We start from the raw sequence: 57671 nt of genomic DNA on the forward strand, positions 1-57671 counted from the left end.
TCGGCACCGCCGACTTCGCCAAGCACATGCCCGAGTACTGCGGCATCATCTCGGTGAATCCCACCACCAAGGCCAAGGCCCTGCGGGTGGAGCATGAGGAAGGCAAGTTCGACATGGCGGTGCTCGACGCCGCCCTGGAACGCGCACGCTTCATCACCGTCGACAAGGTGATCGAGGAGCTGGGCAAGGACGTGCAGGTGGAAGAGGTGGACCAGCCGCTGCCCGGGCAGATCGTGGTGGACATCCGCCATCCCGACGCCCAGGAAGACCAGCCGCTGGAACTGCCCGGCATCGAGGTGCAGGCCATGCCGTTCTTCGCGCTGAACAGCCGTTTCAAGGAACTGGACGAGAATCGTCAGTACCTTCTCTATTGCGACCGCGGGGTGATGAGCCGGCTGCACGCCCATCACCTGCTCACCGAAGGGCACGCCAATGTGCGCGTTTATCGTCCGGCCTAAGCAGCCGGGCCTGCTGGGTGGCAGTATCCGCCACCGCCCTCCCGACCTCTTCTAGCCCGCCGGCCACATACCGGTCGGCCGCGTTTCGCGCCTTTGCAATCTCCGGCTGTCAGCCTGCTGGCTGAAGCTCCTTCATTTCTATACCGAGAACACCACTGTGATCGAGAATCTACGCAACATCGCCATCATCGCGCACGTCGACCATGGCAAGACCACCCTCGTCGACAAGCTGCTGCGCCTGTCCGGCACCCTGGACCGCAAAGAAGCGGAAAACGAGCGGGTGATGGACAGCAACGACCAGGAAAAGGAACGTGGCATCACCATCCTGGCCAAGAACACCGCGCTGAAGTGGGGCGACTACAACATCAACATCGTCGACACCCCCGGCCACGCCGACTTCGGTGGCGAGGTGGAGCGCGTGATGTCCATGGTCGACTCCGTGCTGCTGGTGGTCGACGCCCAGGACGGCCCCATGCCGCAGACCCGCTTCGTGACCCAGAAGGCCTTCAAGGCCGGTCTGCGTCCGATCGTGGTGGTCAACAAGATCGACCGTCCCGGCGCGCGTCCGGACTGGGTCATCGACCAGATCTTCGACCTGTTCGACAACCTCGGTGCCACCGATGAGCAGCTGGACTTCCCCATCGTCTACGCCAGCGCCCTGAACGGCATCGCCGGTCTGGACCACGAGAAGATGGACGACAACATGGATGCCCTGTTCCAGGCCATCGTCGACCACGTCCCGGCTCCCCAGGTCGATCTGGACGGCCCGTTCCAGATGCAGATCTCCCAGCTGGACTACAACAGCTTCCTCGGCGTGATCGGTATCGGCCGCATCGCCCGTGGCCGCATCAAGGCCAACACCCCGGTCGTCGCCATCAGTGACGACGGCAGCAAACGCAACGGTCGTATCCTCAAGATCATGGGCCACTCCGGCCTGCAGCGCGTGGAAGTGGCCGAAGCCGAAGCCGGCGACATCGTCTGCGTCTCGGGCATGGACGAGCTGTTCATCTCCGACACCCTGTGCGATCCGCAGAACGTCGAAGCGCGCCCGCCGCTGACCGTCGACCAGCCCACCGTGAGCATGACCTTCCAGGTCAACGACTCGCCGTTCGCCGGTCGTGAAGGCAAGTTCGTCACCAGCCGCAACATCAAGGACCGTCTGGAGAAGGAACTGCTGCACAACGTGGCCCTGCGCGTCGAGCCGGGCGAGTCCGCCGAGAAGTTCAAGGTTTCCGGGCGTGGCGAGCTGCACCTGTCGGTACTGATCGAGAACATGCGCCGCGAAGGCTTCGAGATGGCCGTGGGCCGTCCGGAAGTGGTGATCATCGAGAAGGATGGCGAGAAGCAGGAGCCCTACGAGAACGTCACCATCGACATCGAAGAGCAGCACCAGGGCTCGGTGATGGAGCAGATGGGTCTGCGTAAGGGCGATCTGACCAACATGATCCCCGACGGCAAGGGCCGTATCCGCCTGGAATACACCATCCCGGCGCGTGGCCTGATCGGCTTCCGTAACAACTTCCTGACCCTGACCTCGGGCAGCGGTATCCTGACCTCGACCTTCAGCCACTACGGCCCGATCAAGGCCGGCGAAGTGAGCAACCGTCAGAACGGCGTGCTGGTGTCCATGGCCACCGGTACTGCGCTGACCTACTCGCTGGAAACCCTGCAGAGCCGCGGCAAGCTGTTCCTGGCCCCGGGCGACGAGATCTACGAAGGCCAGCTGTGCGGCATCAACAGCCGTGACAACGACCTGGTGCTCAACCCCACCAAGGGCAAGAAGCTGGACAACATGCGCGCCTCGGGCAAGGACGAAGTCATCGCCCTGGTGCCGCCGATCAAGTTCACCCTCGAGCAGGCGCTGGAATTCATCGCCGACGATGAGCTGGTGGAAGTGACGCCCAAGTCCATCCGTCTGCGCAAGAAGTACCTGAACGAGAACGACCGCAAGCGCTTCGAGCGTTCCAAGGTCTGATCCCGCCCGGGTAGTACAGGAAAGCGCCTTCGGGCGCTTTTTTGTTGGCTGTTTTCCAGCGAGCGCGGCGCACGGAGCTGGCGGCTCTGCTAGCGTTTGTCTCACGGTCGCGCCACCCGGAACGGCCCTTTCTGCAGGATGCTGCCATGCTCAAGAACACCCTCGCCGCCGCCGCCCTGACCTTGACCGGTCTCTTCGGTCTCGCCACGGCCCAGGCCGCCGGTTGCGGCACGCCGCGCAACGCCTTCGATACCGTCTACTGCGCCAGCAACCTGTTCGCCCAGAGCGACAAGTCGCTGAACCAGACCTATGGCGAACTGCGCAAGCAGCTGCCGGCCGATCAGCAGGCCGTGCTCAAGCAGCGCCAGCTGGCCTGGATCAAGCAGCGTGACAGCCAGTGCGCCCGCGAGGAAGCCGATGGCTACTTCGTCAATCTGGACTGCGCCGTCAGCCTGACCGAAAGCCGCCTGGAGGTGCTCAAGGAACGCCTGCGCGAATGCGCCAGCACCGGTTGCGAGGCGGGCAAGCTGGGGCAGTGAGGTCGCTGGCGGGATAGGCATCGCGCCATTCCCTCACCCCAACCCTCTCCCCCGGGGAGAGGGGGCTATCCGAGCGGGCGCTCGGCTTCATCGCTTCGGAGAAAACCGTAGCGTGGAAAACGGCGCAGCCTTTTCCACTGGGGGCTCGCTGCCAGGGGGCCCTCACCCTAACCCTCTCCCCGAGGGAGAGGGGACTATCCGAGCGGGCGCTCGGCGTCATTGTCCCGATGAGGGCCGCCACGGACTGATCGGCGGACTCGACAGTCATGGCAGGCCGCTCCGGTCGAATTGCCGACAGCCATCGGGCCTGCCGTTCAAGCCGAACAAATGTCTTCCAGGTTTTTGTTTACACCCGGATACAACGTCATGAAAACCGTCTAGCGTGAGGCGACACGCCCTGACGCGTGCTCCGATAACAACAACCAAGGATGCAGGCATGACATCTTTCCTCAGGCAACGCCTGCCGCTGGCCATCGCCCTGGCGACGGCGCTCGCGGCAACCGCCCAGGCGGCTCCCAATCCCTACAGCGGCTTCACCGTGTTCGGCGACAGCCTGCTCGATGCCGGGCAATTTCCCGACACCGGGGTCAACGGCGCCAGCCTCAGATTCACCAATCGTGTCGGCCCCGGCTACAGCCCGGCGAGCGGCGCGGTGACCGGACCGGTGTCCTCGATCCTGCTCGGCCAGCAACTGGGCTTCGACGTCCGGACCCTGGACGCCTCGACCTCGCTGATCAATCAGCGGATCGGCCTGAGCGATGGCGACAACTGGGCCACGGGCGGCTACACCACGGCGCAGATCCGCGACTCCATCACCGCCCGCAATGGCTCGGTGGTGGCGGTAGGTGGGCTGACCCTGCGCAGCCGCGACGGCTACCTGCCGGGACTTGCCAGCCAGGGCCTGAGTCTGGATCCCAATACCCTGTTCTACATCAGCGGCGGGGGTAACGACTTCCTCCAAGGACTGGTCACCTCGCCGGCCACCGCGGCAGCCGCGGCCAATCGCCTGGGCGACGGTGTCGCTGCCCTGCAGCAGGCCGGCGCGCGCTATATGGTGGTCTGGCTGCTGCCGGACATCGGCCAGACCCCGGCCCTGGCCGGTTCGCCGCAACAGGCGGCCAGCTCGGCCCTGAGTCGGGTCTACAACCAGGCCCTGGTGGCGCGCCTGGCCGGCATCGACGCCGAGATCATCGGCCTCAACGTGCCTCAGCTGCTCGCCGAGGTGGTGGCCGAGCCGGGGCGCTATGGCCTGGCCAGCGGGCAGAATCTCACCGGCACCTGCTTCAGTGGCGACAACTGCACCCGCAACGCTACCTACGGCCTGGGCGCGGCGGCGGCCGATCCCAGCCAGCTGCTGTTCAATGATCGCGTCCACCCGACCATCACCGGTCAACGACTGATCGCCGACTACGCCTATTCGCTGCTGGCGGCGCCCTGGGAGGTCACCCTGCTGCCGGAGATGGCCCAGTCCACCCTCAGAGCCCATCAGGACGGCCTGCACCAGCGCTGGCTGGGCGACTGGCATGCTTGGCAGCCGGTGGGGCGCTGGCAGGGCTATGTGGATACCAGCGCGCGACGCCTGGACGTCGACGACCAGCGCAGCACCGCCGGCGGCGATGGCAACGGCTACAGCCTGGACCTGGGCGGCAGCTATCGACTCAGCGAGGAGTGGCGCCTCGGCGTCGCCGCCGGGGTCGCGCGGCAGCACCTGGAACCCGGCGCGGCCGATTCCAGTTATCGCCTCAACAGCTACCTGCTCAGCGCCTTCGCCCAGTACCAGGGCGAGCGCCTCTGGGGCGATCTCACCGCCACCGGTGGCCGCCTGGACTATGACGATCTGAGCCGGCGCTTCGCCCTCGGCTCGACCACGCGCAGCGAGCAGGGCGATACCGATGGTGATGTGCGTGCCCTCTCGGCGCGCCTGGGCTATGACCTGGCGGCGGCTGGCAGCCCCTGGCACCTGAGTCCCTATCTCAGCGCCGACTATGCCCGCGTCCAGGTGGACGGTTATCGGGAGCGCGGCAACGACGCCACGGCGCTGGAGTTCGACGACCAGTCGAGCACCTCGCGACGGCTGGGGCTGGGCCTGCAGGGCCGCTGGCAACTGGCACCGGCTACGGCGCTGTTCGCCGACCTGGGTCGCGAGCGGGAATTCGCCGACGGTACCCGCGATGTGACCATGCGCCTGAACAGCGTGCCGGGTCTGGACTACACCCTGGACGGCTACCAGCCCGACTGCGACCGCACCCGCCTGAGTCTGGGCGTGGTCCAGCGGCTTACCCCGGAGCTGACCCTGCGCGGCGGCTACAGCTATGCCGGCGCGGGCGATACCCAGCAGCAGGGCGTGGGGCTGGGCCTGTCGCTGGATTTCTAAGCGTCGCTCGACCTGGATAACGGGCGCTGACCTTGTCAGCGCCCGTTATCCCTAGACCCGGCTGGGATCACCCAGCCGTTGGCGCTGCCAGTCGCGCAACTCGTCCAGACGCCGCGGCGGGCAGACCAGAAAGCCCTGCAGCAGATCGCAACCGGCCTGCTGCAGGCACAGCTGCTTGAGCTCGGTATCCACGCCCTCGGCGATGACCTGGGCGTCGCGGGCATGGCAGAAGGCGATGAGCGCATCCAGGCTGGCCTGGTTACCGGGCTGGCTGAGGCGCTCGACGATGAGCCGGTCGAACTTGATGGTGTCGGCGGGATAGTCGGTGACCTGCTGGATTGAGGTGTAGCCGACGCCGAAGTCGTCGATGGCCACGCGAAAGCCCTCGGCGCGCAATTCGTGCAGCAGCCCCAGGGTGCGCTCGTTCAGCTCGGCGGCGAAGGTCTCGGTGAATTCCAGTTCCAGATGGCCCGGATCGACGCCGTGGTGGCGCACCCGCTCGCGCAGATAGGGCACGATGTCGGCCTGATCCAGTTGCGCGGATGACAGGTTGACGGACAGCACCAGGTCGCTGCCCAGCACCTCCTGCAGCGCCGGGTACTCGCGGCAGGCCTGGTCCACGACCCAGCGATCGATCCAGCGAAAATGCCCCTGGCGTTCGGCGATGGGGATGAATTCCGCCGGCGATACCGGACCCAGGCGCGGTGAATTCCAGCGCAGCAGGGTTTCGGCGGAGCGTACCTGGCCGCTGCTGTCGACCGCCGGCATGTAGACGAGGTGGAATTCCTCGTCCGGATTCATTCGCCGCAGGTGCTCGTCCAGGAGATCCTGGCGGCGCTGGCGCGCAGCCAGTTCCGGGGTGAAGTGCACCAGGTGATTGCCGCCTTCGTTCTTGGCTCGTTCCATGGCCAGATCGGCCTGGGCCAGCAGGTCGGCCAGGTCCAGCGGCGCCTCGGGGGTCGCCAGGCCGATGCTCAGGGTCACGGCATAGCGGCGTTCGCCGACCAGGGTGCCGTTGGCGTAGTTCTGCTGCAGTTGCTGGCCCAGGGCGAGGGCCTCGGTCGCTGCTGCCGGACCGCGCAGCAGGACGGCGAATTCATCGCCCGCCAGGCGCGTGAACACCAGTTCGTTGCCTGCTTGATAGGCCTCCAGCAACTGCTGGGTCTGGCGCGCCACGGCCTGCAGCAGTTCATCGCCCACCTCGTGGCCGAAGCGGTCGTTGACCGACTTGAAATGGTCGAGGCCGAAATAGAGCAGGGCGATGCGGCGGCCATCAGGCTTGCCCGCCAGCCAGGATTCGCCCATGAGCTGGAAGTAGCGGCGGTTGCCGATCTGGGTGAGGACGTCGGTGCGCAGGGCCGTGCGCAGTTGCGCCAGAATGGCCAGGTTGTTGTCGTGCAGGCGTTTCATGTTGGCGCCCAAATGACCGATCTCGCCGGGCTCGTCGCCGGTTTCGAGGGCCTGGCGCTGACCCTCCAGCACCTCGGTGAGCTGGCTGTCCAGGCGGGCGATGGGCCGGGTGATGTAGCGCCGGATCAGCACGATCAACACCAGGATGCAGGCCAGGGTCACCAGCAGGCCACCACTGAAATAGGCGATCGCCAGACGGCGCAGTTCCCCATGCAGATGTTCTGGGTTCGGGGTCAGGCGCACATAGAGATCGGGTGACAGGCGCACGACAGCGGTGAAATCGCTGGTGCGTACGGGCAGCGTCCGGCTGAATTCCAGGGGCGCGCCATAGCTCTGTTCCAGGGTACGGCGCATGGCCTCCATTCGGTCCGGACTGACCGCCAGCTGCAGCGTCATCGCCAGGCCGCGTTGACCTGGCAGGGGCGGTCCGGCCGTGCTCGGCAACAACGAGGTGGTCGCCACCAGCAGCGAGTGGCCCTGTTCGTCTAGCAGATAATCGCGCCGCTCCAGCGGCCCGTTCGCTTCCCGCGCCAGGCGCTCGAGTAGCTGGCGCTGGACGCTGCTCAGCTGGGCGAAGGGATCGCCACTACGCTCGTAATAGTAGGCCAGGCTGAGATCGGGGCGGGCGATGGCCAGGGAGATGCGCGTGGGAGCGTCGTCGCCAGCCAGCTGGCGCACCGCCAGTTGCAACTGGGTGCCCAGGGCCTCGTTGCGATAGGGCACCTCGGTCTGCCGCAGGAAGTTGCCCAGGGCCGCGCTGTTGGACAGGGCATAGAGCAGATTGCGGCTGAAGTGATCGTACTCGCGATAGGTGGTCTCCAACGCCGCCAGATCGTGGTTGACCCGCGAGCGCTCGAGGCCGATCACCGCCTCGCGCTGCACCGTGTAGCCCAGTCCGACCAGGGTCAGGCTGCAGAGCAGGGCGACTGGCAGGATCAGCAGCAGGGCGCGCCTATTGAGATTCATGGTGACCTACCAAAGCGCTGCCGATGCGCTGCCGGGTCTGGAAGGCGTCGGGCGGACCTTCACGGAAGACCTGGCTGCGGGCGATGACGTCGTCGGGGGGGAACAGGCTGGGATCCTCGCGCAGGTCGGCCGGCAGCAGGCGCACGGCACCGGCATTGGGGGTCGCCAGGTGCAGCTCCTCGGTGGCCAGCACGGCATTGCGCGGCTCGTTGAGAAAGTCGATGAAGCGCCAGGCGGCGGCCTGGTGCGGGGAGCTGCTGAGCACCGCCACGCAGTCCATCCACAGCAGGCTGCCTTCGCGGGGCGTGGTGAAATGCCAGGGCTGCCCGGGCGTCGCGGCATTGAGCAGGTGCTGGTCGCCGCTGTAGCCCAAGGCCAGATCGATGCGGTCGCTGTAGGCCGGATTGTGCAGGGCGCTGACCACGTACTGATAGGTCAGCACCGCCGGTGCCTGGGCCTTGAGCAGGGCGAAGCTGCGTCTGAGCAACTCGGGATCGTCGCTGTTGATGGCGGCGCCCAGGATGATCAGCGGCGCGACCAGCAGGTCGTCATGGTCTTCGAGCATGGCGATGCGGCCGTGCAGCGCCGGCGCCGGCTGCAGCAGCGGCAGCCAGGACGTGGGTGCCTGGGCCAGGCGGTCGCTGCGATAGAGCAGACCCAGGGTGCCCCAGACATAGGGCACCGCGTAGTCGCCACAACTGTGGCGCCAGCGCGGATCGAGTTCGTTCAGATGGGGCAGGCGCCGGGGATCGATGCGCGTCAGCAGGCCGTCCTGGCCGAGGCGCGTGGCGCTGACCTCGTTGATCACCACCAGGTCGAGATCGGCATCGCCGCGCGCCAGGGTGGCGTCGCGCACGTCGCTGCTGTCGAAGTGGATTTCCTGCACGGGGGGATGGGCCTTGGCCCAGCGCTGCAGCAGGGTGTCGCTGAAATAGCCTTCCCAGGTATAGAGCCGCAAGGGCTCGGCAGCCGCCACGGGTGACGCGGGCAGACCGGTAAGCACCAGGCTGCAGAGGAAAAGGCAGTAGCGCATGCGGACGACTCGGCGGCAAGGGCTGACTTCTATAGGAGGGGCCGAAGAGCCCGCACGTTCACCCCAGGAAATTCAGGGCTTCTGCCAGTCTAGGAGGCTTGCCTGTATTCGCCAGTCGCGGCGTCGTCTATTGCATGCGCTTGGCGATGTTCCTCAGTTCTGCAAGGGCGCCACCCCGGCGCGCTGATGGGCGCGGGTCCAGGGCTTCTGCTCGTCGGCGAACTTGACCGCCAGCCGTTCCAGCACCCGTTGCGTCGGCGCGTTGGTGCCATGCAGCAACAGCAGAGGCAACAGCAGCAGGCTGGCGCCCAGGGCGGCCTGGCGTGGCCTCAGGTTGACCTCCTGGCCACGCAGCAGCCAGAGCAGCGTGCCGCTGGCGGCATAGCCGATGGGCAGGCCGGTCACCACTTCCGAGATCGAGTGATAGCCCAGCACCACCCGCGAGACGGCGATGAGCAGGGCGCACAGTGCGCCCAGGGCGGCCGCGGTCAGCCGTAGCGACGGTCGCGCCCGACTGGCCAGCAGCCAGCCCAGCACTGGCAGCACGCTGCCCACCAGCATGGAGTGGCCGCTGAATCCGGTGAAATCCAGACGCGGAATGCCCAGGCCCCAGCCGAAGAAGGCGATCTTGGACAGGGCAACGCTGAGGCTGGCAGCACCAAACAGCAGCAACCAGAGCAGCGCCGCCCGCGCGGACAGGCCGGCCAGCAGCCAGAGCGCGATCAGTACGGCGCAGGGAAGCATCACCGAGGAATCGCCGAAGTTGGTGATGAACAGCCACATGGATAAGCAGACTCCTGGAGAAGACGAGGCATTCTGACCACCGGACGCCCAGAGGTTGCATCGCGCGTGCCAGCCTGTGGACTGGCGCAAGAAAGCGCTGGGATCCCGGTTGCAGACCCAGAAAAAAGCCCCGGCACCGGCGGTGGCGGGGCTCTTTGCCGGGAGGCGTCTTACAGACCGGCAGCGGCGCGCAGGGCGGCGGCGCGGTCGGTGCGTTCCCAGGTGAAGGTGGTGAAGGTGTCGTCGCCCACGGTGACTTCCTGCGGGTGGCGGCCGAAGTGACCATAGGCCGCGGTGGCCTGGTACATCGGGTGCAGCAGGTCGAGCATGGTGGTGATGGCGTAGGGGCGCAGGTCGAAATGCTCGCGCACCAGCTGCACGATCTTCTCGTCGCTGATCTTGGCGGTGCCGAAGGTGTTGATCGAGATGGAGGTGGGCTGGGCCACGCCGATGGCGTAGGACACCTGGATCTCGCAACGCTCGGCCAGGCCGGCGGCGACGATGTTCTTGGCCACGTAGCGACCGGCGTAGGCGGCGCTGCGGTCGACCTTGGACGGGTCCTTGCCGGAGAAGGCGCCACCGCCGTGACGGGCCATGCCGCCGTAGCTGTCGACGATGATCTTGCGGCCGGTCAGACCGCAGTCACCCACCGGGCCGCCAATGATGAACTGGCCGGTCGGGTTGATGTGGAACTGGGTGTCCTTGTGCAGCAGCTCGGCGGGGATGACGTGCTTGACGATCAGCTCCATCACGGCTTCGCGCAGGTCGGCGTACTTGACCTCGGGATTGTGCTGGGTGGACAGCACGATGGCGTCGATGCCGACCACCTTGCCGCCTTCGTAGCGGCAGGTCACCTGGGACTTGGCGTCCGGACGCAGCCAGGGCAGCAGGCCCGACTTGCGCGCCTCGGCCTGACGCTCCACCAGGCGGTGGGAGAAGGTGATGGGTGCAGGCATCAGCACATCGGTCTCGTTGCAGGCGTAGCCGAACATCAGGCCCTGGTCACCGGCGCCCTGGTCTTCCGGCTTGCTGCGATCGACGCCCTGGGCGATGTCCACCGACTGCTTGCCGATGATGTTGACGATGCCGCAGGTGGCGCCGTCGAAGCCGACGTCCGAGCTGTCGTAGCCGATGTCGACGATGACGTCGCGCACCAGTTGCTCCAGGTCGACCCAGGCGGAGGTAGTGACCTCACCGGCGACGATGGCCACACCGGTCTTGACCAGGGTCTCGCAGGCCACGCGGGCGTGCTTGTCCTGGGTGATGATGGCGTCGAGCACGGCATCGGAGATCTGGTCGGCGATCTTGTCCGGATGGCCTTCGGACACGGACTCGGAGGTGAACAGGGAATATTCGCTCATCGAATGGTTCCTAAATTACCAAGGGGTAGGGGCCCGCAGGCCGGTCGAGACAGCAGTTTCCTTGCTGGACATGACGCCCTTGAGCGTCGGGTCCGCCCGCCACTGGCCAGGTGGCCTCATGACGGGGTGTTTCCCTGATCCGGGCGCGCGAACTGGCGCACCTGGATCTGAAAGCCGTTGCGCAGGCCGAGGTAGAGGCTTTCGCCCGCCTGCAGGCCGGCCGCCTGGGCCCAGCGGGCCAGTTCGTCCTGGTCGAAGCCGAGCCAGAGATCGCCACAGGCGGCGCGCGCCCAGGTCTGGTCGTGGGGGCAGAGGTCGGTGATCACCAGGCTGCCACCCGGCGCCACGCGGCGGGCCAGCTGCTGCAGGGCCTCCGCCGGTGCGGCCAGATGATGCAGGACCATGTTGAGGATCACGCAGTCGGCCGCTGGCAGCGGCTCGGCGAGGGCGTCGGCCAGCTGCAGTTCGACCTGGGCGAGGCCGTCGCGCTGGCAGCGCTGGCGCGCCAGTTCGAGCATGGCCGGGCTGTTGTCCACCGCCACCACGCGGGCGAAGCGGCGCGCCAGATCCGGCAGGAAGGCGCCGTCGCCGGGGCCCACTTCCAGGGCGCAACCGCGCGGATCCAGGGCCAGGGCGTCCAGCAGGCTGAGCAGGCCGTCGCGATACTGCGGCAGACCGGCGATGAGATCCTGCTGAGCCTGGAATTTTTCCGCCACCCGGGCGAAGAAGTCGCGACTCACCGCAGCGCGCTGGGCATGCACCTCGCCGATCCGCGTCTGTACCGCGCTGGGCAGGGCCAGGGCGTCCACTTCTTCGAGCAGGGCGGCGTGCAGGGCGCCACCCAGGCTGCCGGGACGCGGCAGGGCACGGCGATAGAAGATGGCATTGCCCTCGCGGCGGGTGGCCACCAGCTGCGCCTGGGCCAGCACCTTGAGGTGATGGCTGATGCCGGACTGGCCGGTGGCGAAGATCTGCGCCAGCTCCAGCACGCCGAAGGAGGCGCTGTGCAGGGCGCGCAGGACGTTCAGGCGCAGGGGATCGCCGCCAGCCTTGCACAGGGCGGCGAGGGTATCTCCTGGTTCTTGGCCGAGCGCCGGCACGCGTAGCGGGGTCATGGGGCGCTAGTCTAGAGACCCGTCCCAGACCTCGCAAGAAAAGCATCAAAAAGTTTTGATGCTTTTCTGGGGGCGGCTGGCCGCGCATACCTTCGTCGAGGTAGGTAAGATGCCGGAGCCGTTTGGCCGGCAGTCGTCGCGGCCTTGCGGTAACGACCGCGAAACTCGCGCGTCCAACCTGCAGCCCCCTTCCAGGAGCGTCACCGGGTAGCCCCATGTCCGTCCAGCCACCGTCCCCTTCCGCGCCCGCCACCGGCACGCGCCTGGTGATCTGCGAGCACTGCGATTCGGTGCATCGCCTCGAGCCCCTCGCGGCGGGCGAGCGGGCGCATTGCCTGCGCTGTGGCGCCTTGCTCTATCGCGCCAGCCGCCTGGACATCCAGGGTCTGCTGGCCCTGGCGATCGCTGCGGCGGTGCTGTTCGTGATCGCCAATGTCGGGCCCATCCTGCAGCTCAGCTTTCGCGGCCTGCACAGCGAGGCGACCCTGCTGGAGTCGGTGATCGCCATGAGTCGCGGCTTCGCCGGGCCCATGGCGCTGGTGGTGGCCATGACCCTGTTCGTGGTGCCGCTGCTGCAGATCGCGCTGCTGCTCTGGGTCCTCGGCTTCGCCCAGGCCGGTCGCCGCGCGCCCGGCTTCGCCACGGCCATGGTCACCCTGCATTACCTGCGGCCCTGGAGCATGATCGAGGTCTTCGTGCTCGGCGCCCTGGTGGCGGTGATCAAGCTCGCCGGGCTGCTGCACGTGGTGGTGGGCCTGGGGCTGTTCGGCATGGTCGGGCTGATGGTGGTCCTGCTGATCATCGCCAAGCGCGACCTGCATCCGCTGTGGGACGCTGTCGGGGAGCGCGAGCCGTGACCGCGCCCCAGCTGCCACCCCGCGCCGACGAACTCGGCCTCTGCCTGTGCCACGTCTGCGGCAAGGTCTGCACCGCGCCGCGCCACCACAAGGCCGGCTGCCCGCGCTGCGGCTCGGCGCTGCACCGCCGCAAGCCCAATGTCTATGCCAAGACCTGGGCCTACCTGATCGCCGCGCTGATTCTCTATATCCCGGCCAATACCCTGCCGGTGATGTTCACCGGTACCCTGGGGCGCGGCGTGGAGAGCACCATTCTCGAAGGGGTGATCGAATTCTGGGAAGGCGGCTCCTGGGGCGTCGCCCTGGTGATCTTCATCGCCAGCGTGGCGGTGCCCTCCATCAAGTTTCTGGTGCTCGGCACCCTGCTGGTGAGTTGCCAGAGACACAGCGACTGGGCGATGGCTCAGCGCGCCCGGCTCTATCGCTTCGTCGAACTGATCGGCTACTGGTCGATGCTCGATGTGATCGTGGTGGCCCTGGTCTCGGCGCTGGTGCACTTCGGTGCCCTGAGTTCGGCGGCGCCGCGCCTGGGTATCGTGTTCTTTGGTTTCGTGGTGGTGCTGACGATGCTCGCCGCGATGAGTTTCGATCCCCGCTTGATCTGGGATGCAGAGGTGAACGATGACGGACAGGCATGAACCCGACGCCCTGGCGCCTACCCCCGAGGTACGCCGCAGTCGCTGGAGCGTATCGCTGATCTGGCTGGTGCCCATCGTGGCGGCTCTGATCGGGCTGTCCATGGTGATCCACAGCTGGGCCTCGCGCGGACCGACCATCACGGTGACCTTTCTCACCGCCGAAGGCCTGGAAGCCGGCAAGACCCAGGTCAAGTACAAGAACGTGGTGATCGGCACCGTCAGCGACATCCAGCTGGCGCCGGATCGCAATCGGGTGATCACCACCATCGAACTGGAAAAGTCCGCCGAGGGCTTCGCCACCAAGGACGCGCGCTTCTGGGTGGTGCGGCCGCGCTTCGGCGTCAACGGCGTCTCCGGGGTCGACACCCTGGTGTCGGGCGCCTTCATCGGCGCCGACATCGGCGATTCCACCGAGTCCCATCGCGACTTCCGCGGCCTGGAACAGCCGCCAGCGCTGATCCACGGCGCCTCGGGCAAGAGATTCATCGTCACCGCCGACGACATCGGTTCCCTGGACGTGGGTTCACCGGTCTACTACCGGCGCATCCAGGTCGGCCGGGTGGTGTCCTTCCACCTCAACCAAGATGGCAAGGGCGTCAGCGCCCAGATCTTCGTCGATTCGCCCTACGACCGCTTCGTCACCGCCAACAGCCGCTTCTGGAACGCCAGCGGCGTCGATGTCTCGCTCAGCGCCTCCGGACTCAAGCTCAATACCCAGTCGCTGGCCACGGTGGTGGCGGGCGGCATCGCCTTCGTCACTCCGGAATGGCCCAAGGATCCCGAGGCGGCCCAGGAAGACCAGAGTTTCACCCTGTTCGACGACCAGACCAGCGCCCTGGCCCCGCCGGATGGCGAGCCCATCTATGTGCGGATGAGATTCCAGCAGTCGTTGCGTGGCCTCGCCACCGGCGCGCCGGTGGAATTCCTCGGCATGAACGTCGGCCGGGTAGTTTCCCTGACCCCCGACTACGAAGATGCCCAGGATCGCTTCTCGCTGATCGTTGGCGCGGTCATCTATCCCCAGCGGCTGGGTGATGTCGGCAAACGCATCGAGACCAAGGACCGCGACGGCAGGCTGTTCGCTGGCTGGGTGGCCCGTGGCCTACGCGCCCAGGCCCGTACCGGCAACCTCTTGACCGGACAGCTCTACATTTCCGTCGACTTCGTGCCCAACGCGCCCAAGGTGGCCTTCGATCCCCAGGCCAAGCCGCTGTCGATCCCCACCGTCACCGGCAGTTTCGATCGCTTGCAGGAGCAGATGGCCGGCATCGTCAACAAGATCGACAAGATCCCCTTCGATTCCATCGGCAAGAATCTCGACACCAGCCTGGCGCAGCTCAGCGGCACCCTCAAGCAGCTCAACGCGGGCGTCCTGCCGCAGCTGACCACCACCCTGATGGGCGTGCAGCAACTCACCGGCAGCGCCAGCCAGAGCCTGGGCGCGGATTCCCCGGTGCAGCAGAATCTGACCCAGACCCTCGAAGAGATGCAGCGCATGGCGCGCTCCCTGCGCGTGTTCGGCGACTACCTCGGCCGCCATCCGGAATCCCTGATCCGCGGTCTGGTGACCGATCCGCCGCCCAAGTTCGAACCGGGCTCCCGCGATCCCGCCAAAGGAAAATTGCAATGAAGCGCCTGACCTGCCTGGCTCTGCCCCTGCTGCTGGCCGCCTGTTCGTCCAAGGCGCCGCTCAACTACCACACCCTGACCAGTGCCGCGGAGCCCGCTGCCAACAGTCGTCCGGCCAGCTTTCGCTTCGCCCTACAGGGCGTTTCGGTGCCGCCGCAGGTGGATCAGCCGCAGCTGGTGATCCGCCAAGGCGAGGGCATCGCCCTGCTGGAAAACGAGCGCTGGATCGCCCCCCTGGCCGACGAGGTCCGCAGTGCGCTGTCCGCCGACCTGTCCCGGGACCTGGGTACCCTGGACCTGGGCGATGCCCCCCGTGGCAGCGGCGCACCGGTGCTGCGCATCAAGGTGGACCTGCAGCGCTTCGATTCGCAGCCCGGGCGTGGCGTCCAGCAGGACGCGCTCTGGACCCTGCGCCTGGCCGAGCCCGGGGGCGAGCGGGTGCTCACCTGTGGCAGCCGGATCAGCCAGCCCGCTGGCGGCTCCTATGCCGAGGTCGTCGCGGCGCATCGCCAGGCGCTGAGCGTCCTGGCCAAGCGCATCGAGCCGGTCGCCCGGGCCTTCGTGGCCGACGGCGATACGATCTGCCCGGCAGGCTGAGGCGACCGCGCCGATTGCTGGAAGTGCCCTGGCTGAGCGAAAATGGCCGCCCTTTCGCTCTGCCTCTGCCAGGAGACACCGCAATGCCCAGCCGTCGTGATCGAGCCAACGCCATCCGTGCCCTCAGCATGGATGCCGTGCAAAAGGCCAACAGTGGCCACCCCGGCGCCCCCATGGGTATGGCCGATATCGCCGAAGTGCTCTGGCACGATCAGCTCAAGCACAACCCTGGCAATCCCCGGTGGGCCGACCGTGACCGCTTCGTGCTGTCCAACGGCCACGGCTCCATGCTCATCTATTCGCTGCTGCACCTGTCCGGCTACGACCTGTCCATCGACGACCTGAAGAATTTCCGTCAACTGCACAGCAAGACCCCGGGCCACCCCGAGTACGGCTACGCCCCGGGCATCGAGACCACCACCGGTCCGCTGGGCCAGGGCATCGCCAACGCCGTGGGCTTCGCCCTGGCGGAAAAGGTCATGGCCGCCCAGTTCAACCGTGATGGCCACCAGATCGTCGACCACCATACCTACGCCTTCCTCGGCGATGGCTGCATGATGGAAGGCGTCTCCCACGAGGCCTGCTCTCTGGCCGGCACCCTGGGCCTGTCCAAGCTGATCGCCTTCTACGACGACAACGGCATCTCCATCGATGGCGAGGTCGAAGGCTGGTTCACCGATGACACCCCCAAGCGCTTCGAGAGCTACGGCTGGCAGGTGATCCGCAACGTCGACGGCCATGACGCCGACGAGATCCAGACCGCCCTGGACACCGCGCGCAAGAGCGACAAGCCCACCCTGATCTGCTGCAAGACCGTGATCGGCTACGGCGCCCCGCACAAGCAGGGCAAGGAAGAGTGCCACGGCGCGCCCCTGGGCAACGACGAGATCCAGGCCGCGCGCGAATTGCTCGGCTGGTCCCATGCGCCCTTCGATATTCCCGCCGACCTCTATGCCGACTGGAGTGCCAAGGAGCGCGGCGCCGCCGCCGAAGCCGAGTGGAACGAGCGCTTCGCCGCCTACGCCCAGGCCCATCCGCAGCTGGCCGCCGAGTTCAAGCGCCGCATGGCCGGTGACCTGCCCGCCGACTTCGCCGAGCGCGCCGCCGCCTTCATCCAGGACGTCGCCAGCAAGGGCGAGACCATCGCCAGCCGCAAGGCCAGCCAGAACGCCCTGCAGTTCTTTGGTCCGCTGCTGCCCGAGCTGCTCGGCGGTTCCGCCGACCTGGCCGGCTCCAACCTGACCCTGTGGAAGGGCGCCAAGGGCGTTACCGCCGAAGACGCCAGCGGCAACTATGTCCACTACGGCGTGCGTGAATTCGGCATGAGCGCCATCATGAACGGCGTCGCCCTGCACGGCGGCCTGGTGCCCTACGGCGCCACCTTCCTGATGTTCATGGAATACGCCCGCAACGCGGTGCGCATGTCGGCGCTGATGAAGCAGCGGGTGCTCTATGTCTTCACCCACGACTCCATTGGCCTCGGCGAAGACGGCCCCACCCACCAGCCGGTGGAGCAGCTGGCCTCGCTGCGCTACACCCCCAACCTGGACACCTGGCGTCCGGCCGACGCGGTGGAATCCGCCATCGCCTGGACCGCGGCCCTGGAGCGTCGCGACGGTCCCAGCGCGCTGATCTTCTCGCGCCAGAACCTGACCCACAGCGTGCGTGACGCCGCCACCCTGGGCAACGCCGCCCGTGGCGGCTACGTGCTCAAGGACTGCGTGGGCGAACCCGAGCTGATCCTCATCGCCACCGGCTCCGAAGTCGGCCTGGCGGTGCAGGCCCATGATCGCCTGACCGCCGAAGGTCGCCAGGTGCGCGTGGTCTCCATGCCCAGCACCAGCGTCTTCGACCGCCAGAGCCCCGAGTACCGCCAGCAGGTCCTGCCGGTGGAAGTCGGCGCGCGCATCGCCATCGAGGCCGGCATCGCCGACTTCTGGTACAAGTACGTCGGTCTCGACGGTCGTATCATCGGCATGCACACCTACGGCGAATCTGCTCCGGCGGCGGCGCTCTTCGAGCACTTCGGCTTCACCCTGGACAACGTCCTGGCGGTCGCCGGCGAGTTGCTGGAAGACTGAGTCCTGCCGCGACAAAAGAAAAAGCCACGCTGAAGCGTGGCTTTTTTATGCCCGGGATTCAGCGCCTGCTCAGGGATTCACCCGGATGCTCGGCCCTGCCAGGGTGACCCTGGCGGCCTCCAGCTGCACGAAGCTGCCGCCGGCCTTGAGGGTCAGGCGGGCGCCGGCTTCCAGGACGATCTTCTGGCCACTGTGCAGCCGAATCTCGCTGCCGGCCTCGACCAGCAGGCTGGCGTCCAGCCGCAGGTGCTGACTCTCGCCGATGTCCAGGTGGTCGTCGGCGCGCACCTCGCTGCGGCGCTCGCCCCGGGTGATGCGGTGTTCCTCGGCGTGGAATTCGCTGTAGCTGTTGCCGCGGATGCGCTCATGGCGCGCGTGGCCGATCTCGCTGCGGTGATCGTGGCCGATGCGTTCGTCCCAGTCGCGCTGGGCGTGGACATGGATCTCTTCCTGACCCCCTTGATCCTCGCTGCGCAGTTCGTTGTAGCCATTGCCGCCGGGGCTGCTGAGACTCTTGAAGGTGCTGCGGGTCTTGTCCCGGGGCAGCTCCAGCGGTGGGCGATGCTCGGCGTGGTACAGGCAGCCGATCACCAGGGGTTGGTCGGGATCCCCCTCGAGAAAGCCGACCAACACCTCCATGCCGATCCGCGGCACCGCCAGGGCGCCATGGCCGTCACCCGCCCAGCCGCTGGCGACCCGCAGCCAGCAGCTGCTGCGCTCATCGGCCTGGCCCTGGCGATCCCAGTGGAATTGCACCTTGATCCGGCCCAGGGCATCGCAATGGATGTCCTCGCCGGCCGGTCCGGTGACCACGGCGCTCTGGGCACCCAGCAGCCTGGGCCTGGGATGGCGCAGGGGCAGGCGGAAGGGCTGCGTCCAGGGCCGGGCGACAAAGCTGTTGCGATAGCCCTGGCGCCAGCCGTCGGCCGGGATGGCGTCGGCAGCGTCTTCCTCCAGGACCTGCGGCTGGCGACCCTGGTGCTGGATCTCGGTCAGCAGCCAGAGCTGATTCCAGTCGGCGCGCGGGTGCTGTTCCAGCGGCAGGAAATACCCGCTCACCAGGCTGGGCTGGTCGCTCGCCCCCTCGGCCTGAACGGCGTCCCCTCGCAGGCGCTCCAGGCGCCGGCTGCTCAGGCGCTGGCCGGTAGCGCGATCGGTGAAGCGGCCGGGAAAGCCATAGTCTTCCAGCGCGGGCTGGGCCGCGGCGTCCGCACTGCTGTGCAGGCGCAGCCGAGGTTGCAATGGGTCGTGATCGCCCAGGGTCGCGGCGCTGCTGCGGATCTGCAGGCCGACCGCCAGGCGACTGATCACGGGTTCCTCCGCCACCAGGCCGCTGCCGGGCCGATAGCGGGTGGCACCCAGCCGCGCAAAGCCGGTGGCGTCATCGCCAAACACCAGCACATGGCCGTCGCGGCGATGCTGGTGGTGAAAGTGCAGGCCCTCTTCCTCGCAGAGGCGGGTCAGAAAGGCCAGATCGCTTTCGCCGTACTGCACGCAGTAGTCGCGCGGCGGATAGCGCGTCGGCCCCAGGGCGAAGCGATAGTCGCCGTCGAGGATGCCGTGCTCCTCGAGCAGCTGCGCCAGGATCTCGGGCACGGCGAGTCCCTGGAAGATGCGGGAATTGACGCGGTGGGCCAGGCTGGCCAGGCGCGGTACCAGTTCGGCGCGATAGCGGGTCAGGCGCCGACCGGTATCGCCCTGGGCCACGGCAGCGAGCTGGCCGTGGATGCCTTGGTCACCCGGACCCAGGGCGAGAAAGGCGGGCCGCTGCAACAGCGCTTCCAGCGGCCAGTCCGGGCGCTCGCTGACCAGCTCGAGCTGGAAGCGATAGGGCTGGCCGATGGCCTCGTGGCCGTCGAAGGCGAGTACCTGGAAATCCTGGGCGACGCCGTCCAGCGTCAGGGTGAAGAGTGGGGTATTGGCTGAGCTGAACATCGCATCGCGTCCTTGCGAATCGAAAGTTCCAGTGTGCGCTACAGGGTTGCACCGGCTCAAGGGCTGAAAGCCGCATTCTAGAGCATTTTAGCAGGCAGATTCTGGCGCAGTGCCAGGCAGGGAGGCGGCGAAGAGATCCCGCGGCGGCGGCAGCGCGCCTTCCAGCTCCAGCAGGAATTGCTTGGTCGGCAGGCCGCCGCCAAAGCCGGTGAGGGCGCCGGACGCCCCTATCACCCGGTGGCAGGGCAGCACGATGGGCAAGGGATTGCGGCCATTGGCGGCGCCCACCGCGCGCATCGCCTGGGGTCGGCCGAGATGGCTGGCGAGTTGACCATAGCTCCAGGTCTGGCCGTGGGGGATCTCCGCCAGGGCCTGCCAGACCGCCAGCTGGAAGGGGGTGCCGCGCGGTGCCAGCGGCAGCTCGAACGTCTGGCGTTGGCCGGCGAAGTACTCACCGAGCTGTACGCGGGCCAGGTCGAGGATGGGGTGATCGGCGGCGCTCCAGCTGGCGTCACGCTTGGCCAGGTAGCGATTCTCGGGAAATTCCACCACGCGCAGGCCACTGTCGTCGGCGGCCAGGGTGAGCGTACCTATGGGGCTGTCCAGCAGGCAGTAGGCGATCATCGGGGCGACTCCTTGGCGAGACGGGTGGGAACGGGTTCGGCGGGGGCGTCGGCGGGCGCCTTCCAGGTGGCTTCGCGCCAGACCTGCATCACCCCGTAGGCACGCCAGGGTCGCCAGGCTTCGGCGCGGGCATACAGGGCCTTGGCGGTCAGGCGCTCGCCGGGCGGCGCCAGGCGCTTCTGCAGCACCAGGTCTTCCACCGGACAGGCATCGGGATGGGCGAGGGCGCGCAGGGCGATGTACTGGGCGGTCCAGGGCCCTATGCCCTTGAGCGCGATCCAGCGCCGGGCGAAATCGTCCAGGGTGCGGCCGGTGTCGAAGTCCACCTCGCCGGCGCGCAGCGCTCTGGCTACCGTACCCAGGGTACCGGCGCGGGCGCGGATCAGGCCGAGGCCGGTGAGGTCTTCCAGGGCCGCATCGGCCAGGGCGTCCACCGTGGGAAAGAAGTGGTGCAGACCGGCGGGTGGTCGACTGGCCTCGTGACCGGGCTCGCCCCAGGGGCGGCCGAAGCGCTTTACCACTCGGGCGGTCATGGTGGTGGCCGCCACCACGCTGACCTGCTGGCCGATGACGGCGCGCACGGCGATCTCGAAGCCGTCCCAGCCGCTGGGCAGGCGCAGGCCGGGCCGGCGCGCCACCAGTTCGGCCAGGGTTGGATCGATCGCCAGGCCCTGGGCGATGGCTTCGGGATCGGCGTCCAGATCGAACATGCGGCGGATGCGCGCCACCGCGGCCTGCAGCTCCCTAGGCGCGGCGCCGTGCAATTCCAGGCGCAGCGCCGGCGTGTCGGCGTCCCAGGCCGAGACGCGCAGCCAGCCCGGCTGCTCGGGGGTACCGATCACCCGGGCGTAGCTGTGGTCATCCAGCACCTCGACGCCGGGCAGGGCGTGGCCACGGAGGAAATCCAGCTGGGCGGCGAAGTCGTAGGGCGGACGATAGGCCAGGCGCAGGACCAGCACGGGCGAAGCCGCGGCCTGACCCTTGCGCACCTGACTGGGGGCCAGGCTGTAGGCGTCGCGAAAGGCGGTGTTGAAGCGTCTGAGACTGCCGAAGCCGGCGGCCAGGGCTACCTCGGTGATGGGCAGCCGGGTCTCGCTGAGCAATTGCTTGGCGAACAGCAGTCGGCGGGTGGTGAGCACCGCCAGGGGCGCGGCGCCCAGGCGCTCGACGAACAGCCGGCGCAACTGGCGTTCGCTGAGGTCGAGGCGGGCGGCGAGGGCGGGCAGACCGCCGTCGTCCAGGCCCTCGTCCATCAGCCGCAGGGCCCGCGCCAGGGTGGCATCGCCGCGTTGCCAGTGGCCGCTGGCGGGGGAGAGCTCCGGGCGGCATCTCAGGCAGGGGCGATAGCCCGCTGCCTCGGCGGCTGCGGCGCTGGGGTAGTAGCTGACGTTTTCCGGGCGTGGCGGTTGCGCCGGACACACCGGCCGGCAATAGATGCCGGTGGTGAGCACCGCGGTGTAGAACAGGCCGTCGAAACGCGGGTCGCGCGCCAGGCGGGCGCGTTCGAAGGCGGGAACATCGGGGAAGGCGTTCATGGCGGCAGGTTAGCACCGCCGGGGAGGGGTGACTGGCCGTTTTCGGACGGGACCGCCGAGGTAGAGAGCTGTCGCGGCCATGGGCGGGCAGGCCAATAGAGCAGCTGTGCTATCGCGGCCATGGGCCGCTCCTACAAAAGCAGCACTGCCCTGTAGGAGCGGCCGCATCGGCGGACCGCCATGGCCGCGATAAGCCGTATTACTTAGCGTCGTAGCGTGGAAAACGGCGCAGCCTTTTCCACTGGGACTTCGTCGCGCGGGACACCCTCACCCCAACCCTCTCCCAGGGGGAGAGGGGGCTGGTCGGAGCAGGAGGTTGGCTCAGAAATCCCAATCCTCATCCTCGGTACTGACCGCCTTGCCGATGACATAGGACGAACCCGAGCCGGAGAAGAAGTCGTGGTTCTCGTCGGCGCTGGGCGACAGGGCGGCCAGGATCGCCGGGCTGACGTCGGTCATGCTGCTGGGAAACAGGGCCTCGAAGCCCAGGTTCATCAGCGCCTTGTTGGCGTTGTAGTGAAGGAATTTCTTCACGTCCTCGCTCCAGCCCACGCTGTCGTAGAGGTCCTCGGTATAGGCCACCTCGTTGTCATAGAGATCCTGCAGCAGCTCGTAGGCGAAGTCCTTGACCTGCTGGCGGCGCTCCGGCGTTTCCTTGGCCAGGGCCTGCTGGAATTTGTAGCCGATGTAGTAGCCGTGCACCGCCTCGTCGCGAATGATCAGGCGGATCAGGTCGGCGGTGTTGGTCAGCTTGGCGCGGCTGGACCAGTACATCGGCAGGTAGAAGCCCGAATAGAAGAGGAAGGACTCCAGGAAGACACTGGCCACCTTGCGCAGCAGCGGGTCGTCCGCGTGGTAGCGCGCGAGGATCAGGTCGGCCTTGGTCTGCAGATAGGGATTCTCCTCGCTCCAGCGATAGGCCTCGTCCACGTCCGGCGTCGAGCAGAGGGTGGAGAAGATCGAGCTGTAGGAGCGCGCATGGACCGCTTCCATGAAGCCGATGTTGGCGATCACCGCTTCCTCGTGGGGGGTGACGGCATCGGCCAGCAGGGTCGGAGCGCCCACGGCATTCTGGATCGTGTCCAGCAGGGTCAGGCCGGTGAAGACGCGGATGGTCAGCTGCTGCTCCTTGGGCGTCAGGGTCGCCCAGGAGGGGATGTCGTTGGACAGCGGGATCTTTTCCGGCAGCCAGAAGTTGCCGGTCAGGCGATTCCATACCTCCAGGTCCTTCTCGTCCTGCAGGCGGTTCCAGTTGATGGCGTTGATGCGATTCAGGCGCGGGGCGTTCATAGCTGCATTCATGACCTTTTCCTCACAGGCTGCAGGACACGCAGCCCTGCACCTCGGTGCCTTCCAGGGCGGCCTGGCGCAGGCGGATGTAATAGAGCGTCTTGATGCCTTTCTTCCAGGCGTATATCTGCGCCCGGTTGATGTCGCGGGTGGTGGCGGTGTCGCGGAAGAACAGCGTCAGCGACAGCCCCTGGTCGACATGGCGGGTGGCCTCGGCATAGGTGTCGATGATCTTTTCCGGGCCGATCTCGTAGGCGTCCTGGTAATACTCCTGGTTGTCGTCGGCCAGGTAGGGCGCCGGGTAGTAGACGCGGCCCAGCTTGCCTTCCTTGCGGATCTCCACCTTGGCGACGATGGGGTGAATGCTCGAGGTGGAGTGGTTGATGTAGGAGATCGAGCCGGTGGGCGGGATGGCCTGGAGGTTGCGGTTGAACAGCCCGTGCTGCATCACCGAAGCCTTGAGTTCCTGCCAGTCGGCGAGGGTCGGCAGGTGGATGCCGGCCACCTCGAACAGCTCGGCGACCCGCGGGGTACGGGGGGTGAAGTCGCCCTCGGTGTACTGGTCGAAATAGGCGCCGCTGGCGTACTTGGAATCGGCGAAGCCCTGGAAGCTCTGGCCGCGTTCGATGGCCAGGCGATTGGAGGCGCGCACCGCGTGGTAGGTGACGGTGTAGAAGTACAGGTTGGTGAAATCCAGGCCTTCCGCCGAGCCGTAGTGGATGTGCTCGCGGGCCAGGTAGCCGTGCAGGTTCATCTGGCCCAGGCCGATGGCGTGGGAGGCGGCGTTGCCGGCGGCCACCGAGGGCACGCAGCGGATGTCGCTCATCTCCGAGACCGCGGTTAGGCCGCGGATGGCGGTTTCCACGGTGCGGCCCAGGTCCGGCGAATCCATGGTTCGGGCGATGTTCAGCGAGCCCAGGTTGCAGGAGATGTCCTGGCCGATGTGCGCGTAGCCCAGGTCTTCGTCGAAGCGGCTGGGGGTGTTGACCTGGAGGATCTCCGAGCAGAGGTTGCTCATGTTGATGCGCCCGGCAATGGGATTGGCGCGATTCACCGTGTCTTCGAACATCAGGTACGGGTAGCCGGATTCGAACTGGATCTCCGCCAGGGTCTGGAAGAACTCCCGGGCGTTGATCTTGCGCTTGCGGATGCGCGCATCGGCGACCATCTCCGCGTATTTCTCGCTGACGCTGATGTCGGCGAAGGGCACGGCATAGACCCGTTCCACGTCATAGGGCGAGAACAGGTACATGTCGGCATTGCGCTTGGCCAGCTCGAAGGTGATGTCCGGGATGACCACGCCGAGGGACAGGGTCTTGATGCGGATCTTCTCGTCGGCGTTCTCGCGCTTGGTGTCGAGGAACCTGAGGATGTCCGGGTGGTGGGCATTGAGATAGACGGCCCCGGCGCCCTGGCGCGACCCCAGCTGGTTGGCGTAGGAGAAGGCGTCTTCCAGGAGCTTCATGATCGGGATGATGCCGGAGGACTGGTTCTCGATACGCTTGATCGGCGCCCCGACCTCGCGCACGTTGCTCAGCAGGAAGGCCACGCCGCCGCCGCGCTTGGAGAGCTGCAGCGCCGAATTCACCGCGCGGCCGATGGACTCCATGTTGTCTTCGATACGCAGCAGGAAGCAGGACACCAGCTCGCCACGCTGGCGCTTGCCGGCGTTGAGAAAGGTCGGGGTGGCCGGTTGGAAGCGCCCGCTGATCATCTCGTCCACCAGGGACTCGGCCAGGCGTTCGTCACCGCGCGCCAGGCTCAGGGCGACCATGCACACCCGGTCTTCGTAGCGTTCCAGGTAGCGCTGGCCGTCGAAGGTCTTGAGGGTGTAGCTGGTGTAGTACTTGAAGGCGCCGAGAAAGCTCTGGAAACGGAATTTGTAGGCATAGGCGCGCTCGAACAGCGCCTTGACGAAGGCCGGGGTGTACTGCTCCAGTACCGCCGCCTCGTAGTAGCCCTTGTCCACCAGGTAGCCGAGTTTCTCGTCCAGGTTATGGAAGAACACCGTGTTCTGGTTGACGTGCTGGAGGAAGTACTGCCGCGCCGCCTGGCGGTCCTTGTCGAGCTGCAGCTCGCCATTGGGACCATAGAGATTGAGCATGGCGTTAAGTGCGTGATAGTCCGCGTCGCTGCCGGTCGGGGTCAGGCCTGACGTTGCCAAAAGTCGTTCACTCCCGTGCGCACTCGGTCGACGTCTTCCGTCGTGCCGAGCAATTCGAATTGGTAGAGCAAGGGCACCGCGCATTTCTGGGCGACGATGCGTCCACCCAGGCAGTAGCCCTCGCCGAAGTTGGTGTTGCCGGCGGCGATGACGCCGCGGATCAGGGCCCGGTTGTGCGGATCGTTGAGAAAGTGGATCACCGGCTTGGGCACCGCGCCCTTGCTGCCGCCGCCGCCATAGGTCGGCAAGATCAGGATGTAGGGCTCGCGGGCCTTGAGCGGTTCGGCGGCGGGATCCTGGGGAATGCGCCGCGCCGGCAGACCGAGTTTCTCGACGAATCTGTGGGTGTTCTCCGAGGTGCTGGAGAAATACAGCAGCTCACCCATGGCCCTGGCCTCAGGCCACCAGCTGACCGAGCTTGTCCGGGCGGAAACCGGCCCAGTGGTCGTCACCGGCCACCACCACCGGCACCTGGCGATAGCCCAGGGACTCCACGGTCTGGCGCGCCTGGGCATCCTGCTCGATATCCACCACCTCATAGGTGATCCCCTGACGGTCCAGGGCGCGATAGGTGGCGTTGCATTGCACGCAGGCAGGCTTGCTGTAGATGGTGATGGTCATGGCTGACTCCTGTCCTCAGTGTGGCGAACTCAAGGGAAAAAGCCTGACGCCAGCCGGCGTTTGCCGTGGCGGCACGGGTCTTCTCGTTGGAGCTCGTCTTGGGTCTCAAGTTCGGTCCAGATACTACATATGGTGTTTTGCAATTTCTACAGCACAACAAGTAGGGTTTTTGATCCAGGTCATGGCTCTGCTCTATCAGCTTTCGATGACCGTTTCTGCTAGGGCATCGCAGGCCGGCCGGTAGTCCTGCTTCCCTGGGAGCTACCTCTATCTGTTCACGGCAGACAACGCTCCGACCCGGATACCGCAGGACGCCCAAGCCAGACGGTGGAATTTTTCTGCCTCTGCCAAGGAGGGCGCTTTTTTGTAGTGAGAAAGGCCGGTGGGCTACCCTGGCGACTCCCATTCGTCGTCGAACAGCCGCATAATCGGCCTTTCGCTTGCGCCCGAGTCCGTTCACGCATGAGTTCCGCTCGCTATCGCCTCGCTCTCAACGGCTACGGTCGCATCGGTCGTTGCGTGTTGCGTGCGTTGCACGAGCGCGGCGCGGCTACCGAGCTCGCCATCGTCGCCCTCAACGACCTGGCCGACCGGCCCAGCCTGGAATACCTCACCCGCTTCGATTCCACCCATGGCCGCTTTCCCGGCCGGGTCGCGCTAGAGGGTGAGCGCCTGCGCATCGGCGACCAAGCCCTAGAAATCCGCCGCGAGGCCGAACCCGAGCGGGTCGACTGGGCGGCGCTGGACGTCGATCTGGTGCTGGAATGCTCCGGTGCCTTCAGTACCCGCGCCGAGGCCGGGCGCTTTCTGGCCGCCGGTGCGCCGCGGGTGCTGTTCTCCCAGCCCATGGTCAGCGAGACCGACGTGGACGCCACCGTGGTCTACGGCGTCAACCAGCTGAGCCTGCGCGGCGACGAGACGCTGGTCTCGAATGCCTCCTGCACTACCAACTGCAGTGTCCCGGTGCTGAAACTTTTGCACGAGACCCTGGGTCTGGAGTACGTCTCCATCACCACGATCCACTCGGCCATGAACGACCAGCCCGTGATCGACGCCTACCATGCCGAAGATCTGCGGCGGACGCGTTCGGCGTTCCAGTCGATCATCCCGGTGGCGACCGGCCTGGCGCGGGGCATCGAACGCCTGCTGCCGGAGCTCGGCGGGCGCATCCAGGCCCGCGCCGTGCGTGTGCCCACGGTCAATGTCTCCTGCCTGGACATCACCTGCATCGTCCGCCAGGACACCACCGCGCCGGCGCTCAACACCCTGCTGCGTGACGCCGCCCAGAGCGGCCCCCTGGCCGGGCTGATCGACTACACCGAGTTGCCCCACGCCTCCTGCGATTTCAACCACGATCCCCATTCCGCCATCGTCGATGGCAGCCAGACCCGCGTTTCCGGCCCCCGGCTGGTCAACCTGCTGGTCTGGTTCGACAACGAATGGGGCTTCGCCAACCGCATGCTCGACGTCGCCGGCCATTGGCTGCGCATCGCCAAGCCCACCTGAAACAAGCACAACTAAGGGATTGCCTGTATGTCCGTGTTGAAAATGAGCGACCTCGATCTGAAGGGTAAGCGCGTCCTGATTCGCGAAGACCTCAACGTTCCGGTGAAGGAAGGCCAGATCAAGAGCGATGCCCGCCTGGTCGCCGCCCTGCCGACCCTCAAGCTGGCCCTGGAAAAGGGTGCCGCGGTGATCGTCTGCTCGCACCTGGGCCGTCCCACCGAAGGCGAATTCAGCGAAGAGAACAGTCTGGCGCCGGTCGCCGCCTACCTGAGCAAGGCCCTGGGCCGCGAGGTACCGCTGGTGAAGGACTACCTGGACGGCGTCCAGGTCGAGCCGGGTCAGCTGGTGCTGCTGGAGAACGTGCGCTTCAACAAGGGCGAGAAAAAGAACGCCGATGAGCTGGCGAAGCAATACGCCGCCCTGTGCGACGTCTTCGTCATGGATGCCTTCGGCACCGCCCACCGCGCCGAGGGCTCGACCCATGGCGTGGCCAAGTTCGCCAAGGTCGCCGCGGCCGGTCCGCTGCTGGCTGGCGAGCTGGACGCCCTGGGCAAGGCGCTGGGCAATCCCGCCCGCCCGATGGCCGCCATCGTCGCCGGCTCCAAGGTCTCCACCAAGCTGGACGTGCTCAATTCCCTGGCGCAGATCTGCGACCAGCTGATCGTCGGCGGCGGCATCGCCAACACCTTCCTGGCCGCGGCCGGCTACAAGGTCGGCAAGTCGCTGTACGAAGCCGATCTGGTGGACACCGCCAAGGCCATCGCCGCCAAGGTCAGCGTGCCGCTGCCGGTGGACGTGGTGGTCGCCAAGGAGTTCGCCGAGACCGCCGAAGCCGTCACCAAGTCCATCAACGACGTGGCCGACGACGACATGATCCTCGACATCGGCCCGGTCAGCGCCCAGCAATTCGCCGACCTGCTGAAATCGGCCAAGACCATCCTCTGGAACGGTCCGGTGGGCGTCTTCGAATTCGATCAGTTCGGCGAAGGCACCCGCACCCTGGCCCAGGCCATCGCCGACAGCGACGCCTTCTCCATTGCCGGCGGTGGCGACACCCTGGCCGCCATCGACAAGTACGGCATCGGTGAGAAGGTCTCCTATATCTCCACCGGTGGCGGCGCCTTCCTCGAATTCGTCGAGGGTAAGGTCCTGCCGGCCGTCGAAGTCCTCCAGCAACGCGCCCAGGAGTAATCGCCATGCGTACGCCGCTGCTCGTGTGTTCCGCTGTATTCGTGCTGGCCGGTTGCGCCGGTGGCAATGCCGACAAGGCCTGCGCGGTGTTCGCGCCGCCCCCTGCGGCGGCCGCCACGCCCACGGCGCAGAACGGCGAGCGCGTCGATACGCTCACCGGTAACGCCAACGCTGGTCGTCCCACCAGCGGCTGCGCCCAGTGAAGGGGCGTACCTTCGCCCTCGGTCTGCTGGGTCTCGCCCTGTTGGCCGGCTGTGCCGGCCGCGGTGCGCCGCAGACCGGCGGCTGGACGCACTGGGTCTGCGATTCCAAGGCGGCCTTCGACTGGCGCTATGTGGATCGCAGCCAGTCCATCGTCGACCTCAAGCTGGAAGGCGATGGCCTGATCCGTCATCTCAACCGCGAACCGGCCACCGATGGCCAGTCCTATACCGATGGGCTGGTGGCTTTCCATATTCGTGGCGACCAGGGGCTCGTCTACTGGATCGCCAACAACGACCTCATCGGCCGCGGCTGCCGGACGCCTTGAACCGGCGAATGTCAGCTGAACCGATTAATCCACAGCGGCCAGGGGTCGGCCGCTTGAACCCTGCCAGCCGCTCATGCAGGCTGGCGCCACCACCGCCTTTGTAGGGAGATAATCACCAATGGCACTCGTCAGCATGCGTCAGCTGCTGGATCACGCCGCCGAATTCGGCTACGGCGTCCCGGCCTTCAACGTCAACAACCTCGAGCAGATGCGCGCCATCATGGAAGCCGCCGACAAGACCGATTCGCCGGTCATCGTTCAGGCCTCCGCCGGTGCCCGCAGGTACGCCGGCGCTCCCTTCCTGCGGCACCTGATCCTGGCCGCGGTGGAAGAATTCCCGCACATCCCCGTGGTCATGCACCAGGACCACGGCACCACCCCCGACATCTGCCAGCGCTCCATCCAGCTGGGCTTCTCCTCGGTGATGATGGACGGCTCGCTGATGGCCGATGGCAAGACACCGTCCGACTACGACTACAACGTGCGCGTCACCCAGCAGACCGTGGCCTTCGCCCATGCCTGCGGCGTGTCCGTGGAAGGCGAGCTGGGTTGCCTGGGCAGCCTGGAAACCGGCATGGCCGGTGAAGAAGACGGCGTGGGCGCCGAAGGTACCCTGGATCACAGCCAGCTGCTGACCGATCCGGAAGAGGCCGCCCAGTTCGTCAAGGCCACCAAGGTCGACGCCCTGGCCATCGCCATCGGCACCAGCCACGGCGCCTACAAATTCACCAAGCCGCCGACCGGGGATACCCTGTCGATCCAGCGCATCAAGGAAATCCATGCGCGCATCCCGGACACCCACCTGGTCATGCACGGCTCCAGCTCGGTGCCCCAGGAGTGGCTGAAGATCATCAACGAGTACGGTGGCGACATCAAGGAAACCTACGGCGTGCCGGTCGAAGAGATCGTCGAAGGCATCAAGTACGGCGTCCGCAAGGTCAATATCGACACCGACCTGCGTCTGGCGTCCACCGGTGCCATCCGCGAGTTCATGGCCAAGAACCGTAGCGAGTTCGATCCGCGCAAATACCTGGCCAAGACCGTGACCGCCATGCGCGAAGTCTGCATCGCCCGTTACGAAGCCTTCGGCACCGCCGGCCAGGCCTCCAAGATCAAGCCGATCTCCCTGGATGCCATGTTCGAGCGCTATGCCCGCGGCGAACTGGATCCCAAGGTCAACTGATCCGGGATGTAGAAAAGGCCCCGCAAGGGGCCTTTTTTTATGCCTGTCGATCGCTTGGAGTCCGAACGGTGGCGCGTTACCCCTTACCGCTCGGTTGCGGTCAGGACCTCTTCCATCCACGCCACCATGCCTGCGCCGTCCATGCCCAGGCAGACCGTTACCAGCGGATTGCCGGACCAGCGCCCGTCCAGGTAGGCGCGACCCTCGGGCGCGAAGAAGGTCTGGCCTTCCGCCAGGCCTTCGGTACCAACGCTGAGATGGCCGCGCGCGGTGTGGAACAGTTCGGGGCGCCGTAGGTAGGCGAGGGCGCAGCTGTCATGGGGATGGCAGCCATCGATGTCCTTCACGCTGCGGTAGAAGTCCGCATAGAAGTCATAGCTGCGGGCGAGTACCTCACCGAGGGCGCCCTGGCGCGCCGCGATGCGCTGCAGGCGGGGCGGGTCGAGGACGGCGCGGTGGGTAGCGTCGAGGCCGACCAGGGTCAGCGGCCAGGGAGCGGCAAAGACCCGCGCCGCGGCATGGGGGTCGGAAAAGATGTTGGCTTCGGCCACCGGCGTGACGTTGCCCGGCTCGACGATGGCGCCGCCCATCACCACCACCTCGCGGACGCGCTCGGCGACCGTGGGATCCAGCGCCAGGGCGAGGGCCAGGTTACCCAGCGGCCCGACCGCCACCAGGATGATCTCACCCGGTCGCAAGCGGGTCTGCTCGACGATGAAGCGTGCGGCGTCCAGGGCGTGGGGCACCTGGCGCGGCGCGGGGAGCTGCTGATTGCCCAGGCCATCCTGGCCATGCACGTGCAGGGCATGGTTACCGGCCGGCTTGACCAGGGGTTCGGCGACACCGGCGGCGACGGGCGTGTCCCGGCCCGCCAGCTCGGTGAGCAGCAGGGCGTTACGGGTCGCCGTGCTGACCGGCACGTTGCCGAAGGTCGTGGTCAGGCCGATCACCTCGAAGGCGGGATCGGCAAACAGCAGGGCGATGGCCTGGGCGTCGTCCACGCCAGGATCGGTATCGAAGATGATGGGAAGGGACAAGAGGCTTTCTCCGGCTCAGATCTCTTCCCAGGCTACCCGAGGGGCAGCGCCTCTCGCTAGCTGGGCAGGTCCAACTCGCCCAGCGCATCCGGCTGGTTGCGAAACGCCCGGGCAAAGACTTCGCGATTGCGGGCCATGAACAGCCCCAGGTCTTCGCACTGCTTTTCGGCAAGACCGGGGACGGCCTTGTCCAGCACACTGGCGAGCGACTCGGCCAGCTCCAACATTTTATCGTGACGATCGGCTTCGGCTTTATCCATGAACAGGCGCTCCGGATCTCGGCTGCTGCGATACAACACTTCGACGGCCATGCGTCACCTCGTATTCTGTATCTGGTTATATATACAGTAGTTGGCTTGCTGCCCGATTGCAAGGGCTACCGCTCGGCGGTCAGTGCCCAACCCGTCATGGCAATTTGCCAATCGTTCGACATTTCTGCATGTCTCTTGAATTGCCTCGGGAAACTTAAGCGCGGAAGCTGGTCTTTGAGTCTGGACCAAACGGGCAGCTCTGCCCGCCTTTATCCGGATCACCTCCGGCTCACGGAACGAGACCGCCCATGCCTGCCATCTTTATCCGTCCGCTTATTGCCGCACGTGGCCTGCCTGGGTCGACCGAGGTGCGGGCGTGAGTGCGACCCTGATCATCCTGGCCATCACCGTCGCCAGCTTCCTGCTGGGGTTCCTGCGCGACCTGCTGATCGCCCGGCAATTCGGCGTGAGCTGGGAAGCCGACCTGATCTTTGTCGCGCTCATCCTGCCGGTGTTCTTCGAGAGCTTCTTCGGTCTCGCCCTGCGCGATGCCATGATTCCCTATCTGCAACGCATCCGTGACCGCTGCAACGCCCAGTACGAGCAGGTCGGTCGCTGGCTGTACTGGCGCATTGGCCTGTTCGGCCTGTTGCTGTCGGTGATCGGTGTCCTCGCCAGTCCCTGGCTGATGCATGCCCTGGCTCCGGGCTGGAGCGATGAGCAGGTCGAGACCGGCAAGCTGGTCTTTGCCGTCGGCACCCTGCTGATCTGCGTGCAGGCCATCCTCTATTGCCAGGGCGCGCTGCTCAACCTGGATCGCATCTTCATCCTGCCGATGACCCGGACGCTGATGCTCAATCTGGGCGCCATCCTGGCCATCGTCATCCTGCAGCCGAGTGGCATCGCGCTGTTCACCGGCATGCTGTTGCCCCAGGTGCTGCTGATCGTCATCCAGCACCGGCGGCTGGGCTATCTCAGCCAGCGCTCGGTCGCCTTCGAGAAGCCCGAGGGCAGTCCCTTCGCCGTGACCTTCGCGCCGGTGCTGCTCGCCGCCGGCGCCCAGCAGGGCTGCATGCTGGCGGAGCGCTTCTTCGCCTCGCTGCTGGCCGAGGGCAATATCACCATGCTGTCCTTCTCCTACCGCATCGTGACCATTCCGCTGACGCTCTATGCGCTGTCCATCCTGGCGATGATCTTTCCCGAGCTGACCCGCAGCTGGAACGAGGGCAATGCGGACAAGTACAGCGCGCTGATGCGCAAGGCGCTGCTCGGCACCCTGCTGTTCCTGGTGCCGGCCTCGGTGGTGCTGTTCAGCTATTCGGAGCCGGTGGTCAAGGTGCTGCTGGAGCGCGGAGCCTTTGGCGCCGAGCAGAGCGCGGCGACCGCGACCCTGGTAGTGGCCTATGCCCTGGGTCTGCCCTGGATGGGGCTGGCCCTGCTGTGGGGCCGGGCCCTGCTGTCCCAGCAGCGCGCCAAGACCTTCCTCTATGCCACCCTGGCCAGTTCCTTCATCACCGTGGCCCTGGATGCCGCGCTCTATCAGCCGTTCGGCGCCCAGGGGCTGGCCTATTCCTTTACCACCGGCGCCTTCCTGCAGGCCGTGTTCATGGCGCTGGCACTCTATCGTCATTCCCTCGCCGGGCTGCACCTGTCGCTGCTGCTGCGCTGGTTGGGCGCCGGCTGCGCCGTGGCCCTGCTGAGTGTGCTGTTGCCTAAGCCTGTCGGTCTGCTGGAGCTGATCGTCAGCATCAGCGTGGCGATGCTGGGCCTTCTACTGCTGTTGCTGGTCCTGGGCGAACGTGATCTGTTCCGCCGCGGCTATTGGGCGCGCGGTGAGGCCAGCACGGAGCGCGCAGAACCGACGAGTTGAACGGCCGTCACTGGACGGCAAGGAAAAAGATGGCGATCTGCAGCCATTGATCGCTATCTGTTACGAAGTCATGAATTTTTGCTTTGGCTTCGAGTCGCACGGAAAGATTGATCCCAGTCAAAGAATTTCTGATGGAAGTGGTTTTTCCATTTGCAAGAGATCGGACACGTCGTTGGGATCGGCACTTCGCATGGTGGCTTTGCTCGCTACCGACATTCTCTTTGAAAGGAATCGATCCTATGTCTTCCCAATCCCCTGTCACCCGTATCGGCATCGTCGGTACCGGCATGATCTCGCGCTGCCTGGCCCGGCTCATCAGTCGTCACTATGACGACATGACCGTGACCCGCGTGCTGACCCGCCGGCCCATCGCCACGGTTACCGACTATCCGCTGACCGAGGCGCTCACCCAGTCGGTGGCGGATCTCATCGATCATTGCGACCTGCTGGTGGAGTGCAGCGGCGATCCCTACCACGGCACCGAGATCATCGAGCGCGCCTTCGAGGCCGGCATCAAGGTGGTCACCATCAATGCCGAGCTGCAGGTGACGACGGGCTCCTACCTGGCGGGCAAGGGCTTTCTCACCGAGGCCGAGGGCGACCAGCCGGGTTCGCTGGCGGCGCTGCACGAAGAAGCGGTGCAGATGGGCTTCAAGCCGCTGGTCTACGGCAACATGAAGGGCTATCTGAACCACAACCCGACCCCGGAAGACATGGCCTACTGGTCCGCGCGCCAGGGCACCAGCGTCGACCAGACCACCTCCTTCACCGATGGCACCAAGGTGCAGATCGAGCAGGTGGTGGTCGGCAACAACTATGGCGCCACCATCACCCGCCAGGGGCTGGAGGGCCTGAATTCGACCAATCTGCAGGACAGCGCGAACATCCTGGCGCAGATGGCCGAGCAACTGGGTCAACCCATCGTCGACTACGTGATCCCGAGCGGCTATTCCGCCGGTGGCGTCTTCGTCGTCGGTCGCCATGACGAAGACCAGGCCGGCGCCATCGAATACTTCAAACTGGGCAAGGGGCCGTACTATGTCCTGGTACGCCCCTTCCACCTCTGCTCCCTGGAAGTCGGCAAGACCCTGCGTCGCGTGATCGCCGGTGGCAAGATCCTGCTCAACAACTCCACCACGCCGACCCTGAGCGTGGCCGCCATCATGAAGAAGCCCATGGCGGCTGGCGACATCATCGAGCGCGGCATCGGTGGCTACAGCGTGCGCGGCGAAGCCGTGAAGATCGCCGAGTGCCCGGATCACCTGCCGATCGGTCTGCTCAAGCACAGCGTGCTCAAGCGCGCCATGGAACCCGGCCAGATCGTCACCTTCGACGACGTCGAACTGGCGCCCAGCCGCGCCCTGGACATCGTTCTGCAACAGCATCGCGAGGCGATCCATCGCCAGCTGCTGGAAACCCAGTTGAGCGAGCCGGCCTGGAACGCGGCTGCCGACTTGGCCCCGATGGCACTGCCCAAGGCGGTCGGGGCGGTCCTGTCCTGATTCCGCTGACGCGGAAAGCGAAGGGGCCCTGAGGGCCCCTTTTTCATTGCCCGTCGGTGGCGGCGGCGCGGAGGCGAGCGACGGTCGCGGGCAGTTCATCCATGTGGGCGATCAGGGCGGTCACGCCCAGGGCGCTCAAGGTGTCGCCGTGGTTCGGCGGAATATGGCTGGCACCGGTGAAGCCGATGACCCGCATGCCGGCGGCCAGGGCCGCACGCGCGCCGGTGGCGCTGTCTTCGATCACCAGGCAGCGCTCCGGCGCAACGCCCAGGGTCTTGGCCGCGAGCAGGTAGACATCCGGCGCCGGCTTGGGCTGGGCCACCATGTCGGCGCTGAAGACATGGCCCGCCACCCGATCCACCAGGTCCGCCCGGCGCACCGAGGATTCAACGCTGTGCCTGAGGCTGTTGGAGGCCACCGCCAACGGTAGATCAATGCTTTCCAGGGCACGTTTCACCCCGGGAATGGGTTCGACGCTGCTGGCGATCAGGGTCTCGGCCTGGGCGCGCAGCTCGCTGAACAGCGTGGGCGGCAGGGTGATGCCGAAGCGCTGTTCGACCAGGGCGAAGATGTCCCGGGTGGTCAGGCCGAAGGTGCCGTGCAGCAGGGCTTCGAGTTCGTCACGCGGTGCGTGGGCGGCCAGACCGTCGAGGACGACGCGTTCGGCGAGGATTTCGCTGTCGACCAGTACGCCATCGCAATCGCTGATTAGCAGTTCCACAGGGGTAAGGTTCATCGGTATTCCTTGCAGGGGGATTTCACGGTCGGGGCAGTGGATCTCGTGCCCTTCGACAGCTGTGGCGGGAAGCGCAAAGGCAGGCGTGGCGGTGATTCCGGGGTGCTGCCCAGGCGGTCGAAAACAGGCTTGTCGGTGCCTTTCGAAGCGGCGTAAAACGCGCTTTGTCCAAAACGAATTCGGCCTCCGGAGGGTAATCGCTTTCCAGAAAAATATGGCGTAGAGTTCGAGAACTGTGTTTGCTTGGGTCGCCGTCGATCGTGACCTGAGGCGGTAGGCTCTTCGTCCACCCCTTGCTGCTCGATTCTTGTTACTCCTTGCAACTCAGTACCAGGCGTTTGGTCTATGCAACGCACTGCCGCGCCAGCACGTGTCAATAACAAACCCGTTATTCCAAGGAGCAACACCCGTCATGTCGAATCGTCAGAACGGCACCGTCAAGTGGTTCAACGAAACCAAAGGCTACGGCTTCATTACTCCCGAAAGCGGTCCGGACGTGTTCGTGCACTTCCGCGCCATCGAAGGCACTGGTTTCAAGACCCTGGCTGAAGGCCAGAAGGTCAGCTTCGAAGTCGTGCAAGGCCAGAAGGGCATGCAGGCAGAGCGCGTACAGGTCATCTGACACCTGACGTCGCCCGAAGCTCACGAAAAACCCCGGCCAGGCCGGGGTTTTTCGTTTCTGCCGATTCGATCGGCCTGGCGGCCGCGTCACTCCACGTTCTGCGCGCTCTTTTCCGGCTCGGCGGCCAGGGGCTTGATTCGGCGACCGGTTTCGCGGGAGGCCTGCAGGAAGATCGCCGCCGCCAGCATCGACAGGGCTCCGACGCTCAAGAACGTCGCGCGGAAGGCGGACAGCACCTCGGTGTCGCCATAGTCGTCCTGGAAGCCGCCCAGCAACGCCGCGGCGCAGGCGACGCCAAAGCTCATGGCCAGTTGCATGACCACCGACAGCAGACTGTTGCCGCTGGCGGCCTGCTGGTCGTGCAGGTCGATGAGGGTGATGGTGTTCATGGCGGTGAACTGCATGGAGTTAACCGCGCCGAGAATGCCCAGGTGGATCAGCAGCCAGACGAAGGGGGTGGCAGGGCCGATCAGGGCGAGACTGGCGATCAGGCAGCCCAGCAGCAGGGTATTGCCCACCAGCAGGCGCCGATAGCCGAGACGGCCGATCAGCGGACCGGCGATGGGCTTGGCCAGCATCGCCGACAAGGCCAGGGGCATCATTAGCAGACCGGCCTGGGTCGGCGAATAGCCGAGGCCGACCTGGAACAGCAGCGGGATAAGAAAGGGCAGGGCGCCGCTGCCGAGACGGGCGAAGAGATTGCCGAAGATGCCCACGGCAAAGCTGCGGATACGAAACAGCTCGGCGGAAAACAGCGGCTGGTCGTGATGCAGGGCGCGCAGCCAGTAGGCGACCATGCAGGCCATACCACCCATCAGCAGCAATACCACGCGCACATGGGGCAGGTGCAGTTCGCCAAGGCCTTCCAGGGCGATGCTGATGAGGATCATGGAGGCGCCGAACAGCAGAAAGCCCAGGCCATCGAAGCGCTGTGGCAGAGGGCTGCGCAGGTCCGGCAGCAGGCGGCGGGTGGCCAGACAGCCGAGGATGCCCACCGGCAGGTTGATCAGGAAGATCCAGTGCCAGGACACGGCCTCCACCAGCCAGCCGCCCAGCGCCGGGCCCGCCAGGGGGCCGATCAGGCCGGGAATGGTGATGAAGCTGAGGATGCGCACCAGTTCGCTGCGCGGATAGACGCGCAGGATCACCAGCCGCCCCACGGGCAGCATCAGCGAACCGCCGAGGCCCTGGATTACCCGGGCGGCGATCAGCAGGTTGAGGCTGGGCGCCAGGGCGCAGAGCAGCGAGCCAAAGGTGAAGAGGGCGATGGCGGTAAAGAAGACGCGGCGACTGCCGAAACGATCGGAAATCCAGCCCGAGGCAGGAATCAACAGCGCGACGGTGAGCAGGTAGGCGATCACCACCCCCTGCATGCGCAGGGGATTCTCGCCGAGGTCGGCGGCCATGCGCGGCAGGGCGGTGTTGACGATGGTCGCGTCCAACGACTGCATGAAGAAGGCGACGGCGATCAGCCAGGGAAGCCAGCGGGTCGTGGTGGTATCGAGCGTCGGGGTGGGCATTGAGGGGTCCTTGTCGAGACAGCCGACTACCCGCACTCTGACTGTCGGCAGGCGGCAGGGTGCCCCGCTGATTCAATGCGAGCGGGAATCCAGTAGCGCCTCGATCCGTTGGTCCTTTTCTGCCCAGAGCTGGCTGACCCATTGCTGGAAGTCGGCGCGAAATTCCGCGTCTTCACTGTAATCGCCTGCCCAGCGCGCCGGATCCAGAGGGCGCGCGCGGATATCGATGATAACGCGTTTGACCCGTCCGCAGAGCAGGTCCCAGAAGCCGGGTACGCGACCGTCCGGATAGACCAGGGTGACGTCCAGCAGGGTGTCCAGCTGCTCGCCCATGGCGGCGAGGACGAAGGCCATGCCACCGGCCTTGGGTTTGAGCAGGTGGCGATAGGGCGAATGCTGCTCGGCATGCTTGGCGGCGGTGAAGCGGGTGCCTTCCAGGTAGTTGACGATGGTCACCGGCTGGCGACGGAATTTCTCGCAGGCGCGGCGGGTGATGGCCAGGTCCGCGCCCTTGAGCTCCGGGCGGCGCGCCAGCTGGGCGCGGCTGTATCTCTTCATGAAGGGGTAGTCCAGCGCCCACCAGGCCAGACCCAGGAAGGGCACCCAGATGAGTTCCTTCTTCAGGAAGAACTTGAAGTAGGGCACCTTGCCGTTGAAGGTCTCGATCAGGGCGGGGATGTCGACCCAGGACTGGTGGTTGCAGATGACCAGGTAGGAGCTGTCCCGGCTGAGCACCTCGGTGCCACGGATGTCCCAGACGGTAGGGGTGAGCCGGGCGAAGATGACCTTGTTGATCTCGGCCCAGGTCTCGGCGATGGCCGTGACTACCCGGGAGCAGACATCGCGCAGCGCCACGCTGGGCAGCAGCTTGATCAAGGCGAATGCCAGCAGCGGACCGATCATGACCAGGGTGTTCAGCAGGAGCAGCAGGGAGACGGCGATACCGGTCAGGAGGTGCATGGATTCTCTCGTCTGGAACTTAGGGCGATAGTCTTTAGCGCGGCCTGGCACTTTGCGATCATTTGCTTCTGGATGGCTGCTGCCGATCAGCTGCGAAGTGAACGCCATGCTCAAGAAGGTTACCAGTGCCGAGGTCTGCCTCGGCATGTACATCCACAGATTCGAAGGCAACTGGATCGATCATCCGTTCTGGAAGGCGCGCTTCCTGCTCCAGGAGCCGCGCGATCTGCAGAAGATCCAGGACAGCGCCGTGACCGCCGTGTGGATCGATATCGCCAAGGGGCGGGATTGCCAGCCCCCGGCCGAGCGCGCGATGCCCGTAGCTCCGGTCACGCCTCCTGAACCCGCCGTCGCGCCAGCCCGGCCTACGCCCACCACCTTCGCGACCAGCGCCCCAGGCACTGCCATCAGTTGTCCCCAGGAAATGGCCCAGGCTTCCGCCGTGAGCGCCCATGCCAAGCAGGAGGTGGCGCGACTGTTCCAGGACGTGCGCCTGGGCCAGGCCATCGAGCTGAGCGAGGTGGCGACCGTGGTCGAGCAGATCTCGGCGTCGGTGCTGCGGCATCCCACGGCGCTGATCAGTCTGACGCGGCTGCGCACGGCTGACGAGTATACCTACATCCATTCGGTGTCGGTCTGCGCCCTGATGACGGCGGTGGCGCGGCAGATGGAGCTGCCGGCGGAGCAGGTGCAGCTCGCCGGCCAGGCTGGCCTGCTGCACGACGTGGGCAAGATGCGTACCCCTCTGGAGGTACTGAACAAGCCAGGCAAGCTGACCGACGCGGAATTCGCCGTGATGCAGCGACACCCCGAGGAGGGCGTCGCCCTGCTGCACCAGTGGGGCGCGGCCGCGGAGGTGATCGACGTCTGTCTACACCATCACGAGAAATTCGATGGCACTGGCTATCCCCGTGGCCTGGCCGGGACACAGATCAGTCTGCTGTCGCGCATCGCCGCGGTCTGCGACGTCTATGACGCCATTTCCTCGACCCGCCCCTACAAGACCGCCTGGAGTCCGGCCGAAGCGATCCGGCGCATGGCGGAATGGCAGGGGCATTTCGATCCCCAGGTGTTCCAGGCCTTCGTCAAGACGCTGGGTATCTATCCGATCGGCTCCCTGGTGCGGCTGAGCAACGAGCAACTGGCGGTGGTGGTCGAGCAGCACCCGGACAGCCTGCTGACGCCGCGGGTGCGGGTGTTCTTTTCCGCTCGCTCGCGCACGCCCCTGCCGCAGCGACTGCTGGATCTCGCCCGGCCCCCCGCCAACGAACGCATCCTGCGGCGCGAGGATCCGGAGGAGTGGGGCTTTCGCAATCTGCAGCGGCTCTGGCAGCAGGCCTAGCGCCGGCTCAGGGGCGGGTCGCCTGCAGCGACGGGCGTTCGTCGGTGCGGGCATACCAGGCGGCAATGCGCGGACAGTCGCTGCGCCAGGCAAAGGTGGGGATGCGGAAGTCCAGATAGCCGAGCAGGCAGGCCATGCCCAGGCTGGCCACGTCGAATTCGCCGTCCAGTTCCTGGATGGCCTCGCGCTCGAAGTAGTCTAGGGCTCGGGCGATCTTTTCCTGCTGGTTGTCCAGCCAGAGTTTCCATTGCATGCCCGGCGGACGCATGAAGCTCTCGTAGCGGATCTGCACCGCGGCTTCCATCATGGCGTCGCACAGTGAGGCCAGGGTCAGGCGGCGCCAGCGCTCCGGGCCCTGGCGAGGGATCAGCGGGGTGCGCTCGTGCAGGGTGTCCAGATAGTCAAGGATGACGCGACTGTCGTGCAGGCAGGTGCCATCGGCCAGGCGCAGGGCGGGAATCTTGCCGGCCGGATTGGTATCGAGAACGTCGCGATTGGGGTTGAGCGGCGTCTGCTGGACGATTTCCACTTCGACCTGCTCGATCAGGTCCGTCTCGTGGAGCATCACCACGACTTTACGACCGAAGGGCGAGGCGGGAGTGTGGTACAGGATCATGGACATGGGCCGGGCTCTCCAGAGGGCAGGACTGCCTTCGCTGGTGGCGAAGCCCTGCACTGTAAGCCCTAGGCCGGCCTGGGTAAAAGATCGCCTTGGTCGTAGGCGGCTGGATCAGGCCAGGCCCGGCAGCTCGACGTACACGCCCAGCCCGCGTCCTTGCAGGCCTTCGCCCAGGTGCAGACTGCCGCCATGGATTTCGACGATGCGTTTGACGATGGGCAGGCCCAGGCCGCTGCCGACGTTCTGACCGGCGCTCTCGCTGCGATAGAAGCGGGTGAATATCATCGCCCGCTCTTCCGGGGTGACGCCGGGTCCGCTGTCGCAGACATTGATGCGTACCCGCCCGGGCACATCCTCGACGACCCGCACCAGCACCTGGCCACCGCTGGGGGTGTAGCGGATGGCATTGCCCACCAGGTTGGTGAGCAGCACCCCCAACCAGGTGGGAATGCCGGACAGCTTGACCTCCTGATCCTCCAGCACCAGGTCGATGTGCTTTTCGATGGCCAGCGGCGCGAGTTCCGAAAGGGTGTCCGCCGCCAGGCGACCGAGGTGGACGGGGACGAACTGCTCCTGCAGGGCGCCACTGTCCAGGCGTGCCAGGAGCAGGATCTGCTCCATCAGCTGGCTGATGCGTTCGGCGCTGCGGCGCACCTGCACCAGGCCCCGGGCGTGGGCCTGGGGATCGCTGGATCTCAGGGCGACCTGGGTGTGGGTCAGCAGACTGGCGAGGGGCGTGCGGATCTCGTGGGCGGCGTCGCTGGTCAGCCGGCGCTCGGCTTCCAGGGCGCCGTCCAGGCGTTGCAGCAGGGCGTTGATCTCTTCGACCAGCACCGCCGCTTCCAAGGGGACCCGGTTCAGTGCCAGGGGCTCCAGGCGCTGGGCGGAACGCTGCTTGATCTGCGCGGCCAGCTGGCGCAGCGGTTCGAGACCGCGGGTGACGCCGAACCAGATGAGTGCGGCCAGCACCGGCAGGGCCAGCGCCAGGGGAAACAGTGAGCCGAGCAGCAGCAGATTGGTGGCGCCGCGTCGATCGGCCAGGTTTTCGTAGATCCAGATGCGTCCATCGCCGCTGCTCAGGCGCAGCACGCGCCAGTGCTGCCCTTCGGCCAGCAGACTGCTGAAACCGGGCGGCTGCTCGGCCAGGCCGGCAGGTGGCGCCGGGGTGCCGAGGCGCTGGTCACCGGCCTGTAGCAGATAGCCCAAGGCGTTGCGCCGCTTGAACAGCGGCAAGTCGGCGATGGCCGTGCGGCTGCGCTCCAGGGCACGCGCCGCGGGCGGCAGGCTGTGATCGCTGCCGGCGCCGAGGGTGGCCAGATGCAGCGCTGCGGAACCGAAGTCGAGCATGTCTTCGTCCGCCAGGCGATTCACCTGGCGCAGCACCAGTTGGTAGGTCACCAGAGCGGCGATCAGCCAGCAGGCGAAGATCCCGCACAGCAGCAGCGTCAGCAGGCGCCGCCGCAGCGAGATGGCCGGGCCGTCGCTCACGGCGCCGGCCGCTCGGGTTGGTCGATGCCGTAGCCGATGCCGCGCACGGTTCGGATCAGGCTGCTGCCGAGCTTGCGTCTGAGGTGATGGATATGGACCTCGATGGCATTGCTCTCGACGTCGCCATCCCAGCCGTAGAGCGCCTGCTCCAGGCGATTGCGCGAGAGCACCTTGCCCATGTTTTCCAGCAGCAGGCGCAGCAGGGCGTATTCGCGCGGCGCCAGTTCGACCGGCTGGCCGGCCAGGGTCACCCGGTGGGTGGCCGGATCGACCCGCAGCTCGTTGTGCTCCAGTTGCGGCAGCGCCCGGCCGGCGCTGCGGCGGGTGAGGGCGCGGACCCGGGCGAGCAGTTCGTCCAGGTCGAAGGGTTTGGTCAGGTAGTCGTCGGCGCCGGTGTCCAGGCCGGTGACCCGGTCGGTGACCTTGTCGCGGGCGGTGAGGATCAGCACCGGGGTGGCGTCGCCGCGCTTGCGCAGCGCGGCCAGGACCTCGAGTCCCGAGCGGCGGGGCAGGCCGATGTCGAGCACCACCAGATCGAAGGGATCGGTTTCCAGCGCCGCCTGGGCGGCCTGGCCATCGGTCACCCAGTCGACGGTGTCGCCTTCCAGGGCCAGGCCGGCGCGGATGCCGTCGCCCAGCAGCATGTCGTCTTCGGCCAGTAGTATTCTCATCGGATTTTCCCAGGCGGTTGAGCGGTTTTACCGCTCCGGGCCGGCCTCGGCAAGAGCGGTGACCATCTCCAGGATGGTCAGCCTCCAGCCTAGGCCAGGGCGCTTAAGGCCGGATTAACACGGCTCAGGGACGCTGGGCGCTGACCCGCCAGATCGTATTGCCGACATCGTCGGCCACCAGCAGGCCGCCGTGACCATCGTTGACCACCCCGACCGGACGTCCCTGGGCCTCTTCCTTGCCATTGAGGAAGCCGGTCAGCAGGTCGCGCGGCGGGCCGCTGGGCTTGCCGTTCTGGAAGGGCACGAAGACGACCTTGTAGCCGCTCTTGGGATCGCGATTCCAGGAGCCGTGCTGGCCGACGAACATGCCCTGGCGAAACGCCGTCGGCAACTCGCTGTCGGCGCTCGCGAAGGCCAGGCCTAGGGAGGCGGTGTGGGTACCCAGGGCGTAGTCCGGGGTCAGCGCCTTGGCCACCAGATCCGGACGGGGCGGCTGTACCCGGCTGTCCACGGTCTTGCCCCAGTAGCTGTAGGGCCAGCCATAGAAGCCGCCGTCCTGCACCGAGGTGGCATAGTCCGGCACCAGGTCGCTGCCGATCTCGTCGCGTTCGTTGACCACCGTCCACAGTTTGCCGGTGGTGGGCTCCCAGTCCAGCCCATTGGGGTTGCGCAGACCGGTGGCGAACAGGCGTTTCTGGCCGCTGGCGCGATCCAGCTCCCAGATGGCGGCGCGGCCTTCCTCGATATCCAGGCCGTTTTCGCCGACGTTGCTGTTGGAGCCCACGGTGAGATAGAGCTTCTTGCCGTCGCGGCTGGCGATGACGTTCTTGGTCCAGTGGTGATTGATGCCCGCCGGTAGCTCGGTGACCGTCACCGGCTGGCCTTCCAGGCGAGTCGCACCGGGGCGATAGGAGAAGCGCACCAGGGCATCGGCATTGGCGACATAGAAGTCCTCGCCCACCAGCACCATGCCGAACGGCGAATGCAGCTGTTCGGCGAAGACGGTGCGGGTCTCGGCGACGCCATCGCCGTCGGCATCGCGCAACAGGGTGATGCGGTCGGCGCTGGGCACCCCGGCGCCGGCCTTCTTCATGAACAAACCCGCGATCCAGTTCTTGATCCCGGGAAAGCCCTCGCGCTTGGGCGCATTGCTTTCCGCCACCAGCACATCGCCATTGGGCAGCACATAGAGCCAGCGCGGATGGTCCAGGCCACGGGCGAAGGCCTGGACCTGGGTGCCGGGCGCGGCAGTGGGCTTGCCGCCTTCGGGCCAGCCGACCGCCGGGGCCACGTTGATGCTGGGCAGCAGGGTCTTGTGGGGTTCCGGCAGGGTCGGTGCCGGGCCGTAACCAGCTTCGCGCTGCAGCCGTGCGGTCTCGCCACAGCCAAGCAGGGCCATGGCGGCCAGGGTCACGGCCAGAGTACGCAGGGGAAGGGGCATGGCAGGGCTCTCGCGGTGGGCTTCGCAGGATAGAGCGCAGGTTCCAGCGAACGTTCCTGGCCAGGTCCTGGGGTCATCCGGCAGGTCCGCTCCAGTGGGTCTTGAAAATGACTCTTTTGGGAATGTTGGTCTTTTTGCGTGCCACGGCGTCTGACCCGTTCTTTTATGGATACAGAAAGTCTTGTCGATTCAAGGTGTTAGCTCGGCTGCGCGGGCAGTTGCGGAAAAACGGCGGCTATCTGACGCGAATCATGACGTAACTGGCTGTTTTTGCAGGAGAAAATTCACTAAAGCTGGGGGCGGTGACGCCGATAGCAGCCCCAACAATGACGACGAAGTCGCACCCAGCGGCGCCGCAACAGGACGCGGCCGCCTGAGCTCGCCCACGCCGGAACCCGTTAGCTTGCGGGGGCGGGGAGTCTTCTTTTCCACAGGTGCAGTCATGCAATCCCTTACCCGGCGCGTGCGCCAGTTTTCCCTGCGTCTGGCCGGTACCCTGGCCTTGAGCAGCGCCCTCTTCGGTTCGGCCCAGGCGGTCGAGCTGGTCGGGCTCAACTTTTCCGGTGCCGGCTTCGCCAGCCATGTCTTGCCCGGCCTCAACAACCGCAACTACATCTTTCCCAGCGAGCAGCACTTCAAGGACTGGAGCGCCAAGGGCATCAAGCTGGTGCGCTTTCCGATCATCTGGGAGCGTATCCAGCCCAAGCTGAACTCCATGCTGGATCCGGACTATGGCGCCCTGGTCACCCAGACGCTGAACTATGCCCAGAAGTACGACGTCAAGGTGATCCTCGACCTGCACAACTATGCGCGCTATCGCGGCGAGGTCATCGGCGCCGGCAAGGTCACCTATTTCAACTACTGGGACGTGACCTACCGCCTGGCCTTCCGCTTCGGCAAGCATCCGGCGCTCTATGGCTACGACATCATGAACGAGCCCCACGACGCCGTGGCCTTCTGGCCGACCGCCGCCCAGCACGGCATCAACGGCATCCGTACCGTGGACAACGTCCATCCGATCATCGTCGAGGGCAACGGCTGGTCCAGCGCCGCCCGTTGGCCACAGTGGAACGATCCGCTGCTGGCGCTCAAGGATCCGGCCAACAAGCTGATCTTTTCCGCCCACGTCTATTTCGACAACGACGGCGGCGGCCAGTACGCCAGCAAGGACATGAGCGGCTTCGATCCCCAGGTCGGGGTGAAGCGCGTCAAGCCCTTCGTCGACTGGCTGAAAAAGAACGGCAAGCAGGGCTATATCGGCGAATTCGGTGTGCCGGACGACGATCCGCGCTGGCTGGTGGCCATGGACAACATGCTGGCCTATCTCAAGCAGCACTGCATCCCGGCCAGCTATTGGGCTGCCGGTCCGGGCTGGGGCAACTACAACCTGGCGGTGGAACCCATCAACGGCGTGGATCGTCCCCAGTGGGCGACCCTGAAGAAGTACGTCGACAACACCAGCTGCGCCAGCATCGGGCCCAATTAAGCCCGGTCAGCGATGGCGGTCCCTGGGGTCGGCAGGCTACCCTTGAGTTTTAACCGTGCCAGCCCCGAGGACCCCTCATGAGCCAGATTCCCGCCGACCTGCGTTATGCCGCCAGCCACGAATGGGCGCGCCTGGAAGCCGACGGTAGCGTGACCGTCGGCATTTCCGACCATGCCCAGGAAGCCCTGGGCGATGTGGTCTTCATCGAACTGCCGGACGTCGGCAAGACCCTCGCGGCCGGTGACCAGGCCGGGGTGGTGGAGTCGGTCAAGGCGGCCTCGGACATCTATGCTCCGGTGAGCGGTGAGGTCATCGCCATCAACGAGGCCCTGGCCGACGCCCCCGAGCAGGTCAATGGCGAGCCCTATGGCGCCTGGTTCTTCAAGCTCAAGCCGCAGGACGCGGCCGAGCTGGACAGGCTGCTCGACGCCGACGGCTATCGCGCGGCCAGCGAAAGCTGAGGCGACAGCCTCACGCCCAGGCAACCGGCAAAAAAGAACCCCGCACGGCATGACCGGCGGGGTTCTTTTTTGCCTGGTCCTTACTGGGTCAGGATGCGCATGGCGAGATCGTTGTCGCTGGCCTGCAGGCCCGGCTCGGCGGCGCGCATGTCGCGCAGCGCGGCTTCCAGGTAGGGGCCACGGATCTGGCCGTTGCTGGCCAGATAGGAGCTGGCGTCGTCCTGGGTGGCGGCAACGATCTTGTGGTCGTCACGGCTGGTGGTATAGAACGAGCCGGAGGTCGCCCCCAGGGTCGCGGCATGCCGCCAGAACCGCGCATCCGCATTGGCGGCGGTGGTCGCGGCCAGCAGCGGCAGACCGATCAGGGAAACCAGAGCAAGCTTCTTCAGGCGCATGGATGAGATCTCCTTCTTGAGGTTTCCTATAGAGAGCTCAGACATCCTTTGAGTTCCAGAGGGCTGTGCAGGCGCCTTCCGACCGCGCCTAGCCCTGGATCATGCTGTGGATGCGTTCCGCCAGGGCATCGATGTCGAAGGGCTTGATCAGCATGTCCATGTTCTCGCCGAGGAATTCGCCACGCACCTTGGCGTTCTTGGCATAGCCGGTGATGAACAGCACCTTGAGCTCGGGCCGCCGACCGCGGGCGATCTCGGCGAGTTGGCGGCCGTTCATGCCGGGCAGGCCGACGTCGCTGATGAGCAGGTCCAGCCGCTGGCCGCTCTCGATGATCGGCAGGGCGCCATCGGCGTCGCTCGCCTCCAGCGCGATGTAACCCAGCTCGGCGAGCACCTCCAGCACGATCATGCGTACCGCGTACTCGTCTTCCACCACCAGCACGGTCTGGCCGGCCTCGGCACGGGGCGCGACCTTGAGCGTCGGTTGCTCGGTGGTGGCTGCCGCCAGCTCGGGATGACGCGGCAGATAGAGGCTGATGGTGGTGCCCTGACCCTGCTCGGTGTCGATGCGCGCGGTGCCGCCGGATTGCTTGACGAAGCCGTAGATCATCGACAGGCCGAGCCCCGTGCCCTGGCCGGCCGGCTTGGTGGTGAAGAAGGGCTCGAAGGCCTTGGCCTTGACCTCCGGCGGCATGCCGGTGCCGGTGTCGGCCACGCTCAGGCGCACGTAGTCGCCCGGGGTCAGGGATTCGCGCGCGGCGGCCTCGGCGTCGAGGCTGAGGTTGGCGGTGGCGATGCACAGCTCGCCGCCCGCCGGCATGGCGTCGCGGCCGTTGATGACCAGGTTGAGCAGGGCGTTTTCCAGCTGGTGGGTATCGCTGTGGGCGAGCCAGGCGACCGGCGCCAGATCCAGGCGCAGGGCGACGTTCTCGCCCACGGTACGCACCAGCAGGTCCTGCAGCGAGCCGACCAGCTGGTGCACGTCCACCGGCTGCGGATCCAGGGTCTGGCGGCGGGCGAAGGCCAGCAGCCGATGGGTGAGGGCGGCGGCGCGATCGGCCGAATTGACCGCGGCGTTGATGTAGCGATCCAGATCCTGGGTGCGCCCGTTGGCGATGCGCAGGCGGATCAGGTCGAGGGCCCCGACGATGCCGGTGAGCATGTTGTTGAAGTCATGGGCGATACCACCGGTGAGCTGACCGATGGCTTCCATCTTCTGTGACTGGCGCAAGGCTTCTTCGGTGCGCTCGCGTTCGTAGATCTCGGCGATCAGCCGCGCATGGCTGCGTCCCAACTCCTGGGTGCGCTCGGCGATGCGCTGCTCCAGTTGGTCGGTGGTCTGGCGCGCCTCGGTGACGTCCACGCCACAACCCACCAGGCCATGGAATTCACCGTCGAGCTCCAGTCGCGGCGTACCTTCCAGCCGTAGCCAGCGCCATTCGCCCTGGGCATTGCGCACCCGCACCTCGGCGCGCAGGGCGCTGTGGGTGGCGATGGCCTGCTTGAAGGCGCCCTCGAAGGCCGGGCATTCGCTGTCCGGGAGCAGGGCGCTCCAGCCCTGGTCATGCAGATCGGCGTCGTGCAGATCGAATTCGCGAGCGAAGCGCTGGTTGACGAATTGCAACTGGCCATCGGCATCGCAGGCCCAGATCAACACCGGGGCGCTGTCGGCCATGAGGCGGAAGCGGCCCTCGCTCTCGCGCTGGGCGTCCTGGGAGCGCTGCCGGCAGATGGCCGCCCAGAGGCGGTCGGTGACATCGCGCAGGAATTGCACCTCGCCTTCCGTCCACAACCGAGCGCGCTGGTCATGGGCGACGAACAGCGCCCGCAGGCGACCGTCCTCATAGAGCGGGATGTCCACCAGCGCCGCGATCTCCAATTCGAGCAGGGGCTGGGCATTGGCCTGGGCCCGCGGATCCTGGCTGACATCGTCGATGACCAGGGGTGGTGCGCCCTCCTGGTTGCCCAGGCTGTCGGGAGCGAGCAGGGGATAGGCCAGGGCCTGATCGCAATGGCCGTTGGGCGTCCACATCTGCTGCGGGACGAAGATGCCGCGATTCTCGTCCAGACGGGCATAGCCGACCCGGCGCAGGCCCAGTCGCGTACCCACCAGCTCCAGGGCGGCAGCGACGCCGGTGCTTTCCGGATCCCCTTCACGCAAGCGGTCGCCCAGTTCGATGAGGGCGTGCTGACGCGCCTCGGCGGCGCGGCGCTCCTCGATCTGCCGGCGCAACTGGCGGTTGGTCTCGCTGATGCGATCGGCGTCGTGGCGTTCACGGGTGATGTCGCGAGCGATGCCCACCAGCCGCCGCTGACCGCCGGGCTCCAGACGTTCGCGGCCGCGGATGCTCAGCCACACCGGTTCGCCCTGGCGCGGACTGCGGACGCGAAAGGTCAGCCGCAGGTCATAGGCATTGCTGCCGCCCTGGATGGCCGCGCTGACATAGGCGCGCACCCGGGGCGCATCGGCGGGATGCAGGGCGCGCAGCAGCGCCGCGCCACGCAGGGTGCAGCGGCGCTCCGTGGCGCCGACCAGATGGGCGAGGCGCGAATCCCAGCTGATCAGATCGCGGTCGATGTCATAGTCCCAGACGCCCAGGTCGGCCACGTCCATGGCCAGGGCGATGCGCTGCTCGGCCAGGCGCAGGGCCTCGGCCGCCGCGGTGCGTTCGATGACGATGCGGATGCGCTCGGCCACCTCGCGCACCAGGGCCACATCGCCGATGGTCCAGTGACGGGGCGTGTCGGCATAGAGGAACAACAGGCCAACCAGTTGCTCTTCGGCGAGCAAGGGCACCACCAGGCCGGCGCGCACGCCATGCTCGACCAACTGGGCGCGCATCTCGCCCAGGCGACTGTCCTGGGCGCTGTCTTCCACGCTGACGATGATGCCACGGCGCAATTCCTCCACCGCCGAGGTGTGCCAGTGACCCAGGCTGGGCAGGTTGAGGCGATGGGTACGGCCCTGTTCGAGCCAGTCGCTGTCGATGGTCAGGCTGCCGTTGCGACCGACCCGGGCGTAGCCGATGCGCTGCACGGCCAGCAGGTGGCCAAGGCTGTCGCCCAGTACCGAGGCGACCTCGCCGGTGTGGGTCACGCCATGCAGCAGATCGCCCAGTTCGAGCAGGAAGCGCTGGCGATCATGGCTGCGGATGCGTTCGCTGAGATCGACGAAGGTGCAGATGGCACCCTGGACCTCGCCGTCGCGCCACAGCGGCTGGGCGCGCCATTCCACCGGCAGCAGACTGCCGTCCTCGCGCAACAGCGCATCGGCGGACAGGTGCAGGGTAGCGCCTTCGCTGGCAGCACGTTGCAGGGCTCGGGCGCCATCCTCGCTGCGGGCGGAGCTGAGTCGCGTATCCAGGCGTTCGCCGAGGAGGTCTCGTTCCTCGGACAGCCCGAGCATCTGCCGGAAGGCGCGATTGCACAGGGTGGCGCGGCCGTCGCGATCCAGGGCGCAGAAGCCTTCGTGGGTCGATTCGAGCAGCAGGTGGGCGAAGGCCTCGCTCTCCCGCAGCGCCGTTTCCGCCCGCTTGCGGCTGTCGATGTCCTGGGCCACGCCGACCCAGTGCTCGATCTCGCCGCTGGCATTGGTGAAGGGCATGGTGCGGGTTTCGAACCAGCGGTAGCGACCCTCGGCATCGCGCAGCTGCAACTCCAGGCTGCCGGCGACTCTTTGCTCGCGCACCTCGCGCCAGCGGCGCAGCAATTGCGGGCGCTGCTCGGGATGGATGGCGCCGGCCCAGAGATCGGGATCGGCGACCACGTTGGCCGGACTCAGGCCGCTGTATTCGTACCAGTAGCGATTGGCGTATTCGAAGCTGCCATCGGGCCGCGCGAACCAGATGATCTGTGGATTGACGTCCATCAGGGCGCGGTAATGGGTTTCGTCGAGGGTGCTGTGCCGGGTGGGCGACGCCGCCTGCAGGCGAGTCTCGAACAGGCGCAGCACCTGGCGCGCCAGGCGTTCGAGTCCGCTCAGGCGCGCGGCGCTCAATTCGCGCGGTTGCCAGTCCAGCACGCAGAGGGTGCCGAGAAAGACACCGTCCGCCGTGCGCAGCGGAGCGCCGGCATAGAATCTCAGCCCGGCCGGATCGGTGACCAGGGGATTGTCGGTGAAGCGTGGGTCCTGGCTCAGGTCTTCGATCTGCCGCGCCTCCTGGGCCGCGTGCAGGTGTTGGCAGAAGGACAGGGCCAGGGGGATCTCCGCCACGCCCAGGCCGCGCTCGGCGATGAACAACTGCTGCTCTTCACCGAGCAGGTTGACCGCGGCGATGGGCGTCTCGCACAGGGTGGCCGCCAGTTCCACCAGGTCGTCGAGGGCCGGCTCCGGCTGGTCGTCGAGCACGCCGTAGGCGGTCAGGACCTCCTGGCGGCGACGGCGCTGTTCGGCGTCCTCGGCGCCTACGGCAGGATTCACGACGGTTGTCTGCACGGCTGGCTATCCTTGTTCCGCTCGCGGGATGCTGGGGCGCTAACGCTCGCTCTGGGGCGTGACGCGCAGGACTTCTTCCACGGTGGTGAAGCCGGCGGCGATCTTTTGCGCACCGGACAGCCGCAGGCTGCGCATGCCTTCCTTGAACGCCTGCCGCCGCAGCGCGGTGATGTCGGTATCCGCCGTCACCAGTTCGCGCAGACTATCGGAGAGGGTGAGGATTTCGTATACCCCGGCACGACCGCGGTAACCGGTGTCGCGACACTCCGGACAACCCACCGGCTGCATGGCCCCGGTGGGCAGCGGCGCGTTCCAGGGCTTGGTCAGTTCCTGCCAGGCGGCCGGGTCCAGCTCGGTGGGCGTCTTGCAGGCCGGGCAGAGGGTGCGCACCAGGCGCTGGGCCATGACGCCCAGCACCGTGGCGCGGATCAGGTAATAGGGCACGCCCAGTTCGATCAGCCGGCTCACCGAGCTAGGGGCGTCGTTGGTGTGCAGGGTGGAAAGCACCAAGTGCCCGGTCAGCGCCGCCTGGATGGCCATCTCGGCGGTTTCCAGGTCGCGGATCTCGCCGATCATGATGATGTCCGGGTCCTGCCGCATCAGCGCCCTGACACCGCTGGCGAAGGTCACCTCGATATTGTGCTGCACCTGCATCTGGTTGAAGGCGTCTTCCACCATCTCGATGGGGTCTTCGATGGTACAGACGTTCACCTCGGGCGTGGCCAGCTGCTTGAGGGTGGTGTACAGCGTGGTGGTCTTGCCCGAACCGGTGGGGCCGGTGACCAGGATGATGCCGTTGGGCTGCCCGGTCATGCCGGCCCAGCGGCGCAGGTCGTCGGCGGAGAAACCGAGCTGGTCGAAGCTCTTGAGCAGCACGTCCGGGTCGAAGATCCGCATCACCAGCTTTTCGCCGAAGGCGGTGGGCATGGTCGACAGGCGCAGTTCGACTTCCTTCTCGCCGGCCATGCGCGTCTTGATCCGGCCATCCTGTGGCTTGCGCTTCTCGGCGACGTTCATGCGGCCGAGGTTCTTGATCCGGCTGACCACCGCCAGGGTGACCTGGGCGGGGAACTGGTAGACGGTGTGCAGCACCCCGTCGATGCGAAAGCGCACCGCGCCCTGCTCGCGGCGCGGCTCGACGTGGATATCGCTGGCGCGCTGCTGGAAGGCGTACTGGAACAGCCAGTCGACGATGTTGACGATGTGGGCATCGTTGGCATCCGGCTCGCCATCGGCGGCACCGAGATTGACCAACTGCTCGAAGTTGCCGACGCCGCTGGTCTTCTGCTCCACCGCCGAGGCGCCGGTGACCGAGCGCGCCAGGCGAAAGAATTCCTGGGTATAGCGGGTGATGTCCGCGGGGCTGGCCACCACCCGCTTGATCGGTCGCTGCAGCACATGGGTGAGGTTGCTCTCCCAGCTGTGCACGAAGGGCTGGGCGCTGGCCACCGTCACCTCGTCCGGGCTCACCGCCACGGCGAGGATCTTGTTGCGCTGGGCGAAAGCGTAGGACATCAGCGGGGTGACCGAGGCCACGTCCACCTTGAGCGGATCGATGCGGTAGAAGGGTTGGCCCGAGTACTCGGCGAGCCAGCGGGTCAGGCTGTCCAGATCCAGCTTGCGCCCCGGTCGGCTGAGGTCGTCCACGCTCTGCGCGGCCAGGAACTCCAGCGGATGCTGCTGCGGATTGGCCGAGCCACGGCGCAAGAGCAGGCACTGCTCAGCGGTCTGCTGGTCGATCCGCTGCTGGCTGACCAGCTCGCGCAGGATGTCGCCCAGGTCGAGCCAACGATCAGCGGAAGGGGAAGCTATGGCGGACATCTGGACTCCTTGAAAAGGTGGTCACACTCGGGTGGCGCCCGGTGCCTGACCGGGAACGACCCGCCTGCCGTACCGCCAGGTTGGTCGCCTCCTCCAGCATAGCGACTTTGTTTTAAGGAATCGCTCGCGGCCTTGTGCCATCAGGATGGACGGCTGGGCGCGCCAGGCGTTCCTGCCGTCCGGTGGCTCAGGCCAGGGCTTTCCAGGGCGTCAGGCCATGGACCAGGCGCGCCTGTTCGGCCACCCCGGCGAGATCGCCATGGGCGCTCAGCGGCGCCAGCTTGCCCAGCTCGCCATACAGTCGATCGGCTTCGGGCAGGTCCAGGGCGCCCCGCGCCAGGTGCAGCCAGACCTGCATCCGCTCCAGACGGGGCAGCTGCTGCTGGATCAACTCGGGTTCGGTAATGGCGCGCAGCAGCGGCAGTTCGGCCGCCTCCTGGGCCAGCAGGCGCGGCAGCCATTGGCCCAGGGGCGTCACGCCCTGGCGCTCGCCGCGGCCGGTACGCCCCTGGATCCAGGCGCGCTCATGCAGCCAGCGCGCCGCACGCAGGGAGAACAGGCCCCAGCGTGGTTGGTCCAGCTCGGCGGCGAAGCGCTGCGGCGCCTGGCGGCGGGCCTCTTCGTCGTCCTGGCCGATGGCCGCCAGCGGGCGCCAGTCGGCGAGCAGGTCATCGAGGGCCTGGCGCAGCTCGCGGCTGGTGGCACGCGGCGCGGCCTGGCCGAGACTGCCGAGCAAGGCGCGCAGATCGATCAGCTGGTGCACCCAGTCCACCAGCAGGCGCCAGTGGCCATTCCAGCGATACTGTTCGGCCAGGCGTTGACTGCCGGCCAGCAGGTGCCAGCCCAGGCGCGCGACGGCTTCGTCCAGCGGCGTCTCGGCGTCCAGTTCCGGCGCGGACAGATAGAGGGTGTAGCTGGCCGCATCGTGCAGGCGATAGCCGCGCTCGGCCTTGCTGATGTCGCACGGCATCAACGGGAATTCGGCCGCCAGTTGCTCGGCCAGCTCCAGCAACGCCGCCGGTTCGCCCTGGCGCAATTCCAGCTCGACCTCGGCGATGGCCTCGCGCTGCTCGCCCGCGCGCACCTCGCCCTGGTCCAGGGCCACCTCGATCACGGTACGGGTCTTGCCCCGGCCCCAGGCGATTTCCGCGGCGTCGCGGACGAAATCGGTATCGAACACCGGCTGCAGGCGGCGCAGGTCGAGGTCGGCCAGCTCCGCCGGCCAGCAGCTGTCGTCGAACAGCGCAGTATCCAGGGTGGCATCGGCCAGCGGCCACTCCCACTCGTTGCGCTCGGACAGCCCGGCCAGGCTCTGGCCCCGGCTCTTGAGCGTCTGGATGAAGCGCTCGCCATCACGCCGCACGCGCAGGGCGACCTTGGCATGGGCCAGGTCGCGGGTATCGGTGTCGTAATAGCAGTTGGAGAGTTCGTGGCGCTGCCAGCCTTCCTTGCAGCGCTTTTTCAGCAGCGGATGAGCGCGCAGGGCGTCAAGGGTGGCCGCACTGGCGCGCAGCTTGATTTCGGTTTCTTTGGCCATTGGAAGATCCTGGCGCCGGAAGAGAACGGTCCGGCTCCGTGCCGAGCGCGTCATGACGACGGACGGCGAGAACGTGGCCGCTAGTTTAGCCGGTCCGCGTCGCCAAGGCCCATGAAGGTTTCATCGCACGGCGGATGGCGCCATGATGGAGCCGTGACCAGGAGACCCCGCATGACCCTGCCCGCGCTGAAAGCTCTGTTCTCAACCCTCATCGCCGAAAGCTCGGTGAGCTGCACCCAGCCGGCGCTGGACCAGTCCAACGCCGGTGTCATCGCTCGCCTGAGCGACTGGTTCGGCGCCCTGGGCTTCGCCTGCGCGACCCAGGAGGTGGCGCCGGGCAAGTTCAACCTGATCGCCACCCTGGGCAGCGGGCCGGGTGGTCTGGTGCTGGCCGGCCATACCGATACCATGCCCTATGACGAGGCGCTCTGGCAGGCCGATCCCCTGCGTCTGCGCGAAGCCGACGATCGCTGGTACGGCCTGGGCAGTTGCGACATGAAGGGCTTCTTCGCGCTGATCCTCGAAGCGGTGCGCGAACTGGATCCGCGCCAGTTGCGCCAGCCGCTGATCGTGCTCGCCACCTGCGACGAGGAATCCTCCATGGACGGCGCCCGGGTGCTGGCCGAGGCCGGCCGCCCGCTGGGCCGCGCCGCTGTGATCGGCGAGCCGACCGGGCTGCGGCCGATCCGCCTGCACAAGGGCATCCTCATGGAGCGCATCGACATCCTCGGGCAGAGCGGCCATTCCTCCGATCCGAGTCTGGGCCACAGCGCCCTGGAGGCCATGCAGGCGGTGATGGGCGAGCTGCTCGACCTGCGCGCCCAGTGGCAGCGCGAATACCGCAATCCGCTGTTCCTGGTGCCCCAGCCGACCCTCAACCTGGGCTGCATCCATGGCGGCGACAACCCCAATCGCATCTGCGGCCAGTGCGCCCTGGAATTCGACCTGCGCCCGCTGCCGGGCATGCAGCCCGAAGTCCTGCGCCAGGCCATCCGCGGACGCCTGCTGCCCGTCGCCGAGCGCTTCGGGGTACGCATCGACTACCAGCCACTGTTTCCCGCCGTGCCGCCCTTCGAGCAGCCGGCCGACGCCGAGCTGGTGCGCCTGGCCGAGCGCCTCACCGGCCACGCCGCCGACGCCGTGGCCTTCGCCACCGAGGCGCCCTATCTGCAGGCGATCGCCCAGGAGGTGCTGGTCCTCGGCCCCGGCGACATCGGCTGCGCGCACCAGCCCGAGGAGCACCTGGCGCTGGCGCGGATCGCACCTACCGTCAAGCTGCTGCAGCAACTGATCGGCCACTACTGCCTGGAGCAGGCGGCGGTCGCCCGATGAACAGATCCGCGCGCTTGGCGTGACTTTTTGTAAACTCCAGGCGGTCTACTGACCCTGCCCATCCGCTCCCTGTCGAGGAACCTCCGTGCTGCGACGACGCTGAACGCCCTGCCTGCCCTCGTTCACCCTCACGCCTATCCACCAAGGGTCTTCGTCTCGATGCACGACTACGTCAACTGGCTCCGCCACGCCTCGCCCTATATCAATGCCCACCGCGACGCCACCTTCGTCGTCATGCTGCCCGGTGACGGCGTCGCCCACCCCAACTTCGGCAACATCGTCCACGACCTGGTACTGCTGCACAGCCTGGGCGTGCGCCTGGTGCTGGTGCACGGCTCCCGTCCGCAGATCGAATCGCGCCTGGCCGCCCGTGGCATCGAGCCGCGCTTCTACAACGACCTGCGCATCACCGACGGCCCGACCCTGGAAGCGGTGATCGATGCCGTCGGCAGCCTGCGCAGCGCCATCGAGGCGCGGCTGTCCATGGACATGGCCGCCTCGCCCATGCAGGGCTCGCGGCTGAGGGTCGCCAGTGGCAACCTGGTCACCGCGCGCCCGGTGGGGGTGCAGGACGGCGTCGACTTCCACCATACCGGCGAAGTCCGCCGCATCGACCGCCGCGGCATTGGTCGCCTGCTCGACGAGCGCACCATCGTGCTGCTCTCGCCGCTGGGCTATTCCCCCACCGGCGAGACCTTCAACCTGGCCTGCGAAGACGTCGCCATGCGCGCCGCCATCGACCTGGGCGCCGACAAGCTGGTGCTCTACGGCGCCGAGCCAGGCCTGCTGGACGAGCACGGTGCCCTGATCCGCGAGATCGGCCCGCAGCAGATCCCCACCCATCTGGCGCGCCTGGGCAGCTCCTACCAGGCCGAGTTGCTCGACGCCGCCGCCCAGGCCACCCGTGGCGGTGTTCGCCGCTGCCACATCGTCGGCTACGCCGAGGACGGCGCCCTGCTCACCGAACTCTTCACCCGCGCCGGCAGCGGCACCCTGGTGGCCCAGGAACCCTTCGAGACCCTGCGCGAAGCGACCATCGCCGACGTCGGCGGCCTGATGGAGCTGATTCGCCCGCTGGAAGAGCAGGGCATCCTGGTGCGCCGCTCCCGCGAGGTGCTGGAGCGCGAGATCGAGCAATTCAGCATCGTCGAACGCGAAGGCCTGATCATCGCCTGCGCGGCGCTCTATCCCATCGCCGACTCGGCGGCGGGCGAGCTGGCTTGCCTCGCGGTCAATCCCGACTACCGCCACGGCGGCCGCGGCGACGCCCTGCTGGCACGCATCGAACAACGCGCCCGTGAGCGCGGCCTCGGCACCCTGTTCGTGCTCACCACCAAGACCGCCCATTGGTTCCGCGAACGCGGCTTCGAACCCAGCAGCGTGGAGCGGCTCCCTGCGGCGCGGGCCTCGCTGTACAACTTCCAGCGCAATTCGAAGATCTTCGAGAAGGGCTTGTAAGAGCGCGCGCTCGTAGGTTGGGCTGAGACGGCTCTATCGTCGAAGCCCAACGTTCTGGCTGGCTTCTGGCTGATTACCGAGCTTTCAGATGGTTTTTGTTTCGCCCCCTCGGGCGAGTCACTTTTGCCAGTCGCGGCAAAAGTAACCAAAAACGCTTGCCCCGACCATCCGGCCTTCCGCTTCGCTCCAGGTCCGCTCACCCCAGCGCCGTTCCGGGGTCGGCCTACACGGGCCGTCCATGGCCCGTTAGGCCTCTCGCCGCATCCATGCGGCTCGACCCACTCCACGACACT

General features: G+C 66.7%; 47 protein-coding genes (1 of these 47 only partly in view). 22 read left to right on the forward strand and 25 right to left on the reverse strand.

Features of this window, described 5'->3' with window-relative positions; translation table 11 throughout:
- The 4 genes from thiI to C722_RS0104975 all read left to right on the forward strand — a co-directional run.
- Positions 1-458, forward strand: partial view of a tRNA uracil 4-sulfurtransferase ThiI gene (gene thiI / locus C722_RS0104960; RefSeq protein ID WP_017639450.1) — the end only. It extends 997 nt beyond the left edge of the window; only the last 458 of its 1455 coding nucleotides appear in the window; its start codon lies beyond the left edge, outside the window; it ends in the stop codon at positions 456-458.
- Between the two features lie 157 nt (positions 459-615).
- Positions 616-2433, forward strand: a complete 1818-nt coding sequence (typA, locus tag C722_RS0104965; RefSeq protein WP_017639451.1) for a translational GTPase TypA — start codon at positions 616-618, stop codon at positions 2431-2433.
- A 146-nt stretch (positions 2434-2579) separates the two neighbouring features.
- Positions 2580-2972 (forward strand): lysozyme inhibitor LprI family protein, encoded by a 393-nt coding sequence (locus C722_RS0104970; RefSeq protein WP_017639452.1) that lies wholly within the window; start codon positions 2580-2582, stop codon positions 2970-2972.
- Between the two features lie 436 nt (positions 2973-3408).
- The gene (locus tag C722_RS0104975; RefSeq protein WP_017639453.1) at positions 3409-5346 is read left to right on the forward strand and encodes an autotransporter domain-containing SGNH/GDSL hydrolase family protein; all 1938 of its coding nucleotides are present in this window, start codon (positions 3409-3411) and stop codon (positions 5344-5346) included.
- 51 nt (positions 5347-5397) lie between these two features.
- On the opposite strand, the gene C722_RS0104980 is transcribed toward C722_RS0104975, so the two are convergent.
- The 5 genes from C722_RS0104980 to C722_RS0105000 all read right to left on the reverse strand — a co-directional run bounded on the left by C722_RS0104980 (position 5398) and on the right by C722_RS0105000 (position 12014).
- On the reverse strand, positions 5398-7722 hold the full coding sequence (locus C722_RS0104980; RefSeq protein WP_017639454.1) for a bifunctional diguanylate cyclase/phosphodiesterase: 2325 nt from the start codon (positions 7720-7722) through the stop codon (positions 5398-5400).
- Entirely contained in the window at positions 7709-8755 is a 1047-nt protein-coding gene (locus tag C722_RS0104985) for a spermidine/putrescine ABC transporter substrate-binding protein (RefSeq protein ID WP_017639455.1), read from the reverse strand. Before C722_RS0104985 ends, C722_RS0104980 begins: the two co-directional genes overlap by 14 nt.
- A 153-nt stretch (positions 8756-8908) precedes the next feature.
- Positions 8909-9538 carry a phosphatase PAP2 family protein gene (locus C722_RS0104990; protein WP_017639456.1) on the reverse strand — a complete coding sequence of 210 codons (630 nt, stop codon included), beginning with the start codon at positions 9536-9538 and terminating at the stop codon, positions 8909-8911.
- A 170-nt stretch (positions 9539-9708) separates the two neighbouring features.
- Positions 9709-10899 (reverse strand): methionine adenosyltransferase, encoded by a 1191-nt coding sequence (gene metK, locus C722_RS0104995; protein ID WP_017639457.1) that lies wholly within the window; start codon positions 10897-10899, stop codon positions 9709-9711.
- A gap of 116 nt (positions 10900-11015) precedes the next feature.
- Positions 11016-12014, reverse strand: coding sequence for a metalloregulator ArsR/SmtB family transcription factor (locus tag C722_RS0105000; protein WP_017639458.1), 999 nt, complete (start codon positions 12012-12014; stop codon positions 11016-11018).
- Positions 12015-12229: 215 nt separating this feature from the next.
- Here C722_RS0105000 and C722_RS0105005 point away from each other — a divergent pair, with 215 nt between their 5' ends.
- From C722_RS0105005 to tkt, 5 genes are all read left to right on the forward strand, one after another.
- Positions 12230-12871 carry a paraquat-inducible protein A gene (locus C722_RS0105005; RefSeq protein WP_017639459.1) on the forward strand — a complete coding sequence of 214 codons (642 nt, stop codon included), beginning with the start codon at positions 12230-12232 and terminating at the stop codon, positions 12869-12871.
- Complete coding sequence (locus C722_RS0105010) at positions 12868-13509, forward strand: paraquat-inducible protein A (RefSeq protein WP_017639460.1); 642 nt, start codon at positions 12868-12870, stop codon at positions 13507-13509. The genes C722_RS0105005 and C722_RS0105010 overlap by 4 nt, the downstream gene beginning before the upstream one ends.
- A complete protein-coding gene (locus C722_RS0105015) occupies positions 13493-15139 on the forward strand; it encodes an intermembrane transport protein PqiB (RefSeq protein ID WP_017639461.1) in 1647 nt (548 codons plus the stop codon). The genes C722_RS0105010 and C722_RS0105015 overlap by 17 nt, the downstream gene beginning before the upstream one ends.
- A complete protein-coding gene (locus C722_RS0105020; protein ID WP_017639462.1) occupies positions 15136-15735 on the forward strand; it encodes a membrane integrity-associated transporter subunit PqiC in 600 nt (199 codons plus the stop codon). The genes C722_RS0105015 and C722_RS0105020 overlap by 4 nt, the downstream gene beginning before the upstream one ends.
- 83 nt (positions 15736-15818) lie before the next feature.
- Positions 15819-17816: a transketolase gene (gene tkt / locus C722_RS0105025; protein ID WP_017639463.1), complete on the forward strand. Its 1998-nt coding sequence runs from the start codon at positions 15819-15821 to the stop codon at positions 17814-17816.
- 69 nt (positions 17817-17885) lie between these two features.
- On the opposite strand, the gene C722_RS0105030 is transcribed toward tkt, so the two are convergent.
- The 7 genes from C722_RS0105030 to nrdH form a co-directional block, all read right to left on the reverse strand.
- Entirely contained in the window at positions 17886-19751 is a 1866-nt protein-coding gene (locus tag C722_RS0105030) for a type VI secretion system tip protein VgrG (RefSeq protein ID WP_017639464.1), read from the reverse strand.
- Positions 19752-19838: 87 nt separating this feature from the next.
- Positions 19839-20375 carry a methylated-DNA--[protein]-cysteine S-methyltransferase gene (locus C722_RS0105035; protein ID WP_017639465.1) on the reverse strand — a complete coding sequence of 179 codons (537 nt, stop codon included), beginning with the start codon at positions 20373-20375 and terminating at the stop codon, positions 19839-19841.
- Positions 20372-21910: a DNA-3-methyladenine glycosylase 2 gene (locus C722_RS0105040; RefSeq protein ID WP_017639466.1), complete on the reverse strand. Its 1539-nt coding sequence runs from the start codon at positions 21908-21910 to the stop codon at positions 20372-20374. Before C722_RS0105040 ends, C722_RS0105035 begins: the two co-directional genes overlap by 4 nt.
- Before the next feature lie 321 nt (positions 21911-22231).
- Complete coding sequence (gene nrdF, locus C722_RS0105045; RefSeq protein WP_305366737.1) at positions 22232-23212, reverse strand: class 1b ribonucleoside-diphosphate reductase subunit beta; 981 nt, start codon at positions 23210-23212, stop codon at positions 22232-22234.
- 10 nt (positions 23213-23222) lie between these two features.
- Positions 23223-25364 (reverse strand): class 1b ribonucleoside-diphosphate reductase subunit alpha, encoded by a 2142-nt coding sequence (nrdE, locus tag C722_RS0105050; RefSeq protein ID WP_081594573.1) that lies wholly within the window; start codon positions 25362-25364, stop codon positions 23223-23225.
- On the reverse strand, positions 25346-25750 hold the full coding sequence (nrdI, locus tag C722_RS0105055) for a class Ib ribonucleoside-diphosphate reductase assembly flavoprotein NrdI (protein WP_017639469.1): 405 nt from the start codon (positions 25748-25750) through the stop codon (positions 25346-25348). Before nrdI ends, nrdE begins: the two co-directional genes overlap by 19 nt.
- A gap of 10 nt (positions 25751-25760) precedes the next feature.
- Positions 25761-25985 carry a glutaredoxin-like protein NrdH gene (nrdH, locus tag C722_RS0105060; RefSeq protein ID WP_017639470.1) on the reverse strand — a complete coding sequence of 75 codons (225 nt, stop codon included), beginning with the start codon at positions 25983-25985 and terminating at the stop codon, positions 25761-25763.
- 462 nt (positions 25986-26447) lie between these two features.
- Here nrdH and epd point away from each other — a divergent pair, with 462 nt between their 5' ends.
- From epd to fba, 5 genes are all read left to right on the forward strand, one after another.
- A complete protein-coding gene (gene epd, locus C722_RS0105065) occupies positions 26448-27491 on the forward strand; it encodes an erythrose-4-phosphate dehydrogenase (protein ID WP_017639471.1) in 1044 nt (347 codons plus the stop codon).
- A gap of 27 nt (positions 27492-27518) precedes the next feature.
- Complete coding sequence (locus C722_RS0105070) at positions 27519-28682, forward strand: phosphoglycerate kinase (protein ID WP_017639472.1); 1164 nt, start codon at positions 27519-27521, stop codon at positions 28680-28682.
- Between the two features lie 5 nt (positions 28683-28687).
- The gene (locus tag C722_RS0105075) at positions 28688-28885 is read left to right on the forward strand and encodes a hypothetical protein (RefSeq protein WP_017639473.1); all 198 of its coding nucleotides are present in this window, start codon (positions 28688-28690) and stop codon (positions 28883-28885) included.
- Positions 28882-29211, forward strand: coding sequence for an MliC family protein (locus tag C722_RS0105080; RefSeq protein WP_017639474.1), 330 nt, complete (start codon positions 28882-28884; stop codon positions 29209-29211). The genes C722_RS0105075 and C722_RS0105080 overlap by 4 nt, the downstream gene beginning before the upstream one ends.
- Before the next feature lie 118 nt (positions 29212-29329).
- On the forward strand, positions 29330-30394 hold the full coding sequence (gene fba / locus C722_RS0105085; protein WP_017639475.1) for a class II fructose-bisphosphate aldolase: 1065 nt from the start codon (positions 29330-29332) through the stop codon (positions 30392-30394).
- Between the two features lie 83 nt (positions 30395-30477).
- On the opposite strand, the gene C722_RS0105090 is transcribed toward fba, so the two are convergent.
- Complete coding sequence (locus tag C722_RS0105090) at positions 30478-31431, reverse strand: nucleoside hydrolase (protein WP_017639476.1); 954 nt, start codon at positions 31429-31431, stop codon at positions 30478-30480.
- Positions 31432-31487: 56 nt separating this feature from the next.
- On the reverse strand, positions 31488-31742 hold the full coding sequence (locus C722_RS0105095) for a YebG family protein (protein WP_007161283.1): 255 nt from the start codon (positions 31740-31742) through the stop codon (positions 31488-31490).
- 316 nt (positions 31743-32058) lie between these two features.
- On the opposite strand from C722_RS0105095, the gene C722_RS0105100 reads away from it, so the two are divergent.
- Entirely contained in the window at positions 32059-33552 is a 1494-nt protein-coding gene (locus tag C722_RS0105100; protein WP_017639477.1) for a lipid II flippase MurJ, read from the forward strand.
- A 287-nt stretch (positions 33553-33839) separates the two neighbouring features.
- Positions 33840-35054, forward strand: a complete 1215-nt coding sequence (locus tag C722_RS0105105; protein WP_173148743.1) for an NAD(P)-dependent oxidoreductase — start codon at positions 33840-33842, stop codon at positions 35052-35054.
- Between the two features lie 43 nt (positions 35055-35097).
- Here C722_RS0105105 and C722_RS0105110 read toward each other — a convergent pair whose 3' ends face one another.
- Positions 35098-35790 carry an HAD-IA family hydrolase gene (locus C722_RS0105110; protein WP_017639479.1) on the reverse strand — a complete coding sequence of 231 codons (693 nt, stop codon included), beginning with the start codon at positions 35788-35790 and terminating at the stop codon, positions 35098-35100.
- A gap of 412 nt (positions 35791-36202) precedes the next feature.
- Here C722_RS0105110 and C722_RS0105115 point away from each other — a divergent pair, with 412 nt between their 5' ends.
- Positions 36203-36412 (forward strand): cold-shock protein, encoded by a 210-nt coding sequence (locus C722_RS0105115; protein WP_017639480.1) that lies wholly within the window; start codon positions 36203-36205, stop codon positions 36410-36412.
- Between the two features lie 86 nt (positions 36413-36498).
- On the opposite strand, the gene mdtD is transcribed toward C722_RS0105115, so the two are convergent.
- Both mdtD and C722_RS0105125 read right to left on the reverse strand, forming a co-directional pair.
- On the reverse strand, positions 36499-37932 hold the full coding sequence (mdtD, locus tag C722_RS0105120; RefSeq protein WP_017639481.1) for a multidrug transporter subunit MdtD: 1434 nt from the start codon (positions 37930-37932) through the stop codon (positions 36499-36501).
- A 72-nt stretch (positions 37933-38004) separates the two neighbouring features.
- Complete coding sequence (locus C722_RS0105125; RefSeq protein WP_017639482.1) at positions 38005-38892, reverse strand: acyltransferase; 888 nt, start codon at positions 38890-38892, stop codon at positions 38005-38007.
- 106 nt (positions 38893-38998) lie between these two features.
- On the opposite strand from C722_RS0105125, the gene C722_RS0105130 reads away from it, so the two are divergent.
- On the forward strand, positions 38999-40234 hold the full coding sequence (locus C722_RS0105130; protein WP_017639483.1) for an HD-GYP domain-containing protein: 1236 nt from the start codon (positions 38999-39001) through the stop codon (positions 40232-40234).
- 7 nt (positions 40235-40241) lie between these two features.
- On the opposite strand, the gene C722_RS0105135 is transcribed toward C722_RS0105130, so the two are convergent.
- From C722_RS0105135 to C722_RS0105150, 4 genes are all read right to left on the reverse strand, one after another.
- Positions 40242-40856, reverse strand: coding sequence for a glutathione S-transferase family protein (locus C722_RS0105135; protein ID WP_017639484.1), 615 nt, complete (start codon positions 40854-40856; stop codon positions 40242-40244).
- A gap of 108 nt (positions 40857-40964) precedes the next feature.
- Entirely contained in the window at positions 40965-42341 is a 1377-nt protein-coding gene (locus tag C722_RS0105140; protein ID WP_017639485.1) for a HAMP domain-containing sensor histidine kinase, read from the reverse strand.
- A complete protein-coding gene (locus C722_RS0105145) occupies positions 42338-43012 on the reverse strand; it encodes a response regulator (protein WP_017639486.1) in 675 nt (224 codons plus the stop codon). Before C722_RS0105145 ends, C722_RS0105140 begins: the two co-directional genes overlap by 4 nt.
- Before the next feature lie 124 nt (positions 43013-43136).
- Positions 43137-44453 carry a sorbosone dehydrogenase family protein gene (locus C722_RS0105150; protein ID WP_017639487.1) on the reverse strand — a complete coding sequence of 439 codons (1317 nt, stop codon included), beginning with the start codon at positions 44451-44453 and terminating at the stop codon, positions 43137-43139.
- A gap of 442 nt (positions 44454-44895) precedes the next feature.
- Here C722_RS0105150 and C722_RS0105155 point away from each other — a divergent pair, with 442 nt between their 5' ends.
- Entirely contained in the window at positions 44896-45939 is a 1044-nt protein-coding gene (locus C722_RS0105155) for a glycoside hydrolase family 5 protein (protein WP_017639488.1), read from the forward strand.
- A gap of 77 nt (positions 45940-46016) precedes the next feature.
- On the forward strand, positions 46017-46400 hold the full coding sequence (gene gcvH, locus C722_RS0105160; RefSeq protein WP_017639489.1) for a glycine cleavage system protein GcvH: 384 nt from the start codon (positions 46017-46019) through the stop codon (positions 46398-46400).
- 80 nt (positions 46401-46480) lie between these two features.
- On the opposite strand, the gene C722_RS0105165 is transcribed toward gcvH, so the two are convergent.
- The 4 genes from C722_RS0105165 to C722_RS0105180 all read right to left on the reverse strand — a co-directional run bounded on the left by C722_RS0105165 (position 46481) and on the right by C722_RS0105180 (position 54588).
- A complete protein-coding gene (locus tag C722_RS0105165) occupies positions 46481-46795 on the reverse strand; it encodes a DUF2388 domain-containing protein (RefSeq protein WP_017639490.1) in 315 nt (104 codons plus the stop codon).
- A gap of 88 nt (positions 46796-46883) precedes the next feature.
- Positions 46884-51230: a PAS domain S-box protein gene (locus C722_RS0105170; RefSeq protein ID WP_017639491.1), complete on the reverse strand. Its 4347-nt coding sequence runs from the start codon at positions 51228-51230 to the stop codon at positions 46884-46886.
- 39 nt (positions 51231-51269) lie between these two features.
- Positions 51270-53051 (reverse strand): GspE/PulE family protein, encoded by a 1782-nt coding sequence (locus C722_RS0105175; RefSeq protein ID WP_017639492.1) that lies wholly within the window; start codon positions 53049-53051, stop codon positions 51270-51272.
- Positions 53052-53238: 187 nt separating this feature from the next.
- A complete protein-coding gene (locus tag C722_RS0105180) occupies positions 53239-54588 on the reverse strand; it encodes an inorganic triphosphatase (RefSeq protein ID WP_017639493.1) in 1350 nt (449 codons plus the stop codon).
- A 171-nt stretch (positions 54589-54759) separates the two neighbouring features.
- Here C722_RS0105180 and argE point away from each other — a divergent pair, with 171 nt between their 5' ends.
- Complete coding sequence (gene argE, locus C722_RS0105185) at positions 54760-55920, forward strand: acetylornithine deacetylase (RefSeq protein ID WP_017639494.1); 1161 nt, start codon at positions 54760-54762, stop codon at positions 55918-55920.
- A 159-nt stretch (positions 55921-56079) separates the two neighbouring features.
- Positions 56080-57378 (forward strand): amino-acid N-acetyltransferase, encoded by a 1299-nt coding sequence (gene argA / locus C722_RS0105190; RefSeq protein ID WP_017639495.1) that lies wholly within the window; start codon positions 56080-56082, stop codon positions 57376-57378.
- Positions 57379-57671 lie beyond the last annotated feature (293 nt).

The organism is Pseudomonas sp. 313 (genome assembly GCF_000316965.1).
Classification (GTDB): Bacteria; Pseudomonadota; Gammaproteobacteria; order Pseudomonadales; family Pseudomonadaceae; genus Chryseomonas; species Chryseomonas benzopyrenica.

Coding starts and splice junctions, on each gene's coding strand:
- C722_RS0104970 (WP_017639452.1), top strand. CDS start 2,580: ATGCTCAAGAACACCCTCGCCGCCGCCGCCCTGACCTTGACCGGTCTC.
- C722_RS0104975 (WP_017639453.1), top strand. CDS start 3,409: ATGACATCTTTCCTCAGGCAACGCCTGCCGCTGGCCATCGCCCTGGCG.
- C722_RS0104980 (WP_017639454.1), bottom strand. CDS start 7,722: ATGAATCTCAATAGGCGCGCCCTGCTGCTGATCCTGCCAGTCGCCCTG.
- C722_RS0104985 (WP_017639455.1), bottom strand. CDS start 8,755: ATGCGCTACTGCCTTTTCCTCTGCAGCCTGGTGCTTACCGGTCTGCCC.
- C722_RS0104990 (WP_017639456.1), bottom strand. CDS start 9,538: ATGTGGCTGTTCATCACCAACTTCGGCGATTCCTCGGTGATGCTTCCC.
- metK (WP_017639457.1), bottom strand. CDS start 10,899: ATGAGCGAATATTCCCTGTTCACCTCCGAGTCCGTGTCCGAAGGCCAT.
- C722_RS0105000 (WP_017639458.1), bottom strand. CDS start 12,014: ATGACCCCGCTACGCGTGCCGGCGCTCGGCCAAGAACCAGGAGATACC.
- C722_RS0105005 (WP_017639459.1), top strand. CDS start 12,230: ATGTCCGTCCAGCCACCGTCCCCTTCCGCGCCCGCCACCGGCACGCGC.
- C722_RS0105015 (WP_017639461.1), top strand. CDS start 13,493: ATGACGGACAGGCATGAACCCGACGCCCTGGCGCCTACCCCCGAGGTA.
- C722_RS0105020 (WP_017639462.1), top strand. CDS start 15,136: ATGAAGCGCCTGACCTGCCTGGCTCTGCCCCTGCTGCTGGCCGCCTGT.
- tkt (WP_017639463.1), top strand. CDS start 15,819: ATGCCCAGCCGTCGTGATCGAGCCAACGCCATCCGTGCCCTCAGCATG.
- C722_RS0105030 (WP_017639464.1), bottom strand. CDS start 19,751: ATGTTCAGCTCAGCCAATACCCCACTCTTCACCCTGACGCTGGACGGC.
- C722_RS0105035 (WP_017639465.1), bottom strand. CDS start 20,375: ATGATCGCCTACTGCCTGCTGGACAGCCCCATAGGTACGCTCACCCTG.
- C722_RS0105040 (WP_017639466.1), bottom strand. CDS start 21,910: ATGAACGCCTTCCCCGATGTTCCCGCCTTCGAACGCGCCCGCCTGGCG.
- nrdF (WP_305366737.1), bottom strand. CDS start 23,212: ATGAATGCAGCTATGAACGCCCCGCGCCTGAATCGCATCAACGCCATC.
- nrdI (WP_017639469.1), bottom strand. CDS start 25,750: ATGGGTGAGCTGCTGTATTTCTCCAGCACCTCGGAGAACACCCACAGA.
- nrdH (WP_017639470.1), bottom strand. CDS start 25,985: ATGACCATCACCATCTACAGCAAGCCTGCCTGCGTGCAATGCAACGCC.
- epd (WP_017639471.1), top strand. CDS start 26,448: ATGAGTTCCGCTCGCTATCGCCTCGCTCTCAACGGCTACGGTCGCATC.
- C722_RS0105070 (WP_017639472.1), top strand. CDS start 27,519: ATGTCCGTGTTGAAAATGAGCGACCTCGATCTGAAGGGTAAGCGCGTC.
- C722_RS0105075 (WP_017639473.1), top strand. CDS start 28,688: ATGCGTACGCCGCTGCTCGTGTGTTCCGCTGTATTCGTGCTGGCCGGT.
- fba (WP_017639475.1), top strand. CDS start 29,330: ATGGCACTCGTCAGCATGCGTCAGCTGCTGGATCACGCCGCCGAATTC.
- C722_RS0105095 (WP_007161283.1), bottom strand. CDS start 31,742: ATGGCCGTCGAAGTGTTGTATCGCAGCAGCCGAGATCCGGAGCGCCTG.
- C722_RS0105105 (WP_173148743.1), top strand. CDS start 33,840: ATGATCTCGCGCTGCCTGGCCCGGCTCATCAGTCGTCACTATGACGAC.
- C722_RS0105110 (WP_017639479.1), bottom strand. CDS start 35,790: ATGAACCTTACCCCTGTGGAACTGCTAATCAGCGATTGCGATGGCGTA.
- C722_RS0105115 (WP_017639480.1), top strand. CDS start 36,203: ATGTCGAATCGTCAGAACGGCACCGTCAAGTGGTTCAACGAAACCAAA.
- mdtD (WP_017639481.1), bottom strand. CDS start 37,932: ATGCCCACCCCGACGCTCGATACCACCACGACCCGCTGGCTTCCCTGG.
- C722_RS0105125 (WP_017639482.1), bottom strand. CDS start 38,892: ATGCACCTCCTGACCGGTATCGCCGTCTCCCTGCTGCTCCTGCTGAAC.
- C722_RS0105130 (WP_017639483.1), top strand. CDS start 38,999: ATGCTCAAGAAGGTTACCAGTGCCGAGGTCTGCCTCGGCATGTACATC.
- C722_RS0105135 (WP_017639484.1), bottom strand. CDS start 40,856: ATGTCCATGATCCTGTACCACACTCCCGCCTCGCCCTTCGGTCGTAAA.
- C722_RS0105145 (WP_017639486.1), bottom strand. CDS start 43,012: ATGAGAATACTACTGGCCGAAGACGACATGCTGCTGGGCGACGGCATC.
- C722_RS0105150 (WP_017639487.1), bottom strand. CDS start 44,453: ATGCCCCTTCCCCTGCGTACTCTGGCCGTGACCCTGGCCGCCATGGCC.
- C722_RS0105155 (WP_017639488.1), top strand. CDS start 44,896: ATGCAATCCCTTACCCGGCGCGTGCGCCAGTTTTCCCTGCGTCTGGCC.
- gcvH (WP_017639489.1), top strand. CDS start 46,017: ATGAGCCAGATTCCCGCCGACCTGCGTTATGCCGCCAGCCACGAATGG.
- C722_RS0105165 (WP_017639490.1), bottom strand. CDS start 46,795: ATGCGCCTGAAGAAGCTTGCTCTGGTTTCCCTGATCGGTCTGCCGCTG.
- C722_RS0105175 (WP_017639492.1), bottom strand. CDS start 53,051: ATGTCCGCCATAGCTTCCCCTTCCGCTGATCGTTGGCTCGACCTGGGC.
- C722_RS0105180 (WP_017639493.1), bottom strand. CDS start 54,588: ATGGCCAAAGAAACCGAAATCAAGCTGCGCGCCAGTGCGGCCACCCTT.
- argE (WP_017639494.1), top strand. CDS start 54,760: ATGACCCTGCCCGCGCTGAAAGCTCTGTTCTCAACCCTCATCGCCGAA.
- argA (WP_017639495.1), top strand. CDS start 56,080: ATGCACGACTACGTCAACTGGCTCCGCCACGCCTCGCCCTATATCAAT.